Raw genomic sequence first — 57,671 nt, 5'->3', positions numbered from 1 at the left:
GCGAGAGAACACCACGATGCAGTGGCCGGGAACCGATCAGCAGCAACAGGATCGGCTCCCGGCCGCTTTCGGTTCCTCGCCGGTTCGTGCGGCTTCAGGCGAACGTCGACTGACCGTCTCTGCTGCACACGCTCCCACCACTGCGCCCACCCCGCTCGACTCGCTCACCTGGGAAAGGTGTGATCGGTTTCTGCATGCATGGCATGATTGGGCAATGAGTTCTGATCACCAGCCGGCGGATTCCGCCGATCCCGGCGGTGCCCTGCTGATCCGCATCGCCGAGGGCGACCGGTCCGCATTCGAAGAACTGTTCACCACTCACTCCCGCATCCTCATGGCCGTCATCCTGCGAATCGTCAAGAGCCGAACACTGGCCGAGGAGGTCCTCCAGGACTGCTTCACCGAGGTGTGGACCCGGTGTTCGGGCTTCGACCCGGGGCGCGGCAGCGGACGGGCATGGCTGATCACCCTGTGCCGCAGGCGAGCCATCGACTGTGTGCGCAGCGTCCAGGCTCAACAGGACAGAGACTATGCGGACGGGCTCCGCACCACCGCCGAAGCAGGCGACCAGGTGGAGCAGACCGTCATCGCCCGTGCAGAATCGGACCGGACCGTCTCGGCTCTGCGGATCCTCCCGGATGAGCAGGCCGAACCGATCGTCATGGCCTTCTACCAAGGCATGACCCACACCCAGATCTCTGAGAATCTCCAGGTGCCCCTGGGTACCATCAAGTCACGGATCAGGGACGGAATGAAGAAGCTGCGAGAAGAGTTGGAGGCAAGCCGATGAGCGCAGATCGTGACTATCTGGCTGCCGGGCTGGCCCTCGGCGGGCTCAGCGACTCAGAACTCACCGAGGCTCAGGCGCTGGCCGATGCCGACGCCGACTTCCGGGCCGAAGTCGCCGCCTATGCCGACGTGATGGCCGACGCGGCCGAATCCGATGAACCGGTCGAGGTCAGCTCGGCGACTCAAGAGGCAATTCTGTCGATCCCCGAGAACTACCCCCAGGAGTCGGCACCGGAGACCTCACCCGCTGTCGAGCCTGAGACTTCGTCGGTCGCTGCGGAGGCCTCCGCCGATGAGCCGGCCGCTCCGGCATCGCTCGCCGACCATCGGGAGGCACGCCGGTCCGATGCCCGCGCAGAGGGCGCCGGCGAGTCACAGCCTCGCCGCAGTTCCTGGCTGCCCTGGGCGGCAGCTGCGGCGGCGATCGTCGTCGCCGCAGGACTCGGCGCCACCGTCTGGCAGCAGAATCAGCGACAGAATTCCTTGGAAGAGGACTTGGCGGCGACTCAGCAGCAGCTCGATGACTCCGCTCGTCTCATGGAGGCCAGTGACCTGAAGACGAGCACCGCAGACATGCCGGAGGGCGGCTCCGTCACCGTGCTCTCCTCCGAGAGCGAGCAGCTCATCCGTCTCAGTCCGAAAGACATCGGGCGGCCACCGGCCGGAAAGTCGATGCAGATGTGGGTCATCGGTGCCGACGGTCCGGAAAGCGCCGGTCTGATGTCGGACGATCCGGTGACCATTGCGGGCGAGACGTTCGCCTCGGGCAGCGTCTTCGGCATCACCGTCGAGCCCGAGGGAGGCTCGAAGCAGCCGACCACGGATCCGATTGTCGCCATCGACCTCTAGACTTCGTCAGCCAGTCGCTGGGAACCTGGGGAGAGACGCTCAGAATTCGCGCTCGTCTCCGATGAGTGCAAGCAGACCCGGGAAACGTGCATCGAGATCGCGTCTTCGCAGAGTCACCCCACTGCGGTTGCCTCGATCGACTTGATGCACCAACCCGGCTTCGCGAAGCACCTTGAAGTGATGACTGCGCGTGGACTTGGACACATCCAGGCCGAAACTCGTGCACGACCGTTCGTCTTCCTCCGCATCGTTCACCAAGTCTCGAACGACCTTTCGCCGATGCGGGTCCGCCAGCGCGGACAGCACCGCACCAAGTTCGATCTCGTCCGGTTCCACACATTCCATCACCAGAATCGGCCTCCTCAGAAATGATCAAGGTTCGACTTGCATCGTACCTCATCGCCGTGTCAGGCTTATCAGGTTCGCAATTGCTCGAACCTCCGTCTGCCATCGAATACGAGGAGTTTTCTGTGCCGCGACCAAGGCTTCTGCTGCTCGCAATCCTGCTCGCCCAATTCGTGATCCCGTTGTCCATCTCCGGAACTGCCGTCGCACTACCCTCAATTGCCGACGACCTGGGCTCGAATCCGGCACCGCTGCAATGGGTCGTCAACGGATTCAATGTGTCATTCGCGATCTGCACGATCGTGTGGGGCGCCTGCTCCGACCGGATCGGCTATACGCGCTCGTTTCGCATCGGCATCGTCGTCGCCGCTGCCGGTGGCGCGGTCAGCATGCTGTCGTCGAGCATCATCGTTCTGGATATCGGCCGCACCATTGCCGGCATCGGTTCGGCCGCCGTACTCACCGGCGCCGCCCCGATACTGAGTCATCTCTTCACAGGGAAGGCCAGAGCTCAGGCCTTCGCATTGTTCGGCACGATCAACGGACTTGGGCTCGCCGCCGGTCCGGCATTATCGGGGCTGCTTCTTGCCGTTTACGACTGGCAGGGCATCTTCGCCGGTCACACAATTGTCTTGGCCCTCGCTCTGCTCGGCTCCGCACGTCTTCCGCAGCTGGGAAGAAGCGCAACCTCGCTCCGCGAGATGCTCGACTTCTCTGCACTGAAGTCGCCACAGTTCCTCGCAATGACGCTCGTACCAATTGCGGGGGCAGTCGGCTTCGTCACCTTCTTGACCTATCTCCCCAGTGCGCTGGGAGCAACGCACGGGCTTCCGGCAGGAGCCACCGGAACCCTGATGCTGGTGATGACCATCCCTGTGCTGCTCTCACCGCTCCTTGTTCACCGGATCATGTCGCGCACAAGCATCTCGCCGACTCTCATTGTCGGCGCCTCATTCCTCTGCCTGCTTGCCGGGGGAATCGGTGTGCTTCTTCTGCTCCGTCCAGACATGCCAGTTGCCGTCAGTGTCGCTCCTATGGTCCTGCTCGGCCTGGGGTTCGGCCTTCCGCTCGGATTCGTCGATGCCGAAGCCCTCGCCGCAGTTCCTGCCGATCGGTCCGGTGCCGCATCAGGAGTCCTCAACTTGTTCCGCATCGGTTCCGAAGCGGTTTTCGTTGCCGCCTACGCGGCGGTGCTCACTGCTGTCGTCACTCGCGCGTTGCCCGGCCCATCCGGACAATTGATCGCCGCCGGCGGAACCGGGCACCCGTGGATCTACCACGACGGTCTCGTCGTTGCCGCGCTGACGATGATCAGCCTTGTCCTGATCCTGGGGATCGCGTTCACGGTTCTCACCAGAGCCGCCCACAACGCCGCCTACTCAGTGGCGACCGATGCCGTGCCATGATCTGTGCGCTCGGCAACTGATCGCTCCCCGGCGGTCTTCCGCCGCCTCGTTGATGCTGGTAGCGTCGGGACACCGACTCACACCGGGCGGCGAAGGAGCTGTTATGTCCGATTTCGAGTGGGATCCGGAGACCTATCTGGCGCTCATGGCCGAGGAGATCCCCGACTACCCGCGTCTGCAGACGGAAGTGGCGGCTGCGGCAGCGACAGGAGCGCCGACGTCGATCCTCGATCTGGGCATCGGCAGCGGGCTGACCGCACAGCGCGTTCTCGAAGCCCTGCCGGAGGCGAAACTGCTGGGCGTCGACGCGAGTTCCGAGATGCTCGCCGCCGCCGAGGCGACCCTCGACCCCGAACGCACCCGACTGCAGTCGGGTCGCCTGGAAGAACCGCTGCCGGACGGGCCCTTCGATCTGGTCATGTCCATGCTCGCCGTCCACCACCTCGACGGCCCCGGCAAGGCCGACCTCTTCGCCCGCATCGCATCGGTGCTCGAGACAGGCGGGAGGTTCGTCCTCGGTGATCTCGTCGTACCCGCCGACCCAGCGGACGTCGTCACGCCGATCGACTGGATCGACGACACCCCCAGTTCGCTCGATGAGCAGCTGACCTGGCTCGCCGAGGCAGGACTGACCACCCATATGCACTGGCAGCACCGGGATCTGGCCGTCGTCGTCGCTCAGAAGGACTGATCAGTTTTCGCCAGAGCCTTCGCCCCATTGCCTTCTCGCGGCGTCGAGATCCACACGAGTGCCCGGCACCTCACGGAACGACCCTCGGATGAGTCCTCTCAGCGCCTCGGCGTAGATCCCTCGCGCCGAAGTCTCATCGCGGCCGGAGACGATGCGACCGATGGAGCTGCGGGCAAGCAGGAGCACCGCCTCGGCGATGGATCGGGTTCCACTTTCAGGAATCGGGACGAGTCCCCAGACGGCGGCGACCGTCTCATAGATCCGAGCGATTCGCTCGATGTCCTCGGATTCGATCTTCGCCAGAAGCGTACCGACCTCGGAGGTGGGATCGTCGGCAGCGATCGCCTGGAAACGGACGAACGCACGCCACCGGTCTGATTCGAGGAGGATGTCGAGCTCTTCGTCCGCGGCCGAGCAGAGAAACTCAGCTGCGGCCTCGAGACGACCGGGAGTCGAACTCTCCGCGGCCCGCGCAAGCTCGAGCGCACGATCGGCGTTGAGGGTGGCCATCGCGTGCCCGCTCACGCACTGCTCGAGCGCAAAAGCGCCGAACGCCTCCTTGCCCCTCCAGATGCGATAGGCCGAGGCCCGAGAGACCTGCGCTGATTCGAGGATCACCTCCATCGGGATCTCGGGGCGCACCCCCACGCCATGTTCGGCGACGTAGTCGATGATCGCCTCGGATACACGGATGCGCGTATCAGCCTCACTCCGATGCGTGCGTGCCATCGCCCTCCTTCGATGAATCGACGAACCATCAACCCTTGACTTGATACATTATGTCTAAATAGAGTGACGAGTGCAATTGAGACACAATGTATCAACCAAATTCAGAACAGGACCGAACAATGAAGGCCATCCGCATTGCCGCATTCGCAGGCGGGACCGCCGCCGTCGCCGCGATCATCACGACCATTGCCAGCGCGGACCAGATCTCACACCTGCTCACCTCCGCGTACTCATACCCGAACCCATCCGGAACCAGCCTCGGCGAAGCGGCCTCATCGACGCTGACCTACCTGTTCGCGACCGCCGGGGTGGCAGTCCTCGCCTCTCTCATCAGCTTCTCGGATACCGTGTCCCAGTCTCGCGCTGGGCGATGGACCGGGGGCGTGCTGATCGCCGTCGGATTCGCAGTGGCGATCTTCAACGCCGCACAGCCGGAGTTCCCACCCGCCGTGAAGCTCGTCTTCTTCCTTCCGCCTGTCGTGGGAGCACTATGGCTCGGCCTGGCGACACGGAGACGCGCCGAGCCCCGAACGAGCCGAGCATTGTGACCCCCGCCTCAGCGACCGCCTTCGGGCACATCGGCGAATCCCGCGATGAGGACGTCGAGTGCGAATTCGAATCGAGCGGTTGAGGGTCGACGTGAAGCCGCACTGACCGCCTCCGCGAGACGCGGGAAGTCCGCCTCGGAGATTCCCTCGAGATGAGCCGCTTGGCGCAGCTCGCCGCTCATGCCTCCGCCCCGTTCGCCACCTTCGGCTCGCACCGCGCCTCTGCGGGCGGCCTTTCCAACCTCGGCATTGAGCGCGGCATGCATGAGAACGAACTCATGGATGGTGTAGATCATGTCGAGCCCGCGGCGAGCTGAGAACCCGGCGGCGCAGAGGAAGTCGACGAGTGCCTCCAACAGAGCAAGGTTTCCGGTGGTCACCGCCGGGCGGGTCATGACGAGATCGACGAGGTTCGGATGCTCGGACAGAGTGTTCAGCTGCGACCGGGCGTACCCCCTCAGAACGTCGTCCCACGGTGATCCGGCGATTTCGACTGGCGGCACGGAAGTCGATATCTGCTCGACGACGGCGTCAAGCAGCGCACCCTTGTTCGGGAAATGGTGGTAGAGCGCCATCGCCTCGACCTTGAGTTCGGCGCCGATCCTGCGCATCGACACAGAGGCCAGACCTTCTTCGTCGGCGATGGCAATCGCGGTCCTCACGATCGATTCCGGCTTCAGACCAGCATGCTGGCCCCGCGTACGCGCCGCGCCGGACTCGCTCCGCCTGCCGCTCGAAGTCGCACCTGCTGCGCGATCACTTCGCTTCACCATGGCCGCCTCCCTCACGAACTCTCGGGTTTTCCTCCATTGACCTGCTCTACAGCGTAAAACTAGCATGAGAACCACGATTTACGCTGTATAACACAAGAGAAGGGGCACCATCATGAATAGGCAGTATTCTCGTTCGACCTACGTCGCCCTCTGGGTCGGACTCGGACTCACCGTACTGGCCATCGTCAGCGCACAGCTGGGCAGGCCGCTCATCGGCGAACACATCCGCAGCGGCTACCCATCGATGTCCCAGGATGAGATCACGTCAGGCGTGAACTTCTACGCCGCGTCCTTGACGGTCGTCGGCGTGCTCGGCGTCCTCGGCTGGGTCGCAACGATCTGGCGAGCGCATCGGGGCAGCCGATGGATCCGGTGGGCGGCCGTGGTGCTCGCTCTCACCGGCACCTCGGTCGCGGCATTCGCCCTTCTCGTCCGGGACACTTCGGGAGACACCGGACTGCCGCCGCTCATCGGCACGATCGGGCTCCTCCCCTGTGCGGCAGGGCTTATCGCGGTCGTCCTCATGTTCACCCGAGCAGCCACCTCGGCGAACAACGATCCACGACGCCTGCACCGCTCACCACGCGCACGAACAGCATGAAAGGAAGAACCATGACACACCCCATCAGCTCCCAGACTCACACCCGACACGACTTGGCCGAGGCGGTACTCGAGGCCCACCGGGCAGGCCTGCCCGGCATCATCGCCGAGGTGGTCGACCACGGAGAGATCGTGTGTGAATGCGCAGGGTTCGCCGAGGTCGCAGCGAAGGCGCCGATGACGCCCGAGCTCCAACACCGGGTCGGCAGCATCGCAAAGACCTTCACGACGGTGACATTGCTGCGGCTCGTCGAGAAGGGGATCGTCGACCTGGACGCCCCGATCGGCGGCTACCTCCCCGAGCTCGTGCCCGGAACTCGCGGGGAGGCGATCACCGTGCGGATGCTCGCGAATCACACGAGCGGACTCAACGAATACCTACCCGTCATCTATGACACGCTGCGGGCGTTTCCGAACCTGGCGCAGACGAGTCCGCGCAGCCTCATCGAGCAGCAGTTCACCCGCTTCGACCGACGAGAGCTCATCGGCATCGGAGTCGGAGCTCCTCCCGCAGGCGAACCCGGCGGCCTGCCCGGCAGATACTCGAACACGAACTATCTGCTCCTTGCCGAACTCATCGAGTCCGTCACCGGCACATCTGCCGAAGAGCACATCCGCACCGAAGTCATCGAACCCGCCGATCTCCCCGACACCTACTTTCCGGTCGGGTCCGTGCTGGCGGCTGCGCATACTCATCTGTACGAGTCGTGGTTCGGCATGGCCGATCCGCCGGTCGACCTCACCGACTTCGACATGTCGTGGGTGGGTCCCGCCGCCTCATTGGTGTCGACGACGGCCGATCTCAATCGGTTCTTCGGTCTCCTCATCGACGGTCAGCTGCTTCGACCGGAATCGCTCGAACAGATGCAGAGCACAGTTCCGGTGATCTCGTTCGAGGGCACGACGATCGAATACGGGCTCGGCCTGCACCGACGCGAATCCGACGACGGAACCGTCTGGTGGGGACATGACGGTTCGGTGTGGGGCGGAGGAGCGCTCACATTCACCCGGGCGGACACAGGCAAGCAGGTGACGGTGTTCACCAATCGTCAGCGCTGGAACACTCTCGATGAATCCGGGCGCCCGCAGCCGCATCCGATCGACGCGGCGTTGGCTCGTGTCGTCACAGGGAGCATGGGCTGATCCGGTTACCGGCAGCCGCCCGGTCCCGCACGCTCAATCCCTCCACCGACTGCCGGAGCCGCGGCATCTGATTTCCCCACTGCGGCGGATACCGGCCGGGCACGTCACTGTCTAAGCTGGAAGGATGACGGAGGACAGGACGAGAGAACCACGGACCTCGGCACGCCTGTCGGCCGAGGCTCGCAAGCCGAACCGGTCCGACCTCTGGCTCGTTGCCGCCCTCACCGTCGGCTCGCTCATCTTCGCCGTCCTCTATGAGGGCAGCGGGTTCTGGGAGTTCAAAGCACCGCTGTGGGTTGTCTGCGTGCTCTCAATCGCAGTCACCGTTCCCCTGCTGTGGCGTCGTCGTTTCCCGAATTTCGTCGCATGGTTAATCACCACGCTCTACGTCACCGCGCAGATCCTGCAGATGATGGAACCCGGTGTCTCTCAGATCGTTCTCTTCACATCGGTCTACGCGATCGGCGCGTTTCGCTACAGTCAACGCGCAGCTTTCATCTCACGCTGTCTGCTGTGTCTGGCAATTCTCATCTATGTCATCGTCTCGGCGGCCCTGCAGTTCCAGGATCTCGGCGACCTGACTTTCGTCCAGTTCGCCGCGGCTACCGGGGTGACTTTCCTGATCAACACGGTCTTCTTCGGCGGCGCGTGGCTCTTCGGCAACCGCGCGTGGAAGCAGCGTCGACTGCTCGAGGAACTCCGCGCGGCCAACGAAGAAGTCCGCGAGCAGGAACAGCAGCTGACTCGGCAAGCCCTCGACCTCGAACGCGTGCGCATCGCGCGGGAACTCCACGATGGAGTCGCCCACCATATCGCCGGGGTCGGCATCCACGCCGCCGCTGCACGTCGCAGCCTCGAGAAGAACCCCGACAAGGCAAAGGAATCGCTCCAGGTCATCGAATCCTCGACCCGCGAGACCGTCGACGAACTCCGTGCCCTCGTCTACACGCTGCGCGACACGGACTCGTCGACCGACGTCACCGCCGCCACGGACGCCACAGCCGCGTCCGGTGGCCAAACGGCTGAAAGACCGGCCGACACGGCTACGGCAGCTTCGACGAAAGGCAACCCCGGCCTCGGCGACCTTCCGGAACTCATCGAATCAGCCCGACGATTCGACCAAACTGTCGAGTACACGACGATCGGGGCCCCTCGCCCGCTCACTCCGATCACCGAGATGTCGATCTACCGCGTGATTCAGGAATCCCTGACCAACTGTTCGCGCTACGCGGGCGCCAGCGCCGAGGTGGATGTGCGGCTGCGTTACGGCAGCACCGATCTCGAGGTGGAGGTCAGCGATACCCGTTCTGCCGGAAGGCCGGCATCAGCAGCACCCGACAGCGTCCAGGCAGACTCCGGACTTCGTTCCACGAGCGAAGGGCTCGGCCTGGGTATCGTCGGCATGCGAGAACGTATGAATGCTCTCGGCGGCAGCCTCGAGGCAGGGCCGAAATCCCGCGGCGGCTGGATCGTGCGCGCGCGGATCCCCTACCCTCGCAGCACCGCAGGTCACTTGTCCCCCGAATCTCCAGCGAAGGCATCCACATGATCCGCGTCCTCCTCGTCGACGACCAGTCGATGGTTCGCACCGGTTTCCGCACGATCCTCGAAAGCGAGGACGGCATCGCTGTCGTCGGCGAGGCTGAGAACGGGCAGATCGCCATCGACAAGGCACTTGAGCTCGCCCCGGACGTCATCTGCATGGATGTGCAGATGCCGGTCATGGACGGGCTCGAGGCGACAGAGGAGATCGTCCGCCGCGGGGCAGCCGGAGCCGTTCTCATGCTCACAACCTTCGACCGCGACGACTTCCTCTTCCAGGCTCTGGCCGCAGGGGCCAGCGGGTTCCTTCTCAAAACCGCCGAGGCCGAACAGCTCATCGACGCCGTCACCGCCCTGGCCGCCGGAGACGGCCTGCTCTCCCCCGAGGTCACTCGGCGAGTCATCGAACGCTCTGTGTCCACCCCGGAACCGGCCACCACCACGGCCCCGGAACTCGAGTACCTCACCGACCGGGAGCTCGAGGTGCTGCGGCTGGTGGCGACCGGGGCCAGCAATTCCGAGATCGCCGGGAATCTCTTCGTCGGTGAGGCGACCGTGAAGACGCATGTGTCGAACCTGTTGTCGAAACTGGGAATCCGTGACCGCATCCATGCTGTTATCTGGGCGTACGAGAACGGGGTGGCGAAGATCGGGGGCTGAGGCCATGACCGTGATATCTCACCAGTCGAGACCGCGGCGACGACGGGAGTAATATACTGGCCAGCGGACCGCCTTTCGGCGGTTCGCCGCTCCCCAGATGACCCCACCACTGCGTTCACGGTCGAACCGACGCATCACAGCTCATCCCCCTTGGCTGTGTCACTGCGACGACCGGAAAGGTAGCATCCGATGCACAGCTCGGACGATTTCGTCCCCGTCGACCCCGCCTACGACCGTCTTGTGCATTTGGCACCGACGCGCAGCCGGGAATCGAACCAGATCCTCGACCTGCTCCGCTCCGGTCGCTCCGTCATCGTGGTCTGTCTGACCGGCGACGGCGCCCTGGATTTCGGACGGTCGCTGGCTGTTGCTCTTGGTCGTCCCGATCAGTCCCTGCTGCGGATCAGTGCCCACACCACTACCGAGGAGGTCGCGGAGTTCGTCGACGCCGGCAGGATCGCCGGGGGACCGAGGATCATGAGCGGGGCCCACCTGCTCACGGGCGACACCGCGCCCGTGATCGACCAGGCTCTCCACGTCTCTCGAGTACCGGTGGCCTACCTCGTCGATGGTGATCTTCTGCGCACGGTCCATCAGGGCGGCAACAGCGTGCTCAAGCAGATCGCCATGAGCTGGAGCGCCGGTGAAGTCGATCGCATCGATCTGGCGCCGCTCACCGGCAGCGAATCCATGGCACTCGTAGCGGGTCTGTCTGCGACGACTCCACTCGATGACCTGCAGCTGCGCACTTTGGCGGCACTGTGCGGAGGCAGACCCTTGGTCGCGGCCGACCTCGTCGCCTGGGCAGAAGAGGACCCCGACCGAGTTCCCCGCCATTACCCGCACGCCAGCTTCGATACGCCGTTCTTCGGCACCAGGGTGCTGTCGCGACTTGCTCCGCTGTATCCGCGGATGCCTGATTCCACACTCATCGCTGCTCGCCGCCTCGGCGATCTCAGCCCCATGCCCACCCGAACAGCCAAACAGCTCTTCGGGGATTCGGCTGTCTCCCGCCTTATCGACCTGCGTCTGGCCCGAGAGTTCGAGGTCAGCGGTCAGCCGTCCGTGGCGGTCCCACCTCTGCACATCGGTGCCATGGCCAACCAGCTCATCGGAGAAGCCGATTCCGCGGACGAGGAGAAATTCAATCGTCGGCTCGCGATCCTGTGGCAAGCCGGCTATCCGGTCGGTGAAGCTGCGGAGATCGGTCTGGCTCGTGATGTCATCGGTGAGAGCCGCGAGATCGACCGCTCCGATGCAGTGCTCTTGCTCAAGGCGGCGCGCACACTCAATCGGCTCGGTGACCCGATGGAGGCATCGATCATGCTCCACCTGGTTGAAGATGTGGCCCGGAACGATGCGCCGATGTTGCTCGAATGGGAGCTGCAGACGATCACAGCCCGACTCCTCAGCGGCGATCGAATTGGAGCGATCGCCCTCATCAGATCCGGTGTCGAGCACGGACCTCTGGGCTGCGAGCGCGAACCGGTTCTGCTCGAGCTGCTCTTCACTGCGGCCGCGGCACTCGCAGGTGAACCCGAGCTTCCTCAGTGGTGGACCGATCACCTGCGAGACGAAGTCGATCCGGTCATTCCGGGTATCGCGAACCTCGTCACCTCGTTCGCCGGGAGTGGCATGACCCGCCTCGATGACGCTCGCGCGGTCGCCGATTCTCAGTCAGCGCCGGATGCTCTGCGCTTCGCCGCATATGCGGCTCTGTGCCAGTACCACCTCAAGACGGACAACGCAGAGGCACTCATCGCAGCTGCTAAGGAAGGCTACGAATACTACGTCGGACTCACCGGCGCCAACCCCAGGTCACTCACGGGTTTCACCTACACCATGGCCTGGTACTTCATGGTCGGAGCGACGGTGAATTGCCTGTTGGCCGGAATCGAACCACAGCGATCTGAACTCATCACCCGTAAGCTGCTGGAAGCCGCGAGCGGGGCCTCAACCCACAGCGGCTGGCAGCTGAATGCGACGGCATCCTGGTGCATCGGCATCCAGCGCCTGCTTGATGGAGAGACCGATCTGGCCGCACGGGACTATGCGGCCGTCGCAGCCACTGTCACCCCGGCACTGCTGGCGGTGGGATGGGGATTGCGCGACACCCTCGGACGGTGGCAACGCAGCAATGCGCCGTACTATCGCCCGACGTCGGGCGATGGCTCGGTTCCGACGCAGGGCTATCGCTTCCACGATGGATTAGCCGCCTTCCTGCTGGGACCCGGGGCGTCGAATCCCGGCCCGATGCCTGCGTGGATACGTACCGTGTTCGCTCATGCGCACGTCCTCGACGGCACCATCACCGCCGCCGAGGCGGTCCAGAGTCTTCCGGACGAATCCACCGACCTGAATCTGCCCGGGCCGCGTGCCGCGCGGCGGCATCTCGATGCCTCGGCCGCTGAGGACGCCGAGGCGCTCCTGGCCGCCGGTCTGGAACTGCGGTCCGTCGGCTACCGGGGTGCCGCCCGCCACGCCTTCGCCGAGTCCAGGGCTCTGTTCCTCGCTCAACGTCTCAGTTCCCGCGCACGCGTGGCCGGCGAGGCACTCGACGCGCTGCGACAGCGGGCTGCCACGCCTCCGGAAGATCCGCAGCCACTTGAGGACACCGCGATCTCCGATGCTGCGGCTCCAGCCGTCACCCTGACCGAACGGGAGCTCGAGGTGTGCCGACTCGTCGCCGAGGGACTGACGAATGTGCAGATCAGTCAACGCCTGGTCCTGTCAGTGCGCACTGTCGAGTCACATGTGCTGCAGGCTCGAGCGAAGCTCGGTGCCGAACGGCGCCGCGACATTCCGAAACACTTGCTCAAGCTCCGCGACACTGGCCGGATCAATGCCGTGGGAAGCGCGAAGGCTTAACCCTCGTCGAACGGGCCTGAGCGTCCGCCTCGGCGGGGGTATCGGTCTTCGGCCTCTCGCCCTTCGGGCGGACCGGACGGCCTGACCACCAGACGTAGATTCCGGCTGCCACGAGACCCGTACCCATGATGACGATCCACCAAGGGAAGCCGGGCAGGTCGGATTCCGCGAGCCCGGATTCCTGGTCTGCGGCCGGGGTCGGGTACACGCGTTCAGCGGTGACGAGGATCCGTTGGGAGTTGATGCCCAAGGGCGTGCAGGTAACGAGCGTAACGAGGTCGCGGTCGGAGATCGTGCCCAGAGATTCGGTCTCGTCCGGGTCGACTACTTGGGTGCGAACCACCTGGTAGCTGAGCACCTGTCCGAACGTCGTCAGGGTGAATCGGTCGCCCTTGCCCACCTTGTCGAGGTTGGTGAACATGGTCGCGTCGGCCAGACCTCGGTGGCCGGTGATGACCGAATGGGTGCCGTCCCCGCCGACAGGCAGACTCGTGCCCTCGAGGTGGCCGAGCCCTTTGAGCAGGGTCGCGTCGTCGGTGCCGTGGTAGACGGGCAGGTCCACATCGATGGAGGGGATCCGCAGACGGGTCATCACTCCGGGTCCACCGTCGTCGAGCACATCCTCGTACGCTGGGGCACCCTCGGCCGAGGTCCCTTTCCCCGAAGGCAGCCGGTGGTTCGACTCCAACTGCGCACCGGATTCGAGAGCCTGGTTGTACTTGTGGGCGAGCGCGATCTGACGGGCGTTTTCGACTTTGTCGCCCTCGGTCGTCGTCGCCGATTTTCCGATGATCTTCGACTGGTCGAGCTGGGAGAACCACGCTGCCGCACTCGGGTAGGTCCAGATGCTCAGTCCGGTCAGAGCGATGAGCGCGATGACGAGGGAGAGAATCGGCACGCGCCAGCGGCGCCCGTCGGGGGACGGACGCCGCGTGGACGTGCCCGGCACGGCAGCCTCGGTGGAATGCCTGCCCTCAGGTGAGTGGATCACACCTGGTTCTTGCGGCGGTTGGCTGCGACGACGCCTGCACCGCCGGCGATGAGCATGAGGCCGATTCCGGCGATCATCGCGAGCAGCTTGCCGTCAGCACCGGTCAGCGGCAGTTCGGGGTGGCCCTGCTGGGTGTTGGCGAACTCGTACTTGACGGCTGCGGTGGTGGCGCCGGCCTTCACGGTCACCTCGTTGAGGGAGTCATCGAGGATGTAGCCGGTCGGAGCCTTCGTCTCCTTGACCCAGTACTTCTGCGTGGTGTCATCGTTGTTGCCGACCCACAGTGTGATCGTTGCAGTGCCGTCAGCCGCGGTCTTGACCGAGGCGACCTTGTTCTGTCCGTTCTTGTCGGAGAAGATGTCGAACTCGGCTCCGGCGAGAGTGTGTGCCTTGTCGCCGGCGACGTGCTTGATGATCTGCAGCGAGCCCCAATTCGTGCTCACGGCCGGGGTCTCGACAGTCGAATCGTTGGTGTTGACGAGCGCAGTGTTCTCGATGGTGCCATCACCCTGAGAGGTGACCTTCGTGGTGATGGTGGAAACGACCTTCTGACCGGCAGTGAGCTTGCCGAGTCCGACCTTGGTGAAGTTGATCGTCACGGTCTGACCGTCCCTGACGATGTTGTAGTCGGTGCCTTCGGTGAAACCGGCCACTTTGGCAGATACGAATTCCAGGCGCGAGTCGAGCTGGTCGACGATCGAGAACTTTTTGTAGCCGTTGTTCGCGGCCGGGACCGGCGCGGTGATCGTCCAGTCGACGGTCGAACCGATGACGGGCGCAGTCGGGTTGGAGACTTCCTTCGTCGGCTGCGTCTTGTTCACCGAGTTCTTCGGGTAGACGTTGACGTCATAGAGCCATTTGCCGCTCGACTGCGACAGCGGCAGCGTGACGAGGAATGGATCCGTGGTCGAGGTCGCGTTCGTCGGAGCCTTGGTCTCTTCCACGAGGTAGAGACCGAGCGGCAGACCTTCGAAGGTCGCGAGTCCGCCGTTTGCGGTGGTCTTCGCGATGCCGTTGCCCAGCGAGAATCCGCCGGCCTTGACCTCGGAGGCCTTGAGCCCGCTGATGAGGTCCCAGCCTTCAGGGGTCTTCAGGTCGATGGCCTGGCCGCCCTTGGCCGTGACCTGCTTGACAGTGAACTCGGCGCCGTCGAGTGGGGTGCCGAGGTTCGAGGTGTCGGTCTTCACCGAGCCGTCGCCACCGTCGGTGCCGTAGGCGCCGTCGTACTTGTGAACGATGATCGAACCGGAGCGACCGGTGTCGATGTTGCCCACGTTGCTGTCGGCCTGCGCCGTGCCGGTCATGCCGAGCACGCTCAGCGAGGCGATCGCGGCCACCGCGGTCAGACGCCGCAGAAGACCCAGTTTCTTAGTTTTCATTGTTTCCCTTTCAGTGCTTCCGGTTCCTGCGGCGCAGGCCCTTGAGAAGTGCGATGGCACCGGCGGCTGCGAGCAGAGCTGCTCCGCCGATGAGGTAGATCTGGCTTCCGGTTCCACCCGTGAGCGGCAGCGCCACCTGGGGCTTCTGCTCGTTGGTGTACGACCCGAGCGACTTGTCGAGCTCGGATCCGGAGACCGTGAACGTGTGTGGTGTGTCGTCGAGGAGGTATCCGGCCGGGGCCTTCTTCTCCGTCAGCGTGTAGTCGCCCCATTTGAGGCCGGTGACCGAGAATTTCCCTGCTGCCGGATCCTTGTCCTGACCGGTGCATTCGCTCGCCGAGGCGGCTGCGCAGTCCTCGATCGTGAGCTCGGACCCGTCGGGTCCGGTGAGAGTCCACACCGAACCCTTGAGAGCGGTGCCGGATTCGTCGGTCTTGCCCCAGGTCACGGCACCGGTCTTCGCGGTGTTCGTGACGGTGCAGGTGACATCGTCGCCGGACTTCAAGGTCACCGAGCTCTTATCGGAGGTGACTGTTCCGGAGCCGGAGGACGGCTTGCACACCCAGTCGGAGGCTTCGTAGCCCTTCAGAGCGCCGGTTTCGGAGAGAGCGTACTTGCCCGCCTTCACCTTTGCCTTGGTCACTTCGATCGATCCTGTCTTGCCTTCGATCGTCTTGTTGCCCGAGGCGGCATCGCCCGCGGCTTTGAGCGTCCAGTCGGTGTCCTTGGAAGTGCCGGCGGCGGCCTTGTTGTCGACCTTCTTCACTAGGGTCAGTGCGGTGTCGCTGACCTTGTTGAGGTAGGTGCAGTCGACGTTGTCGCCGGGCTTGATTCCCGTGAGGTCGGTGCTCTTGTCGCTCGTGAGCTTCGTGGTGGTCTTGGACCCGTCGATTCGAGTGATGTCGCAGCTGCCGCTCTTGAACTCAAACCCGTCCTGCTGGGTCTCCGAGATCGCCACGGTAGCCCGGCCGGTGGTCTTCGAGAACTTCAGCCCCCATTTCGCATTGCCGTTCGCGTCGGTCTTCTGCGTGGCTGCCGTCGGGGCCGAGGTCACCGAGTCGGTTGTGGCCGTCGCTTTCGCGCCAACTGTCCAGTCCTTGCCCGGCTTCTTGTTCTCACCGTTCTCGTCGACGACGTCCTTGTGGATGGAGACGTTGGCAGTCAGCGGAGCATTGGTAATCGTGCAGACGACGGCGTCGCCGGTGTTCGGGATGGTGACTGTGCCCGAGGTTCCGGTACCGGAGGAACCCGAAAGTGCCTTGCCATCGACGGCGCACGAGTAGGTGCTGGCGTAGTTGCCCAGGTCGGCACCTGTGGCAGCGGATTCGGAGAAGACAATCTCGGCGCCGCGCTTGGCGGGCAGTGGTCCGACGATCTCGTCCTGGATCCCGGTCTGAGTCCCAGTGGTTGTGGTGGCACCGAGTTCCGTGCTGCCCTGCTTAAGGGAGAGACCGAACTGATCGCTCGATTTCGCACGCCCGCCCTGCACGTCCTTCTGAAGAGTGATGGTCGCCGGCGAGGAGCACGACGCGAGGTCGGTGCTCGACCAAGATCCGCTGGCAAACGACTGTTTGTTCGACCAGTTGGGCATATCGTAGCTCGTGATGGTGTCGCCGGTACCGAGATACGCCTTGCCGGCGGCGTCGAAGGACACGCCATTGACATTGGAGTTCGTCGTGAAGCCCGCGGACTTCGACGAGGAGATGGTGCCGCCGTTTGCCTTCGCCAAGTTGGCCGAAGTCACTGAGAAGACGGTTGTTGTGGTTCCAGATCCCCTGACGATGAAGAGGTTTCCGTTGGTATCGAAGGCGATGTCACCGTTGGCCGCGCCACCGGAGTCGGCACTCGTATCGATGGTGCCTTTGTAGGTTATGGCATTGGTCGAGGCGTCGTAGACATAGAGCCTGAATGACGTGCCGCTGCTGGTGTAGCCGCCGAAGTAGTACCGTCCAGTGGAGAGATCAACCGCCCCGCCGATGAAACCGATTCCGCTTACGGTCACTGATTTGCCCGTTGACGCCCACTTGCCCGTGCTCGAGTTGAACCTGTAGACGGTAAGACCCGTTTCCGAACCCAACCAGTTGAAGTTGCGCTCATAGGCATAGACTGCAGAACCGTCCGTTCCAATGCCCAGTCCGTTGAAGTTGCTGACGCCACTTGCAGCATCGCCAACATTCTTTGGCGATCCGCCAGAGATTTCACGCATCTGCCCCGCCTGTGACACCGAATAGACGACGCCCGGCTCGCAGGTGATCGAAACGGGTGCCGCCTGAGCCGGAGCGGCCGGCAGCACAATGGCGCCGCCGGCAGCAACCATGAGCACAGCTGTGAGTGCAGCCCACCAGGCGCGCACGCGCAGACCTAACCGGGTCATACATTCCTCATTTCGAAGTCGAGCAAGATATTTCAGCTCGCTTCGAATCCCTGACCGCGCACGACTAAGTGCGATCAAGTTCGGGGATGGGGAGAAAAGGAGCTGGTCGAACTCCTCCAAGCTATGGAATTGCAGACTCAACTACATTGCTCAGACCCCGCTCTTCAGCAATAGACAGGTAGTCCGGGGCCACCTGAGTAGTTTCGGTTTCGACTACTCAGTAGTTCGACTTTCAATTACTGAAGCATCTGCCCGGCCGCCGGAACACGGACCGATGGCGCGCGGTGAGCAGTCAGTCGCCGACGCTGCGGTCGATCATCTCGCGCACGATGTCCGCGTGTCCCGCGTACCGGCTGGTCTCCAGGACCACGTGCAGGTACACCCACCGCAACGTCAACTTTCCGCCCGGCGGTACGTAGTCGAGGCTGTGCTGGGCGGCGATCTCTCGGGAGCGGTCGCACTCCTCCAGGTAGGCACCGATGACATCGTGCAGCTTCTCGTCCGGCTCCAGCCGCAGGTCAGCCTCAGGGTCTGCGTCGGTCCACGGCGGTGTGGGCAGTTCCGCGGCGGGGATCTGCCCGATCTGCTCAGCGAACGCTCCCAACTCCACCCAACGCAGGTGTTTGATCAAGCCGCCGAGGCTGGTGCCGCTCGGCACTGGGCTGCGCCGAGCATCCTCCTCCGACAGGCCGCTGACTTTGCGCACGACGGCGTCGCGCAGATAATCCAGGAACGTCTCAAGCTGCTCGCGCTCGCTGGCGGCGACTACGCTGCCGAGGATCTCACTCGGTCTCGTCATGGGCTGAATGATACTCGCGTACCGAACCACGCAACAGGGGATATTCGGAGTCTTCGCAAGCGCCGACCGACCCCGATTGCACCCTCGATCGCGAAGAGCCGCGATCCCCCTCACGCAGGGTACCGAATTCACCCTCAAGACTGATCCGCTCAGGCCGGTCTCCGCATAGCGTTGAAGCATGATCACCTTGGAGAACATCAACCGCAGCTTCGGAGACAAGCAGGTGCTGCACGACCTCAGCTTCGACATCGGCGACGGTCGGATGACAGGCTTCGCCGGTTCGAACGGCTCCGGCAAGACCACGACCATGCGGATCATCCTCGGCGTCCTGGCCGCCGATTCCGGGCGCATCCTCGTCGACGGCACCCCTATCACCGCCGGCCACCGCAGCGCGATCGGCTACATGCCTGAGGAACGCGGCCTCTACCCCAAGATGCCGATCATCGATCAGCTGGTCTACCTCGCTCGCTTCCACGGACTCACCCGCCAAGCGGCGAAGAAGCGCGGGCTCGACCTCCTCGAACAGCTCGAGCTCAAGGGCGAACCCACCGACACCCTTGAATCAGTCAGCCTCGGCAATCAGCAGAAGGTCCAGATCGCTGCGGCTCTCATCCATGACCCGCAGGCCCTCGTCCTCGACGAGCCGTTCTCCGGCCTCGACCCCGTAGCCGTCGAACGCACCCTGGGCGTCCTCACCGACTTTGCCTCCTCCGGCGCTCCGGTCCTCTTCTCCAGTCACCAGCTCGACCTCGTCGAACGCCTTGTCGACGACCTCGTCATCATCAATGACGGCCGCCTCGTCGCAGCCGGCACCACCGCGGAACTGCGCCGTCAGCGCAGCCTGCCCGAGTGGACGCTGCAGACGGATGCGGACCTCGGCTGGGTGCGTGGTCTGCCCGATATCTCCGTCGTCGAACTCGATGGCAATTGGGCCCGGTTCACAGCCCCGAACGCCGATACTGCCGAGGCGGTTCTGCGCAAAGCGCTCACCGTCTCATCGGTGTCGTCCTTCGCTCCGCACGAAGTCGCCCTCAACCGTCTCTTCCAGGAGGTCACGCAGGCATGAGCACCACCGATACGACCACCGCAGCCGACAGCACCCACAAGTCTCCAGTCAGCACGAACCGAGCCGGTTTCACCACTGCCATGGGCCTGGTCATCGAACGCGAGATCATGGTGCGAATCAAGTCGAAGGCGTTCATGGTTTCGACGATCCTGAGCATCGTCCTCTTCGGCGTCCTCGTCGGGGTCTCCGGGGCGCTGCCCTCTTTGTTCTCCTCCACGGACAAGGTGGCGGTCACCTCGGCGGGGGCGAAAGCCGTCGAGGGAATCGACAATATCGAGACCGTCGAAGTCGCTGACGTCGACGAGGCAAAAGCCCTGATCACCTCCGAGGAGGTCGAATCCGCCGTCGTCGAATCCCAGAATTCGCCGACCGGGGTCGCCGTGCTGTCCCTGCGCTCGGCACCGGAATCACTCATCGGGGCACTCAGCCTCACCCCCGAGGTCGAACTCCTCGATCCCGACGCCCCCGACCCAGCGCTCACCTACTTCATCGGGCTCGGCCTCGGCCTGGTGTTCTTCATGGCGGCGATGACGTTCGGGAACACGATCGCTTCGTCAGTGGTGGAGGAGAAGCAGTCGCGGATCGTGGAGATCCTGCTCGCGTCCACCTCGGCGCGGGTGCTCATGTTCGGCAAGGTCATCGCCTGCACGATCCTCGCTTTCGCACAGATCGGACTCACCGCGATTGCGGTCCTCGCGGGCGCTGCCATCAGCGGAAACGACCTGGTGCTGGGCAAGGTCGCCGAACCGATCGCCTGGTTCGTCCCGCTCTTCATCGTCGGCTTCGTCATGGTCGCCGCCCTCTACGCGGCCGCGGCATCGATGGTTTCTCGCACCGAGGACCTGCCGTCGACGAGCACGCCGATCATGATGCTCATATTCCTCCCCTACATGGGCGTCATCATCTTCTCGTCGAACGAAACGGTCATGGCGGTGCTGTCCTACATTCCGTTCTCCGCGGCGGTGGCAGTGCCGATGCGAGTCTTCCTCGGCACCATCGAATGGTGGGAGCCGCTGGTGTCCCTGTTCATCCTCATCGTCACCACGCTGCTCGCGCTGCTGCTGGCCACGAGGATCTTCGAACGCTCGATCCTGAAGACGGGACCGAAGCTGACCTGGGGACAGGCGCTGCGGCGGTGACAGCCTGACTGGCTGAGCGCTACAGCCAACCGTTCTCCGCGGATCTGCGTCCGACTCTGGAACCGGGGGAATTCCTCGCCTAGACTCGTCAACGGGGCAGTGCACCTTGTCCTCAGCCGAAATCGCGCCGCTGGACTCTCATCGTCAGTCAGGAGGCTTCACAGTGTCGGTTCCTCCGGGCACTCCCGACGACCACCTCGCGCCCGGCTCGACGTTCGACCGTTGGAGCCCGTTTCCCGGGCAGGTTCTCGGCAGTCTTACGCTGATCGTCGGTCCTCTGGCGTGGACGTCGGGCTTGTTTCTGCAGTGGCTGGCCAGGCAGTCAGCGGCCCTGACTCCGACTGAGCTCGATGCACTCGATGCGGATGCGTTTGCCGCACCAATGCTGATCGTGGTCCATGAACGAGCACCAGGACTCTCCACCGCGGGGTGGACGCTCCAGCTCATCGGTGCCCTCGTACTGATACCGGCGATGATCGCGCTCGCTCACATCTCGGCCCGCCGAGCTCCGCTGATCCCTGCGCTCGGAGCCTGTCTGATGACGTTCGGACTCAGTGCGCGGATCTTCTATCTAGGGGTCGATGCCACCGCTTTCAATCTGGTCGAACGGCTCGGAAGCGACTCGGCGTCCTCGTTGTTCCTCGATGGCTACGGAGAACTTGCCTATGCCTTCTGGCGAGTTCCTGTTGTCATCTCCGTCGGAACCATTCTCGGCTCTGTTCTCATCGCCGTCGCCGCCTATCGATCTCGAACTTTCGGGCTGGTGCGAAGCCTGCTGATCCTTCCCGCTGGCTGGCTCGGGATGGGAATCCTCAAGGAACATGAGCCCGGAGTCGGCGGGCTGTGTCTTGCTCTTGCGCTCGTCCCGTGCGGTCTGACCCTACTGCGCAATCGTGCTCCGCGCTCCCGTGTCCTGTTCGACGAGTCATCGCGCGTACCGCGTCCGGTCCGGGACCTCATCAGCTGGTGACCCCCTGTCTCGGCGTGCTGCGAAGTGGATCCCCTCCTTCTCGTCCCGCCGGGGTCGGCGTCCCTTACAGCCAGCCGTTCTCTGCGGCGATCCGCGCGGCATCGGCACGGTTGCGGGCGTTCGTCTTCCCGATCGCCGAGGACAGACGATTCCGCACGGTGCCGGCAGACAGATACAACTGAGCTGCCACCTCGTCGACGCTCGCCCCGTCGGCGGCCGCGCGCAGAACATCGGTCTCCCGCGCGGTCAGCGGTGACGCCCCGTGCATCGTCGATTCGACGACGAGTTCGGGATCGATGACCGACATCCCGGCCATGACCCGGCGGATCCCCTCGGCGAGGTGGTCGACCGGAGCGTCCTTGACCATGAACCCGCTGACCCCGGCGTCCAGGGCGCGCTTAACCCAGCCGGGCCGCCCGTAGGTCGTGACGATGATGACCTTGACCTCGGGAAACTTGTCCTTGAGTGTGGCCGCGACGGTGAGCCCATCGGGTTCGGGCATGTCCACATCGAGCAGCGCCACATCCGGTCGAGTCGCGGTGATCGCCGGCACGACCTCGGAACCGCGAGCGCACTGGGCGACGACCTCGAAGTCTGATTCCATGCCGAGCAGGGCGGCGAGCGCCTCACGGACCATGGTCTGATCGTCAGCAATGAGCAGCGTCGTCACCGATCTCACCTCTCTCAGCGTTGAGATCGGCATCGCCCGCGTCGAGTTCGCCGCCACCTGCGTCCCCGCGGGGACGCGCGAGGTCCGCATCCGCTCCTTCGACGATGAGTTCGAAACCGGCGTCGGCCTGCTGCGTCCGCAGGCTCCCGCCGAGTGCGCGGGCCCGACTCCGCAGTCCCTGCAGGCCGGACCCGGCACCCACCTCGCCGAGGTTGAGCTCCGTGACCGGGTGCGCAGGGTCATCGCGGCGACCGTTGTCGTTGCTGATGGTCAATCGATTCCTCTCGAGAACGATGGTGGCCCGTCCGGCTCGGGCATGTCGAAGGATGTTCGTACTGCCTTCACGCAGACTCCAGGCGAAGAGTTCTCGCAGCCGTGGGTCGACGACATCGACCGAGGTAGGAGCCTCGACCATGATGTCGGCGGCGCGCAGCGCACGAGTCGCCTCGACGAGCTCCTCGGCCAGGGAGATCGTCCGTGTCCCCTGCACTGTGGTCCGGACATCGGCCAGCGCACCACGGGCGAGTTCTTCGATCTCGGCGATATGCCGAGCCGCATCAGGCGAGCCGGCCGCTTCGAGCTTCGCCGCCAGCTGCGCCTTGAGCGCGATGACGGTGAGCGAATGTCCGAGCACATCATGAACGACTTGGGACACGCGCAAGCGTTCGGCCTCCCGCTCGAGTCGCCGGTTCTCCTCTTCTGCCGCCCGTGCCGCGCGGGCTCGGTCGCCGGCCATGAGCGCCATGACCATGGCGAACCCGGAGATCGAGATCCCGAAGGTGGACGACCAATCGTGAGTCCACCCGGGGACGAGACGTTGGGCCGCCTCGGCGACGATGAGCGTCGATGCCGCAATGATGAGGCCAGGTATCACCCGCCGAATCGAGACGACGGAGAGGACGGAGATATAGGCGAGGAATGCCAGCGCCTGCTCACCGACGATGGGAACGGCCACCGCAGTGATGACGATCATTGCGATGATCGAAGCATTGACGATGATGAGCGCCCGGCGGGTACGGCGGGCGTGGGGATCGCGCATCGTGCGGGCGAAGGTGCCGAGACCGACCCCGCCGGCGATCATTCCGCCGTAGAAGATGACGGCGAATGCGGCGGTGAGGCTCACGCCCCAGATCCGCTGTGCTCCGCCGAGCTGGAACGATGCGCTCAGGGGGTAGACGAGGAAGACGAGCCAGAAGAACGGAAAGAACCAACTCATGAAGTTGAGCGAACGCAGCCCGACGGGCGAGGACTCTGCCCTCGCCTCACCGATGCTGTCGTGCGTGGTCACTGTGGTCCTTCCTCGGTCACTGTGCGCTGGTCGTCATGCTGGTCGTCGTGTTCGCGTCGTTCACTTATGCGGTGTCGTGGCCCGTTCGCGACCATTGGCCTCACACTCGTGCGGTGTCTCGGCGCAGGGCCCAGGCCGAACCTGCCACGAAGATCCCCAGCCACACGATCACGCTGACGATCGCCCAATGATCGTAACCCCCGCCAAGCGGTGCGCGGACGATTTCGCCGACTCCGTACGCCGGGGTGAAGCGGGCGATCGTCTGCAGGGTGTCGGGCCAGATCTCGAGTGGAACGAAGAGTCCGCCGATGAGCGAGAGGATGCCGAGGACCATGCTGGCCACCTGGATCGCGTTCTCGGCCGGCAGCAGGTATCCGAGCATGACGCCGAAGGCAGCGAAGACACCGGAGGTGAGGATGACGAGGAGACCGGAGGCCATCAGAGTGCCCAATGGTGCGTGGACGCCGGTGACGGCGGCGAGGACGAAGACGACGATGACGGACACCGCGCCGAGAGCCATGGACACGATCACTTTGATGAGGATGTAGGCCGCCGGATGCAACGGTGTCAGTGCGAGCTGCCGGCTCCACCCGAGCGCGCGTTCGATGGCGACCTGGGCACCACCCGTGGTGGTAGCGATCATCGCCCCATACGTGGCCAAGGAGACCGAGATGTAGAGCGCGGCGTCCGTGCTGCCGAGCATCTCGCCCTTGTTCGTCAGGCCGAAGATGAGGTAGAAGACCGCGGGCATGATCATCGTGAAGATCAATGTGCGCCGGTTGCGCAGCTTCCGCAGCAGTTCGAGGCGCAGCAGGGTGACTGAGAATCCGCCGAGGCGGGGCACCCGTCGGTTCTCCAGCGAGGTGAGGAACGTCGCCGAGGCGGCGGTGCGGGTTTCGGTGTCAGTGAGCGAGTCAGTGTGGGCTGCGGATTCGGGGTGGGCAACGGTGTCGGGGCGAACGGACATTTCAGGCTCCTTTCGAGGTAAGGCTGATGAAGGCGTCTTCAAGGGAATGGGAGGTGATCTCGAGGTCGGTGCACGCGTTCTCGAAGAGCATCTTCGCGGCTGCATCCGAGTCTGTGGTGCGCATCTTCAGACGTTTGGCAGCGACGTCGATGGATTCGACACCGGCCAATCCGCCGAGGCGGTCGAGCAGGTCATTGACGCCCGATTCGGTGGTGTCGTCGGTCATCGGCAGGGTTGCGCTCACGGTCTTCGCTGCGGTCATGCCGCGGATCTCGTGGGCGGGTCCGTCGGCAACGACCCGGCCGTCTGCGACGAGGACGACGCGGTCGGCGAATTCATCGGCCTCTTCGAGGTAGTGGGTGGCGAAGAGGATTGTCTTGCCGGTCAGTGCGTCGGCGCGCATCTGGTGCCAGAAGTCGCGGCGGCCGGTGACGTCCATTCCGGTGGTCGGTTCGTCGAGGACGATGAGGGCGGGGTCCGGCAGCAGGGCCATGGCGAAGCGCAGGCGCTGCTTCTGCCCGCCAGAGCATTTCTTCACCACCGAATCGGCGATGTCGGTGATCCCCGCGCGTTCGAGGACGAGGTCCGTGTCGAGGGAGGAGGCGAAGATCGCCGAGGTGTAGTCGACGGTTTCGCGGACGGTGAGGTCATCGAGCAGTCCACCGGTCTGCATCACCGAACTGACGAGCCCGAGCGCGACCGCTCGCCGAGGCGGCATCCCGAAGATCTCGACAGAGCCGTCATCTGGTCGGCCGAGTCCGAGGAGCATGTCGATGGTCGTTGTCTTACCAGCCCCGTTGGGTCCGAGGAAGGCGACGACTTCGCCGGGGCGAATGTCGAGGTTGAGGCCGTCGACGGCTGTCAATTCGCCGAAGCTCTTGGTCAGGCGGTTAAGGCTGACAGCTGCAGGGGTCGCGGCGGATGTCCGGGTCGGAGGGGCTGTGTGAGTCGCTGTCTGTGAAGTCATGTCCACAGACTAGAAATCGGAGCAGGTGTGTACAGATGCCATTTGTCACCGAGGCGGGGGTGCCATTTGTCATCGGTTCGCAGAACTAATGCGGAGACGCAGAGACCGACCTGCGAGTTAACTCAGGCTTCACGTTCCCTCCACTCGCCTTGTGTGAATGCTGAGTAGGTTGGAGGCCGTCTGCTCGCACACGACGCTCACGCACTCGTCCGAGCCCTGCCTCCGGCACCGCTCGAATCGTTACGACGCCTCCTCTTCGGTGAGCGCTTGTGCACCTCAACGAAAGGACTGCACATGGCCAAGACAACCCTGCGTCTCGCCGCGGCAACCGGCGCACTCAGCCTCGCACTCTTCGGATTCGCAAGCCCCGCCTCGGCGGCAGGAATCGACGAACCCGGCGGAGCCCGCCAACTCGACGGCGACAACACCGATGCCATTCGCGACGCGGTCGAGGACTCCGGCGCGAAGAACGTCATCCTCCTCATCGGCGACGGCATGGGCGATTCCGAGATCACCGCCGCCCGCAATTATGCGAAGGGCGCCCACGGACGCTTCGACGGCCTCGACGAACTGCCGCTGACCGGGCAGTACACGACCTACGCGGTGGACAGGGATTCCGGCAAGCCGGACTATGTCACTGACTCCGCAGCCAGCGCCACCGGGTGGTCATCAGGCACGAAGACCTACAACGGCGCTCTCGGCGTCGACCGGACAGGCAAACCGCACAAGACTCTCATCGAGATGGCCCGCGCCAAGGGCATGAAGACCGGCGACGTCTCGACCGCGGAGATCCAGGACGCGACTCCGGCCGCGCAGCTCGCCCACATCAGCCAGCGCGGCTGCTACGGCCCCGAGGAGACTGCCAAGGACTGCGCGGGCGAGACTCTGGAAAACGGCGGTCTCGGCTCGATCAGCGAGCAGATCCTCAATGCTCGTGCCGATGTCACCCTCGGCGGCGGTTCGGCGTCCTTCGAGCAGAAGGCCACCGCCGGCGATTGGAAGGACAAGACGCTGCGTGAGCAGGCGGAGGAACGCGGCTACCAGCTCGTCGACGACTCCGACTCACTCGACTCCGTCGCCGAGGCGAACCAGGATGCACCGGTGCTCGGTCTCTTCACAGAGGGCAATTTCCCCGTTCGCTGGGAGGGACCGAAGGCCACGCACGGAGGTGGCACCGAACCGGCCGTGAAGTGCAAGAACAACCCGGAGCGAACCTCGGACGTGCCGAAGCTCGACCAGCTGACGAACAAGGCTGTCGATCTGCTCGACAATGACAAGGGCTTCTTCCTCCAGGTCGAGGGGGCGAGCATCGACAAGCAGGATCACGCTGCCAACCCGTGCGGTCAGATCGGTGAGACCGTCGACCTCGACGAGGCGGTCAAGGCCGCCCTCGACTTCGCGAAGGAAGACGGCGAAACTCTCGTCATCACCACCGCCGACCACGCTCACACCAGCCAGATCGTCAGTGCCGGTTCGGACACTCCGGGTCTCACCCGAACCCTGACCACCGCCGACGGCAGTGAGATGACGATGAACTACGCGACCGCTGACGAAGAGGAATCGCAGGGCCACACCGGAACGCAGCTGCGCATCGCGGCCTACGGTCCGGGCGCGGCCAATGTCGTCGGGCTGACCGACCAGACCGACATGCACTATACGATCGCCGACGGTCTGGGACTCGACCCCGACGCCGAAGTGCCCGGCGACCCAGGCGACGACGTGAACGGCAATGACGACTCGTCCGGTTCCGATGATGCGAACGGTTCCGACGATGCCGCGGGCTCGTCCGACGCCGGTGGCAATGACGGTGCGGCAGGTACCGAGGACTCGAACGCATCCGAGGACGCCAACGGGTCGTCTGATTCTGCCGGAGGCGGTGCCGCTGCGAACGGCGGGTCCGAAGGCGGCGAAGGCAATGCCTCGACCGGCGGAGGAGATGAAGGTCCGGGTCTGGCCGGCGGTGGCGGCGGAACCCTGCCGCGCACCGGCGTCGAGATCGGTGCCGCGATCTTCTTCGGCGTGGCCGCAATCATCGGCGGATCGGCCCTGATCCGCATGGCCAAGCGCCGCGGAATCCTCCCCGCCTGACACCAGCCCGACCACAGCCCGACTGCGAACGGTGCCGGACGCCTCCCAGCGAAGCGTCCGGCACCGTTCGTCGTCTCCACAGGTCGACCTGGCAGAGTGGGCACATGGAACCCATCGAACTTCCGCTGACCACCGACCGACTGCGGTTGCGCACCTATGTCGAATCCGACGTCGACGAGCAGCTGCGGATATTCTCCCGCGAGGACGTCTCCCGGTTCCTCCTCGAAGATCCCTGGACCGCCGAGGTGGCCCGGACCAAGGTCTCAGAACGCATGCAGCGCAAGGGGCTCGAGACCGAATCCCGTGCCCTGGCCCTGGTCATCGAGACGGCCGACGGTCTCGATTCTCTTGAAGGTTCGCACGTCATCGGCGACATCGCTATCTGGCTCGACAACGACAGTGAGCAGAAGGCCGAGATCGGCTGGATCCTCGATCCGGCCGCCAGTGGCCACGGGTTCGCCACCGAGGCGGCCATCGCGGTCCTCAACGTCGCCTTCGACCACTACGGCCTCCACCGGGTGTTCGCGCAGATGGATTCCCGGAACACCGCCTCGGCGAATCTGGCTCGCAGGATCGGGATGCGGGAGGAAGCGCACCTGCGCAAGGACTGGTGGTCGAAGGGCGAATGGACCGACACCCTCATCTTCGGGATGCTCTCCAGCGATCGGCAGACAGCCTGACTGCTCCGTTCCAGACGCCGGTCCGACCCGAATTTCTGAGATCTCGGACTCTTTGTGCCAGCTTCCGTATTCGCCCGCCGCCCCGGTGTGAGAATCTGAGGTGGCCGTGGAGCCGGGTCCGTCGATCGCATCGGGGCCGAGGCGGCCACGGTCAGTCGAGAGAAGAGGACAGCAGACACCGATGGCTCCAGCCGACAAGGACCGCAACGAGGCGCTCCCCAGCGACGCAAACGCTGACGGATATGAAGAGAACGCCGGCCTGAAAAGAGGCCTGACCGCCCGACACATTCGCTTCATGGCCCTCGGTTCCGCCATCGGCACCGGCCTCTTCATGGGATCTTCGGAGTCGATCCAAGCCGCAGGACCGGCAGTGCTGCTTGCTTATATCATCGGCGGTGCCGCCGTCTTCATGGTCATGCGCGCCCTCGGCGAACTCGTCGTCCGCCACCCCGTCTCCGGCTCCTTCGGCCAGTATGCCTCCCGCTACATCCACCCCTTCGCAGGCTTCCTCGTCGGCTGGACCTTCGCCTTCGAGATGGTTCTCGTCGCCGTCTTCGACGCCACTGCGATCGGCGTGTACATGGGCTTCTGGTTCCCGGGCGTCCCCCGCTGGATCTGGGTGCTCGCCGTCGTCTTCTTCATCGCCGCGGTCAACATGATCGGCGTCAAGGTCTTCGGTGAACTCGAATTCTGGTTCGCACTCATCAAGATCGTTGCGATCATCGCCCTCATCGCCGCCGGAGTAGCCATCATCATCTTCGGCTTCGGCATCGCCGACCACGACCAGATGGGCCCGCAGGCTCTGTTCGACCACGGCGGCTTCTTCCCCAACGGATTCTGGGGTCTGCTCTCATCGTTCACCATCGTGGTGTTCGCCTTCGGCGGCATCGAGATCATCGGCGTCACCGCCGGAGAGGCGCAGAATCCGAAGCAGGTGCTGCCGGCCGCCATCAACTCGGTGCCGGTGCGCATCCTCCTCTTCTACGTCCTCACCCTCGGCGTGATCATGTGCATCCTGCCGTGGAACCAGATCACCTCCGAGATCAGCCCCTTCGTCGCGATCTTCGACTCCGTCGGCTTCAGTGCAGCGGCCGCCATCCTCCAGGTCGTCCTCATCACGGCGGCCCTGTCGGCCATCAACGCCGACATCTTCGGCGCAGGCAGAATGCTCCACGGCCTCGCCGAACAAGGGCAGGCTCCGCGGTCCTTCGCCCGCACCTCGCGCAATGGCGTGCCCGTGATGACCGTGGTGACGATGATCGTCGCGCTGCTGGCAGGCGTCGTCCTCAACTACCTCTACCCCGACCAGGCCCTGTTCCTCCTCGGAGCGCTGGCCACCTTCGCCACGGTGCTCGTGTGGCTGATCATCCTCGCTTCCCATATCCGGATGAAGAAGGTGATCGCCGAGGAGGCTCGCCTTCCCAGCGAATTCCCCATGCCGCTGTGGCCGGTGGGATCGTGGATCACCGTCGCGTTCATCGTCTTCGTCGTCGTCATGGTCGGCATCGTCCCCGACTCGCGACCGGCCCTGTGGGTCGGTCTGCTGTGGGTCGTCGCGCTGTGGCTGTGCTATTTCGCCTTCGTCCGGGGTCAGGGCCGCCGACCCTACGAGCTCATCGACCGTACTGAACCCATGGGGTCCGGACGAAACTGACGGCACTGCTCGCAACTCTCCGCGCTGTCGCCACGCCTCACGGCGTCCGACGCCGAAGCGTCAGCGACCCGACGATGATGGCTCCGACGATCCAGCAGGCGATGAAGAGCACCCGCAGCCAGATATAGGAGTCATCCTCGTTGCCGGTCGACACGGCATCCAGCGCATCGATCGCGTGAGAGAGCGGCAGCCAGTCGCCGATCACCTCGAGCAGGTCGGGCAGCTGATCACGGGGCAAGAAGATTCCTCCGAGCAGGATCTGCGGGAACACGAACACAGGCATGAACTGCACGACCTGGAACTCCGTGCGGGCGAAGGCGCTGGCCAGCAGGCCCAGCGCCGTGCCGAGCAGGGCGTCGGCAATCGCGACGACGAAGAGCAGTCCGACGGATCCCTCGATCTCCAAACCGCACACCAGAGTCGCATAGCCGACGGCCACAGTCGTCTGAATGACGGCGAGCAGCCCGAATGCCAGGGTGTATCCAAGGATGAAGTCGCCACGACCCAATGGCATCGACAGCAGCCGCTCGAGCGTTCCGCTGCGGCGTTCGCGCAGGGTCGCGATGCTCGTGACGAGGAACATGACGATGAACGGGAAGAGCGCGAGCATCGCCGGACCGATGTCGGCGAATACCTCGGTCTCATCGAAGATCCACGCCACCAGGCCGATGAGCAGGCTGGGCACGATGAGCAGCAGGGCGATCGTGCGCGGGTCATTGCGGATCTGGGTGAGCACACGCCCCGTCGTCGCCAGGGTGCGCATCGGGTTCATCGCCGACCTCCCTTCTTCGTCCCGCGGCCCCGCTGATCGTGGCTTGGTCTACCGTTGCCGTTCGCGTTCCGGGAGAGCAGATGGGTCCCCGGCCGGCGCCCGTGCCCGGCAGGTCCTTCACCGGCCGTGTCCCTCTCGATGATGTCGAGGAACGCCTCCTCCGCCGAGGCGGCCCCCGTGCCTGCGAGCAGATCGTGCGGTGTCGTATCGGCGATGATCGCGCCCTCCCGCATGAGCAGCAGCCGGTCACAGCGTGTGGCCTCATCCATGACGTGGCTCGAGACGAGCAGCGTGGTCCCCTCCTCGGCGAGCCCGCGGAAGAGATCCCACAGATCATTGCGCAGCACTGGATCGAGTCCCACCGTCGGCTCATCGAGGACCAGCAGGTCCGGAGAACCGAGCATTGCCGCGGCGAGGGACACCCGGTTGGCCTGACCGCCAGAGAGCGTCCGGGCCAGCTGATCGGCCTGACCGATGAGGTCCGTGCGTTCGAGCACCCGGTCGACATCGGTTTTCGGAGCTCCCTGCACCCGTGCGAAGTAGCGCAGGTTCGCCCGCACACTGAGGTCCTCGTAGATGCTCGCCGACTGGGTCATATAGCCGACGCGATGCCGCAGATCCGCCGATCCGGCAGGCCGGCCGAGCACCTGCACACGTCCGCCCGCGACGATCTGCACGCCGACGATCGCCCGCATCAGCGTCGTCTTCCCGCTGCCGCTGGGACCCAGCAGACCGACGATCGCGCCCCTGGGCACATCCAGATCCAGTGAGTCGATGACGGTGGCACGTCCCCGCCGAATTGTCAGCCCTCGTGCTTCCACCGACTTATTCATCATGTGCTGAATATGACATCCGAGAGTGCTCCGGTCAAGGGTTCTCACGGAGAGATTTCATGACCGCCGCCCTGCCGCCGATGAGCGGTACGTGCACGACCGCCATTCGGGCTCACATCGAGTCGCCGACTCCATCGAGATGCCCCTGCACCGCCGGCGCCAGGCGCGCGGTGAGGTCGTCGACCGGCATCGATGCCAGCGGTTCGAGTTCGAGGACATGGCGAAACATGAGCGCACCCGCCATCTGCGTGAGGACGAGCGTGGCCCGCAAATCTGCTTCGGCGCGGTCGACGCCTCCGTCCGCGATCCTTCCCGCCACTGCTCCTTTGAGCTCGCGCAGGAGAAATTGTCTGATCAGTCGGCCGGCTGCCGAATCGCTCACCGCAGAACGCAGAACGGTCACCCCGATCGACTTCACGCTTGTCTGCTCCCAGGCGCTGAGCACCGTGTTCACGATTGATTCGCCGAGGCGGTCGACCGAGACGTCCAAGGCCGAGCGGATGATGCGGTCCGGCCGCACGGGAAGCTTGACCACCTCGGCGAAGAGGCCGGCCTTGGACTCGAAATAGTGGTGGACGAGTGCGGAGTCGACCTGGGCGCGACGGGCGATTCCACGGATCGACGCCTTGTCGTAGCCCTTCTCGGCGAACTCGGCCGAGGCGGCATCGGTGATCGCTGTCCGCGCCTCACTGCCGTTTTCCTTACGGGGGCGCCCCCTTCGACGGGGCCCCGGCTTCACATCCGCCATGCTCCCCAGAGTATCGTGAGGCCCAGTTGCAAAAGGTCTGCACAACGGTCCTCCGAACCGAGCAAAGGTCTGGGAAACGGGCCTCTGTTTGGTCAGAACCACCTCGGCGGGGGTCCTAGCGTGGATGTAGCAGCAGTCGTATGAAAGGTTTTTCGGTTCACATGTTCAGGCAGTCGTCGAAGTTGGCCAATGTCCTCTATGACATTCGAGGACCCGTCCTCGAAGAGGCCCAGGCGATGGAAGCCGCCGGACACACGATCCTCAAGCTCAACATCGGCAACCCTGCCCCCTTCGGATTCGAAGCCCCCGAGGCGATCGTCCAGGACATCGCCGCGAACCTGCCGGTGACGCAGGGCTACTCCGACTCGCGAGGAATCCTCTCCGCCCGCCGTGCCGTCGTCCAGTACTACGAGACCCGCGGCATCCACAATCTCGGCACCGACGAGGTCTTCCTCGGCAACGGAGTCAGCGAACTCATCACGCTCAGTCTGCAGGCCCTGTGCAACCCCGGTGACGAGATCCTCGTGCCCGGACCCGACTATCCGCTGTGGACCGCCTCGGTGGCGCTGTCCGGCGGCACCCCCGTCCACTACCGCTGCGCGGAAGAGGACGCCTGGCAGCCGGACCTGGACGACCTCGAATCCCGGATCACCGAACGCACCCGCGGAATCGTCGTCATCAACCCGAACAACCCGACGGGCGCGGTGTACTCGAAGGAGACGCTGCAGAAGATCGCCGACATCGCCCGCCGTCACGGCCTCATCGTCTTCTCCGACGAGATCTACGAGAAGATCACCTACAACGGCGTCGAACTCGTCAACATGGCCACCCTCACCGGCGACGACGTTCTGTGCCTGACCTTCTCCGGACTGTCGAAGGCCTACCGGGTCGCCGGCTACCGTTCCGGCTGGCTGGCGATCACCGGACCGCTGGACGAGGCGCACAGCTACCTCGAGGGCATCAAGCTGCTCGCGAATATGCGCATGTGCTCGAACGTTCCGGCCCAGCACGCCATCCAAGCTGCCCTCGGCGGGAAGCAGTCGATCGACGACCTCGTTCTGCCGACCGGCCGCCTCGGCGCGCAGATGCAGGTCGCCTACGAGGGGCTCAACTCGATCGACGGCGTCTCGGCCCACCGGGCCGACGGTGCGCTGTACATGTTCGCGAAGCTCGATGTCGAGAAGTTCGGCATCACCGATGACGAGCAGTTCGCCCTCGACCTGCTCCGCGAACAGAAAATCCTCGTCTCCCACGGCACGGCCTTCAACTGGCCCAAGCCCGACCATTTCCGACTCGTCACCCTGCCGTCCGTCGAGGTGCTCACCGAGGCGATCGAACGCCTCGACACCTTCCTCTCCGGCTACCGGCAGGTCGCTCCGACGACGTGCGAGCTGCCCGTGGTGCGCGAGACCGAGCACGCGGGAGCACCTGCGGCCGGGTGACGATCCGAACCGACCAGGCGAAGCACCCATCCGATGCCGGGTGCGGCGGAGGCACCGAGCCCCTGCGACACTGGTCTCATGACAGAGATCGATGATGAGTCGGGGACAGTGTCTGCCACCGCCGTGGCCGACATCGTCAGAGCCCTCTCCCGCGGGATAGATCTCAACCGGTCGGCCCTATCCGGCGGCCTCGAGGACCACCCCGATCTCATCGACTCCTTCTCCGATCTGTCGGCGACTATGACCCGGTGGAAGCAGAAAGATCGCGAGCGTTCGTCCCTTCTGGAGAGCGCCTCGGAGCTCATCCGTGTGCGAGACACCGAGAAGCTGCTGCAGAAGCTCGTCGACCGTGCCCGAACACTCATCGGATGCGATATCGCCTACCTCTCCCAGTACTATCCGGAGACCGACGACCTGCGTGTTCAGGCAAGTCGCGGAGCGATCTCGGCGAATCTCAAAGAACTGCGAGTGCCTCCCGGCGTCGGACTGGCAGGACAGGTCGTGCGTGATCGCGCCGCACAGTGGACGTCGAACTACGATCTGACCCGACTGCCTCACGAAAGGCGCGTCGACTCCGCGGTGAAGGCCGAGCGCATGGAATCACTCCTCGGAGTGCCGATGGTCGTCGACGGCGAAGTCCTCGGCGCCCTCTTCGCGGCCAACCGCTACCCACATGACTTCACCACCGACGAGATCACCCTGCTGTCGGCTCTCGCGGACCACGCTTCCGTGGTGCTGAAGACGGCGCAGCTGATGGGAGACCTCGCAGAGGCGGCCCAAGCCTCCGCGGAAGCCGAGGAGACGGCAGCCGCGCAGGCCAGCACCCTCCAACGGCTCGTCGAGGTCGAGGAGCAGCTGACGCAGCTCGTCCTGCAGGGGCAAGGAGTCCCCGCAGTTCTCGACGCTATCTCCGAATTACTCGAGGCCGACGTGATCGTCGTCGACAGCGGGCGTCTGGGCTCTCCGAGATTCCCTGCCGATGAGGCGTTCTTCGACGGCCTCACGGTGGACGATGTTGACGTCCGAACGGCACTGAGTCACAGCCGGGCGACTGGCCGAAGCGCACAGGTCGCTGGTGCACAGCACATGTACGTCGCCTCGGTGGCGTCTCACCGCCGACAGCACAGCGCACTGTTCGTGCGTTTCAACGACGAACCGGCGGACGGCGACGCGAACATCGTCGCCCAGGCGGCGCAGACGCTAGCGCTCATCCGAATGAACGAACAAGCCCGGGCTGATGCCGAGAACCGAGTCCGTGGAGAACTCGCAGTCGACATCATTGCCGGCACTCGTGATCTCAGTGAGCTCGAGGCCCGTTCCCGAACCGGCAGCTTCAGCCTCTCCGGACCCTGGAGACTCATGACGATTCAGGGCGACATCGAAAACGATGACCGCATCGCCGCTCGCCTGGTCCGCGTCGAGCCGCGCATTCTCATGACGCAGCGATCCCCCGGGATCACGGTGCTCCTCCCCAGTGCCGTGATCCGCGACAGGCCCACCCTGGACACCCTGTTCGAAGAGTCGGGCGCCCTCGACAGTTCGCTGGTGATCATCTCCGACACCGATTACGACAGGAATCAGCTGCGCACTGCCGAGGACGAAATGTGGTCGTGCATCCGCATCCTCAATTCCCTCGGCATCAGCGAAGGAATCTTTCCCACGGAAGAATTCGCGCCTTACACCGCAATGTTCGGCACCGCGCCGGAGCAGACGGAGAGATTCATGCAACGGATGCTCGAGCCGCTGCGCCGATGGGACCGAATCCATTCAGCCGAGCTGATCTCGACGCTGCGGGAATATTTCGAGTCCGGGATGAACATCCGCAGAACCGCGACTCAGATGTCAGTGCATGTCAACACCGTCAAGCAACGGCTTGAGAGAGCCGATCTCGTGCTCGGTCAGGAGTGGAGGTCACCGGAGCGGGCGTTCCGCCTCCAGGTCGCGCTCCGCCTGGACAAGCTGAAGTCATCTTTCTAAGCTTCCATGTCTGAAACAGCCATAGCTGAGCGATATTCACATCCGAAAAAGACATGGCAGATTCCCGCGTGCATTGTTTGACTGATCTCTGCGGAGGAACTCCGACCGACAGGCGATGTCGGCCAATGACGACCTGACTGGAGATACACGATGGCAGTGAACAGCCGAATTGCCGACTTCCGAAATATGTCGGTCGATGATCGCAGGAAGGCCGTCGCAGCCTCGATTGGGCTCGACGCCGAACTGTTCAGCCAGCTCGATGCGGACGCTTTCGGTCCCGAAGACGCCGCCAACCTCAGCGAGAACATCTTCGGCGTGTTCTCGCTTCCGCTCGGCGCAGCCACCAACTTCACGATCAACGGCACCGACGTGCTCGTACCCATGGCAACCGAAGAGGCCTCGGTCATCGCCGCCGCCAGCAACGCAGCACGAATGGCACGTCCGCACGGCGGTTTCTTCACAAGCTCGACCGAGCCCGTCATGCAGGCACAGATCCAGCTCGTCAACGTGGCGGACCCACAGGCCGCGCGCACACGTGTCCTCGAACGCCAAGCAGAGATCATCGACCTGGCCAATGCGCAGGATCCCAAGCTCGTCGAGGTCGGCGGCGGAGTCAAAGGCATCGAGGTCCGCCTCGTCGAGGCACGGACGATGACGTATGTTCTCGTCCACCTCCTCGTCGATGTTCGAGACGCAATGGGGGCGAATGCGGTCAACACGATGGCTGAGGCGGTCTCCGGAACCGTGGCAGCCATCGCCGGAGGTGACGCGCTCCTGCGCATCCTCACCAACAAGGCGGACCGTCGACTGTCTCGGGCACGGGCAGTCTTCGACAGGGATCTGCTCGGCGGAGACGAGGTCATCGACAACATCCTCCACGCATACGAACTCGCCGCAGCCGATCCCTATCGAGCGGCCACTCACAACAAGGGCATCATGAACGGCATCTCCGCGGTCGTCCTCGCCACCGGGAACGACACCCGCGCGGTCGAGGCCGGAGCGCACTCCCATGCGCTCGTAGACGGCCGCTACTCTTCCCTCTCGACGTTTGAGAGGAATGCCGACGGAGACCTGGTCGGCACCCTCGAGGTGCCCATGCCGGTCGGCCTTGTCGGGGGTGCCACCAAGGTCCATCCCGCCGCGCGCACAGCACTGCAGATCGCCGAAGTGGCGAGCGCACAGGATCTCGCCGAGATGATCGTCGCCGCCGGCTTGGCGCAGAACCTCGCGGCAATGCGAGTTCTCGCCACCGAGGGCGTGCAGCGCGGACACATGTCACTTCATGCGAAGAACCTCGCTGCCTCTGCCGGAGCGAACGCCGAGGAGACAGCGATCATCGTGGACCGCCTGATCAAGGAGAGGACCTTCCGGTTCGACAGGGTCCAGTCAATCCTCGACGAACTCCGCTCCGGTGTGTCGCGATGACGGCACAGCTTCCACAGCAGTTCGCCTCGTCGAACCTGCCGACCGAGGTCAGTATCTGCGAAGTCAGCGCTCGAGATGGTCTGCAGTCGCAAGCACGCACACTTCCTGTCTCAACACGGCTCGAACTGATCCGGCGGCTCTCCGGAGCCGGCCTGAAGACCATCGAAGCCGGAAGCTTCGTCTCTCCGCGAGCCGTTCCCCAGATGGCCGACACCCGATCGGTGCTTGCCGGGCTCGACCTGGACTCCGAATTCGCGTTCCCCGTCCTCGTCCCGAACCAGCGGGGTCTCGATGATGCCGTTGCGGCGGGAACGAAGGATGCTTCGGTCTTCATCAGCGTCACAGAATCGTTCGCGCAGGCCAACCTCGGCGGTTCCCTTCAGCACACCACCGATCGCAGCCTCGAGGTGGCACGCGCAGCGACTGTGGCGGGCCTGCGGGTGCGCGGCTATCTGTCGATGGTCTTCGGGGACCCCTGGGAAGGCGCGGTCGATCCTGATCGCGTCGCTACGGCTGCGCGTCGCCTCGTCGATGCCGGCTGCCTGACGATCTCGCTCGGCGATACCATCGGAACCGCGACTCCCGGTCATGTGACCGCTGTTCTTGATAGCCTGGTCGGCGCCGGGATTCCGATCGATCGGATCGCCCTGCACACCCACAACACCTATGGCCAGGCGCTTGCGAATGTCTATTCCGCGCTTCAAGCAGGTGTCAGTCAGTTCGACGCATCGGCAGGAGGGATCGGTGGCTGCCCCTTCGCCCGCACAGCTTCCGGAAACCTGGCCACTGAGGATCTTCTCTGGATGCTTCAGGGGCTGGGCATCTCCACCGGCGTCGACAACGAGGCCGTGGCTTCGATCAGCCAGTGGCTGGGCGAGCAGCTCGGCATTCCGCTTCCATCCGCAACATCCTCGGCCATCCTCGGCCGGTAGTTCCATCGTTCACGTTCCCGACAGCCGTCGGCCGACAGAAGGCAGGCAATGATGCCGCAATTGCTCGAGGTGTGGAATGACACCGTCGACCCCAGACATCTCATCGGCGGTATCGCCATAGCCGTCGGGACAGCAGTCCCGGCCTACCTCATCGCCGATCATCTCTTCGCTGCCGGAGACGATGAAGCGCTGGGTCACTCCTATGCGCTCCTCGTCGGCATCGTCGGCTGCATCGTCGGCGCCGTGATCTCCGGATTTCTGTTCAAACCCAAGAGAGTGATCACCACCTCGGCGGCCGACACCCGCAACCGGCAGGAGATCATCGACGAGGTCGTCGAGGAATACGGGGATCTCGGCGACCCCCGCGACCTCGGTCCGGCGGTTCAGGCAGAAGTCCGAGCCCTCGGTCTCTTCGACGCCCTCGTCGACAACCATGAGGCGCGCATCCGCGAGAAGGGTGAGCACCAGTGACCGCGGAACTCATCGAACCAGTACTGTGGGCCGTCGGGATGGCGCTTCTCTCCGGGGTGCTCTTCACCGGAATCGGACTGATCTCGGGCACGGACGAGACGGCGATCGTGGCACCGCTGGCGCTGCTTGTCATCCTCATCGGGGTGCCTCCTGCCGGGGTGCTCGCGTTCTTCCTCGCCGCGATCATTGCCAAACACATCTCCCACGCCGTGCCGACAACTCTCCTCGGAATTCCCGGTGACACCACGGCAGTGCCGATGCTGCGTGAGGCGCAGCTGCTGAGGTCTCTCGGAATCCCGCATATCGCACTTCAGAAGGCGATCTCCGGAGGAGTCGTCTCAGTTGCCATTGCCATTCCGCTGTCGATCGTGTTCGCCCTCGTACTCACCCCTTTCGCCGAGGCGATCGGCGCTGCCGCTCCCTGGATCTTCATCGCTGCGGCCGTCCTCGTCGCCTACACTTCGAAGGGCAAGCTCGCTGCGGTTGCGGGGCTCGTCCCGTTCGTCCTGCTCATCGTCGGCCTGCAGGCCTTCATCATGGAGCAGAAGGAAACGACCTTCACCACTTCGTTCTTCCTCGGCATCGCCACCGGGCCGCTCATCTTCGACCTGTTCGCTGCGCTCTCCCCCGCCGGACGCCGCTCGATGCAGCAGTCGGGCAAGCGGGAGTTCAATCTTGCTCCCGACGTCCGGCCCGCAGGGGGATCGAGGATGCCGAACCCCTTCAAGGTGCTGACCGGAAAGCAACTGGCATACACGGGCGGTTCGGCAGCGATCACCAGCGCGACCTTCGTCTTCTCCCCCGTGGCCATGGCTGTGCTCATGGGCGAGATCGTCGGAAGCCGGGTCAAGAACGGGTATGAACGACTCACCACCGTCATCACTGTCCGCAACGGGACCACAGAGTCGACCTATATTGCCGAGACTCTCATCCCGCTCATCGCGATCGGCCTGCCCCTGTCACCGATGGCAGCCGGTCCCGCAGGACCGCTGTTCAACGCTCCTCCTGTTTATACACTCGATGCCGAGGCAGGGACGACGAACAACCTCCACGACCTGCTCACGACCGGGCAGTTCGCGCTCTTCTCCGTGATCGCGGCGGTCATCGCGGTCGCCATCGCCTACCCATTCGTGATGACGAACGCTCACCGAGCGGCGACCTGGGTGATGCGATCGGTCTCCCACGAGGCGATCATCGCTGGGTTCGCGGCTCTCATCTGCGTCATCTGCCTCTACGAAGGCGGTCTGCTGGCGCTCGGAGTGACGATCACCGTCGGCCTCGTCGGGGGACTCTTCAACCGGTTCATCGGCATGCACGCCGGCGTCCAGTTCATGGGCTACTACGTCGCGGTGCTCACCGTGCCCGCGATCCTCGCGCTGTGAGGCACGTTCTGACCGCCGCTCTGAAACCGCAGCATCACCGCCACTGCCGGGTGACGGTACGGACGTCGGCGACCACCTCGGCGATGGCGGAATTGTGCGCATCGACGATCGGATCGTGACGGGCGTGCCCCTGTGGCCGCGAGGACCGGGAGACGAGCAGGACGTCACGGCGGCAGTCGCTGAGCGGCATCGGGATGACGGTGATGTCCGGGTCTGTCGACAGCGATGATTCGGGGATCATCGCCACCGCCAGACCGGCCGAGATCATCCGGTTGATGGCCGCATAGTCATCCATCCGCATCCCCACGCGGGGTTCGAACCCAGCACTCAGACAGAAGGAGCGGACCACCTCGTCGATGGCGTCACCGGGGTCGATGCTGAACGCCCAGGTCTGCGACACGAGCACGGCGAGGTCGGGCATGCCGTGGGAATCGCGCTCGATCGGACCGATCGAGCGCGGCACGCACAGGAACAGCCTCTCCGAATACAGGTGCGCGGCGGTCAGCGTCGCCGGGATCCACGTCCGGTCGAGATCGGTCGACACGAGCAGCGCGAGGTCGAGGTCCCCGGACTCGAGCCGGGAGACGAGCTTCGCGTGCTCGTCCATCGTCACATCCAGGGCCGCGGTGAGTACGTCGGTCCGGTCACCGGCGACCGCCGCGTCACGGGTCTGCCACCTCGGGCGAGCCTGCAGCTGATCGTGGAGGCGCGGGATGACGCGAGCACCGACGGTGGGCACGGCCCCGATGCGCACCGGCACGGCCTGAGATTCCCGCCAGAGAGCCACCTCGGCGCCGAGGCGCTGGCACAGTCCGAGGATCTCCACGGCTCGGGTCACCACGAGGCTGCCCACGGTCGTCGGCTGTGATCCGCGCGGTGTGCGATCGAGCAGAGTAGCGCCGAGGGCACGCTCGAGATTGCGCAGATGATGATTGACCGTCGGCTGGCTCCACTGCAGCGCGGCAGCGGCCGCGGCGACGGATCCGGTGTCGGCCACGGCGCGCAGAGCGGTGAGGCCGCGGGTATCGAGTGGTTCCATTGATCTCCCCCATTGAGTTCAATACTGACTATAGAGCAACAGAGGAAAGTTGCTATTCTCTCGTACCTGCTCGCCTCCTTAATCTGGACGCATGACCGTGCACCAGGACTCCCCCATGCCCCCGGCCCCGCACTCCTCCTCGGGGTCGCCGATGCATCCTGCCCTCACGCAGTCACGCGCGCCCTATGCCGAAGCTCTGGCGCACGCGGCCGACCGCAACTCGCTGTTCCTGTCCACCCCCGGACACGGAGGCACGACCGAGGGCATCTCCGCAGGTCAAGCCGAATTCTTCGGCGAGCACACCCTCTCCCTGGACATCCCCCCGCTCTTCGACGGCATCGACCTCGGCGTCGACACCCCGAAGGACGAAGCCCTGCAATTGGCCGCCGAGGCCTGGGGCGCCCGCCGCACCTGGTTCCTCACCAACGGCTCCTCGCAGGGCAACCGCATGGCCGCCCTGGCCATCGGCACCCTCGGGTCCGGCGTCGTCGCCCAGCGCAGCGCGCATTCGAGCTTCATCGACGGAATCGTGCTGGCCGGGCTCAACCCCGGCTTCGTCTACCCCAACGTCGACGAAGTCAACGGCATCGCCCACGGTGTCACCCCCGACGCCCTGCGCCTGGCCATCCGCAATCACCCCGAGCCGGTGACCGCCGTCTACCTCGTGACCCCGAGCTACTTCGGCGCTGTGGCCGACGTCGAAGCCCTCGCCGAGGCGGCCCACGAAGCAGGCGCGGCACTGATCGTCGACGCCGCCTGGGGTGCCCACTTCGGCTTCCACCCTGACCTGCCGGCCTCCCCCGTCACCCAGGGCGCCGACATCGTCATCATGAGCACGCACAAACTCGCAGGCTCGCTCACCCAGTCCGCGCTCCTCCACCTCGGCGACACCGAATTCGCCGATCGCCTCGAACCGGCGCTGGCCCGGGCCTTTATGATGACCGCTTCGACGAGCGAGAACGCCCATCTCATGGCTTCGATCGACCTCGCCCGCCGCGCACTCATGACCTCGACCGAGGCGATCACGGATTCGCTGGAGAACATCCGCCACATCCGTGCGCAGATCGAAGCCACCGACCGCTACCACCTGTTGTCCGGCGAGTTCCTCGGTCATGCCGACGTCGTCGACATCGACCCGTTCCGCCTGCCCATCGACATCACCGCGACCGGACTCGACGGTCACACGGTGCGCAAACGCCTGGCCGAGGAATTCGACATCTTCCCCGAGATGTCGACGGCGACCACCCTCGTCGCCCTCATCGGCATCGGCAAGTCCCCGGACATCGGCCGCCTCATCGACGCCCTGGAGACCATGCGACTCGAAACCGCGGACTCCGCCACGGTGACGAGCCCGGCAGCCTCCCTCCCGCCGCTGCCCACGCCCGGCCGGTTGGCGATGACACCGCGTGAGGCGTATTTCGCCGATTCCGAACTCGTCACCGCCGCCGAGGCGGTCGGACGGGTGAGCGTGAGCTCGCTGGCCGCGTACCCGCCCGGCATCCCCAATGTCCTGCCCGGCGAGGAGATCACCGCCGACACCGTCGACTTCCTCCAGGCCGTGGCGGCGAGTCCGTCCGGCCACGTCCGCGGCGCCGTCGATCCCGGCCTCGCGACCTATCGCGTCGTCAGGAACTGATCTTCGCGCAGTCACCATCCACCCCGTGGCCGCCGGTCGCTGCCGACAACGCCACTGGACAAGTGCCACTGCGAATTAGGCAACATATTTCTTGCGTATTTTCTGGACCACTGGACGAATTTCAACGAAGCTATCTGCCATCCGGCGCATTCCTCGTGAACTGTGTCACAATTTTTATTGACACTCCCTGAGTACCAAGCAAGGATGTTCTGCATTGTCGAAATCCGACAGCAACTGCCGCGCAGAGTTCGCACCATTCCGGCGACTCGGCCCTGCAACTTGCCTAGCAGCAGCTGAAACGAGGAACCACTGATGTCAGAAGGCCACGACAGACCCGCGCAGAAAGACAAGAAGCCGACCCGCAAGGAACGGCGTGCAATAAAGAAACAGAAGCGGTTCGAGGCCGATGACTGCATCGTCGTCGAAAGCAAATCGATCCGCACCGCCATCGGCGGCACCACAGTCGGCAACTTCATGGAATGGTTCGACTTCGGCGTCTACGGCTACCTGGCCGTGACGATGACCTCCGTCTTCACCGAAGGCATGGACCGACAGATGGGTCTGCTCGTGACCCTCCTCGGCTTCGCCGTGTCCTTCCTCGTCCGCCCGCTCGGCGGCATGGTGCTCGGACCGCTGGGTGACAAGATCGGCCGCCAGAAGGTCCTGTTCTTCACCATGGCCACGATGGCCACCGCCACCGCCCTCATCGGCGTCCTGCCCACCGCGGCCCAGGTCGGCCTGTGGGTGATCGTCCCCCTCTACCTGCTCAAGATGATCCAGGGCTTCTCCACCGGCGGCGAGTACGCCGGTGCCACCACCTATGTCTCGGAGTTCGCTCCGGACAAGTCCCGCGGCTACTGGGCCTCCTGGCTCGATGTCGGCTCTTACCTGGGCTTCGCCGCCGGTGCCGGAACCGTGGCTCTCACGACCGTGATCACCACGTCCATCAACGGCGAGAACGCCATGCTCGACGGCGGCTGGAGGATCCCGTTCCTCATCGCCATCCCGCTCGGCGCCGTCGCCATCTGGTTCCGTCTGAAGATCCCGGAGACCCCGAGCTTCGAATCGAGCGAGGAAGCCGGCCGCGACGTCAAGGTCAAGGACGACAAGTACGCCCGCCACGGCCTCATCGGCGTCATCCGTCACTTCTGGAAAGAGATCCTCATCGGCATCGCCGTCGTCGCAGGCTCCCAGACGGTCGGCTACGCGCTGACGAGCTTCATGCCCACCTACCTGGAGGAGACCGTCAAGGTCTCGAATGTCCAGGCGGCCGTGGCCACGATCCCGGTCCTCGTCGTCATGTCGCTGTGCCTGCCGCTCATCGGCAAACTCTCCGACAAGATGGGCCGCAAGTTCGTCTTCCTGGCAGCAGCCATCATGACGATCGTCCTCATCGTTCCCGCGTTCGCCGTCATGCAGATCGGTGAGATGTGGGCAGTGATGGTGGCTCTGTTCATGGTCGCCCTGCCCGCCGGGTTCTACATCGCCTGCCTGGCCTCGACCCTGCCGGCGCTGTTCCCGACCGCGTCGCGCTACGGTGCGATGGGCCTGACGTTCAACCTCGGCGTCTCTCTGTTCGGCGGCACCACGCCGCTGTTCGCCCAGGCGCTCATCGATGTCACCGGCAACTCGTACATGCCCGCGTTCTACATCATGTTCTTCTCGGTCGTCGCACTCGTCGCCGTGCTGCTCATGAAGGAATCGGCGCACCGACCGCTGCCGGGCTCGTTCCCGACGGTGAACACCCACGAGGAGGCCGAGGAGCTGGCTCGCACTCAGGCCGACAACCCGGATATGGACATCGAGTCCATGCCGATCGTCGACATCGACCCCGACAAGGCACCCGCCTGATCGAGGTGAGAACCTGATCGACTGCGATACCTGATCGAGTGAAACGACGCTGGGCCGTCCCGTTTCGGGGCGGCCCAGCGTCGTTTCGTCGTTTCTCGGCTCGCACTACAGCCGATTGAGACAACCAGCCCACTCTGAGCTGAGCAGCCCATGTTCGAAACTGGGCTACTCAGCCGAAACTGGGCCGTTCTGACAGTGACGAATCAGCCTTCGCCGTCGGCTGTGGCCGGGACGCGTTTGAAGAAGTAGAGGTTCGACGTGACGAGGTCGGCCGCCTCGGCGGCGTCCCCGGACTCGATGAGGTCGACGATCCTCGGCAGCTCGCGAGCGGAATCGACCGCGATGGCCCCGATCTGATCCTGGTGCCGGTAGAGGCGTGACTGATCGCGCAGGCGCAGGCTGATCGCGGCGGCACGCCCGCCGAGGCCGTGCTCGAGCAGAGCCTCATGGAACCTGCGGTCCTGCGTGTAGAAATCGGCGAACTCGCCGGCCTCGGCCGCGTCCACGGTCGCCTCGGCGAGTTCGCGCAGTCGGTCGATCGCCTCGCATTTGGTCGCTGCCTTGCCGGTCTCGGTCACCGACCCGTCAGTCACCGCCTGCACACCGCCAGCTCCCAGGCCGCGACCGACGATGTCATCGCTGCCGGCCTCTGCCAGACTGCGGGCGGCGGGGACAGCGAGAAGAACGCGGATGGCGATGATCTCCTCGAGGTCCGCCTCGGTGATGGTGACCAGACGGAAGCCGCGATTGGGCACGGCCTCGACGGTCCCTTCGGTGACGAGCGCCATCATCGCCTCGCGCACCGGGCTGAGTGAGATGCCGAGCTGCTTGGCCAGGCCCGCTGCCGAATAGATGCGATCCTCGGCGAGCTCACCTGAGGTGATGGCATCGCGGATGATGCCCAGTGCCTGCTCGCGCAGCGATTCGGCCTGCGGTCTCACTCGCTCCATCGCACACTCCCCTTCGAATCGTGGTCGGCGACTATTGACAGCATAACCGCGAGATCGCACCATTGAACTAAGTAGTCGGTAACCGATTACCTACCCGGACTCCCCACGGAGTCGAACCCACAGTGACGTTCCTGCAATGAAGGAGGAACCCATGACCGCCGACCCCGCAACCGGCACACCCGCACCGACCACGTCTGCGACCGACGTGTCCGCCGATCCGCTGCTCCAGCCCTTCGAACTCGGCAGACTCACGCTGCGCAACCGCATCGTCTCGACCTCGCACGAGCCCGCGTACACCGAACTCGGCTTGCCGAAGGACCGCTACCGCCTCTATCACCGGGAGAAGGCCCGCGGCGGTGTCGGCCTGACGATGATCGGCGGTTCGGCCATCGTGTCGAAGGACTCCCCTGCCGCGTTCGGCAATATCGACCTGTCCACCGACGAGGTGGTTCCGTGGCTGTCCGCGATCGCTGACGACTGCCACGACGAGGGCGCGGCGATCATGATCCAGGCGACCCATCTGGGCCACCGATCCTCGAACTTCGCCGGCGACTGGCTGCCGCTGGTCTCGGCCTCTCGGACCCGGGAGGCTGCTCACCGGTCGTTCACCAAGGCACTCGAGGACTTCGATATGGATCGCATCGTCGCGGACTTCGCGTCCGCCGCCGAACGCGTCGCCGCCGCCGGATTCGACGGACTCGAGGTCATGCACGCCGGTCACCTGCTTGATTCCTTCCTCGCCCCGTGGCTCAACGACCGCGACGACGAGTACTCCGGCGAACTGGAGAATCTCATCAAGTTCCCGATGCGCATCATCGACGCCGTGCGTGCATCAGTTCCCAACGACTTCGTCCTCGGCATCCGCATGGCCGTCGACGAGCGCCGCGAAGACGGCATGGACGAAGCGAGGGCCACCGAGATCCTCCGGACCTACACCGATCACGGCATCGATTTCCTCAACCTCAACGTCGGGATGATCAACTCGGACCGTCAGCTCGCCGAGGCGATCCCCGGCATGGGCACCCCCTCGGCCCCCTGGCTCGAGACCTGCCGTCGCATCCGCGAGGCCATCGACATCCCCGTCCTCCACGCCGCACGCATCTCCGACGCCGCGACCGCCCGGTTCGCGATCGCCGATGGCTGCCTCGACCTCGTCGGGATGACCCGGGCGCAGCTGGCCGACCCGCACCTGGCGCGCAAGGTGGCCGAAGGACGTGAGGACGATATCCGTCCCTGCGTCGGCGCCAACATGTGCCTCGACTCCATCTACACCTCAGGTTCGGCCACCTGCATCCACAATCCCGCTACCGGCCGGGAGGCCGATCTGCCGCAGGAGGTTCCCCGCGACGTCACGACAGGGCCCAAACATGTCGTCATCATCGGCGCCGGTCCGGCCGGGCTCGAAGCCGCCCGTGTCGCGGCCGTGCGCGGTCACCGGGTGACCCTGCTCGAGGCCGAGGACGCCCCCGGCGGGCAGGTCCGCATCGCCGCTCGCTCGCAGCGCCGCCGCGATCTCATCGGCATCATCGACTGGCGTGTCCAGCAATGCCGGAAGCACGGTGTCGACCTGCGACTGAACACCTTCGCCGAGGCGGACGACATCCTCGCACTCGACCCTGACGTCGTCATCGTCGCCACCGGAGGGGTTCCCGATGCCGGGTATCCCTTCCGTGAACAGGGCCCGAGCTTCGACGTCTGGGACGTCATGGACGACCGACTCAAGTCGAAGCAGCGGGTGCTCGTCTTCGACGACCACGGGTTCTATCCGGCGCTCGACGCCGTCGAACGCCTGGCCCGAGCCGGCCAGCAGGTCACCTATGTCAGCCCCGAACGCACGATCGGCATCGACGTGGGGTCGATGAACTCTCCCGCCTATCTTCAGGTGTTCTCCGAATTCGGAGTCGAGGTCCGCCTCGGCGAACGGTTGGCGACGAAGCCGCGGATCGAGGGGAAGGAGATCGTGGCGGTGCTGCACAACGACTATTCGGATCGGGAGACGGAAGTCGTCACCGATGCCGTGGTCGTCGATTTCGGGACGACGCCGAACGATGAGGTCTATTTCGAGCTCAAGTCGCGGTCGACGAACCACGGGGCGACGGACCTCGAAGCGTGGGTGCACGGACAACCGCAACCGGAATACGCCGGTGTGACGAGCACTCACCCTGGTGCGACGGCAGTCGCGGAACCGACGACCGTCACCACCTCCGCTGAGGCGGGGCACCCGTTCACGCTGTACCGGATCGGTGATGCCGTCGCCTCCCGCAATGTGCATGCGGCGGTGCTGGAAGGACTGAGAGTGGGAATGGGGCTGTGAGCACGATCTGCACGAGCGTCGACTTCCATACCGCCGGCGAACCGTTCCGGATCATCGCCGAACCCCCGGTCGAGATCCCCGGTCGGATTGTGGCAGAGCGGCGGGAACTGGCCGGGCCCGGTTCGGCGGCCGATGATCTGCGCAGGCTGCTGTGCTTCGAACCGCGCGGTCATGCGGACATGTACGGCGGATTCATCACCGAACCCGATGACGACGGGGCTGACTTCGGAGTTCTGTTCTGGCACAAGGACGGCTTCTCCACGGCCTGCGGTCACGGGACGATGGCGCTCGGCGCATGGGCGGTATCCTCCGGGATCGTCGCCGTCGACCCGTCCGGGACCACGGAGGTCACGATCGACGTGCCCTCGGGTCGAGTGCGCGCGCAGGTGCACACGGACGCCGAGGGCCGGGCCGCCTCGGTGGACTTCGTCAACGTGCCCAGCCGGCTCTTCAGCTCTGGGATCACTGTGGACACGAATCGGGGGCCGATCACGGTCGACCTCGCGTGGGGCGGGGCGATCTATGCGCTCGTCGACATCGCTCAGTTGGGTGCCGCTGCCGGCTCCTCCCAGGCCGACGAGGTGGGCCGCCTCGGCGAGATGAGTTGTGAAGTCATCCCCGAGAATCTCACGGCGCTCATTGCCTTGGGCCGGGAGGTCAAGGCGGGTCTCGCCGATCATCCGGACACCGTCCACCCCGAGGATGACCGGCTCTCCGGTGTCTACGGCACGATCTTCGTCGACCGGTTCGGCACTCTGCCCGGCGGCGAACTGCATCAGCGCAATGTCACGGTCTTCGCCGACGGTCAGGTCGACCGCTCACCGTGCGGTTCGGGAACGGCGGCTCGGGTCGCCGCACTCCATGCCGCCAGTGAGCTCGCGCCGGGGCAGACGCTCGTCCATGAGTCGATCGTCGGCACGCGATTCCGGGCGCGAGTGCTCGAAGAGACCGCCGACGGCGTCATCCCGGTCGTCACCGGCAGCGCCCACCGGGTGGCCACCTCGACGTTCGAGGTCGACCCGCTCGATGATCTCGTGCCCGGGTTCGTGCTGCGCTGAGTCTCTGCTCCTCCTCGATCAGTGTTCGAGGATGATCTTTCCGGTCGTCGCCCGGGATTCGAGTGCTGTGAAGGCGGCGGCCACCTCGGCGAGGGGGAATCGGTCGCCGATGTGAACGGTGAGGTCTCCGCTGCGGATCCATTCGAAGATCTCGTCGGTGCGCGAGCGCAGCTCCTCGGGCGTCCTGACATGGTCGACGACGGTCGGCCGGGTGAGGAAGAGGGAGCCCGAGGTGTTGAGGGTATTGACGTCGACCGGGTCGACCGGTCCGCTGGCGTTGCCGACGACGACGATGGTGCCGCGGGTGGCAACGGCTTCGAGGTCGCCGTCGAAGGTGGTCTTGCCCACCCCGTCGTAGACGACCGAAGCGCCCCGGCCGTCGGTGACTTCGCGGGTCTTGTCAGCGAAGTCCTCGTAGCCGAAGACGTGGGCGGCGCCGTTCTTCCGGGCGATCTCTGCTTTGGCCTCGGAGGAGGTCGTGCCGATCACCGTGGCACCTTTGAGCACCGCAATCTGGGTGAGCAGCTGACCGAGTCCGCCAGCGGCCGCGTGGATGAGGACGACTTCGCCGGATGCGACCGGGTAGGTGTCAGTGATCAGGTAGTGGGCGGTGATGCCCTGCATGAGTGCCGCAACAGCGGTCTCATCATCGATGTCATCCGGCAGCGGCACGGCCTTGTCCGACCTGACGAGAGCTGTGGATGAGAAGCTGCCCTGTCCGCCGGTCATCCAGCCGACGCGGTCGCCGACGGAGAAGCCGTCGACTCCGGCACCCACGGCGGTGACCGTGCCGACACCTTCGACTCCGGGGCGGAAGGGAGTGGGCAGGGCGGCACGGCGCTGGACGACGTCGAGGAAATTCACCCCGGCCAGACTCAGGCCGACCTGCAGCTGACCATCGGCCGGCGCAGCGGCACCCGCTGGTGAGTCGTCGGTGACCTCGTACTTCTCGGGTCCCCCGTGTTCGTTGACGATGATCGATGTCATTGCTGCCTCCTCGAAGTCGAATCCGATTCGGACTATAGTCCGTATATGGACGACATTAACGGACCGAAGTCCGGTTGTGGAAGAGGGAACGGGAAGTTTCTCCCTCTGGTTCCCTCGCAGGCCCCTCTGCGCGCCGATGCGCAGCGCAATCGTCGGAAGATCCTCGATGCCGCCACCGGCCTCTTGGCCGACAAGGGAGTGGACGGGCTGACGATGGATGAGCTGGCCCGGCGGGCAGGGGTCGGCAAAGGCACTCTCTACCGCAACTTCACCGATAAGCCTGGGATTGCCTCGGCTCTGCTCGACGACCGGGTCCGGGACATGCACGCCCGCATGCTCCAGGGCCCTCCGCCCCTGGGCCCGGGCGCTCCGGGGGGCGAGCGCCTCACCGCTTTCGTCGATGCGTACCTGCGGCACATCGCCGGCAACCTCGACCTCGTCCTGCTCACCGAGAGCAGCTCGCCGAAAGGCCGATTCGACCGGCAGAGCTACCCCTTCTGGCGTCGCCACGTGGAGATCCTCATCGCCGAGATGTGGACGCCCACGGCCCCCGAGCCGACAGATGCGAACCCGTCCGATCCGGTTCGGACCCGCGCTGAGGCGGTCATGGCAGTTCTGTCCGCCGCGCAGCTCGATCAGTGGCTGAACAGGCAGGGCCGCACCCTCGAGGAACTCATTCCGCAGATCCAGACGATCGTCTCCGTCATCGCCGCCCCGTAGAGGTCGACACGCCGCGTCCCGGACCACCGCGACAAGCAATATTGCGAATAGAATGACAGGTGTAATCCAGGCCACACAGCGAAGGGGTGGGTGTGGGCAAGTACATCCTCCGGCGTGTGCTGCTGATGATTCCGATCGTCCTCGGTGTCGCCACGCTGTCCTTCATCCTCATGAAGCTGGCTCCCGGCGATCCCGCAGCCGCATACCTCGGCGATAAAGCCACTCCGGAGAACGTCGCTCAGCTTCGTCAGGCCTGGGGCCTGAACGAACCGATGATCATCCAGTACTTCCAGTTCCTCGCAGGCCTCCTCGTCGGTGACTTCGGACAGTCATTCATCTTCCAGACCTCCGTCCTCGAGCTGCTGAAGCTGCGGATGCCGGCCACCCTGCTGCTCATGCTCGTGTCTCTGGTGTTCGCTGTCGTCATCTCCGTCCCGCTGTCACTGTGGGTGGCGGCGAAACGATCTGCCGCCTCGGCGATCGTGTCCAGGGTCTTCGCCGCCACCGTCCAGGGCATGCCGGCTTTCTTCGTCGGCACCCTGCTCATCCTCGTCCTCGGGGTGAACCTGGGCATCTTCCCGGTCGGCGGCTACGGCAGCAACTTCGGAGAGCACCTCTACTCCCTCGTCCTGCCCGGTCTCGCTGTCGCGCTGACGATCTGCCCCGTGCTCATCCGCAGCCTCACGGCGGCACTGAACGATTCGATGTCGGCCGAGTACACGAACTTCGCCCTGTCGAAGGGACTGAGCAGGAAGCGGACGGTGATCGACTATGCCTTCCGCAACGCCGGAATCACGGGTGTTTCGATCCTCGGCATCCAGGTCGGTCACCTCGTCGGCGGTGCCCTCGTCGTCGAGAACGTCTTCGCGATCCCCGGTGTCGGCTCACTCCTCATGGAAGCCGTCCTCGCTCGCGACTACGACGTCGTGCAGGCGCTGACAGTGATCTTCGGTGTCCTCGTCGTCCTCGTCTACCTGCTCACCGATGTCGTCTACAGCATCGTCGATCCACGCGTGCGGCTGGGGGCATGATGAGCGAACCGATGGCCTCCCCCACGGCGACCGGTGCCGGTGGCCCCAACGGGAAACCGCCGCGGACTCGCGGCGGCACTGCGTCCCGAGCGACGCCGACCGCGCGGTTCACGCTTCCCCTGCCGGCATTCCTGCGACGGCACAATCTGCAGCTGTGGATCGGTGCGTTCATTCTCGGTGCGATGGTGCTGCTGCTCGCCGTCGGACCGCTCTTCGTCACCGACGACCCCAATCGGCAGGACCTGCTCAACACCTTCGCCCCGTCTTCGGTCGCACACCCGTTGGGCACCGATCAGCTCGGACGCGACGTCCTCTCCCGCTTCCTTCACGGCGGTCGCGTCGACCTCATCGTCGCTGTCGTCGCCGTCATCGTGCCCTTCATCCTCGGTACGGCCCTCGGTTCGCTGGCCGGGTACTTCGGTCGCTGGGTCGACATCGTCATCATGCGCCTGGCCGATATCGTCTCGGCCTTCCCGTTCTACGTCCTGGTCATCGTGCTCGTCTTCGTCATGGGCAACGGAATGGGCAGCATCTTCGTCGCCATCAGCGCCGTGTCCTGGGTGGCCTACGCCCGCATAGTCCGCGGCGAGGTGCTCGTCCTGAGAGAGCAGGAGTTCATCTCCGCCTGCCGCGCCTCGGGGCTGAGCACTCCCCGGATCCTCACCCGCCACATCATTCCGAACACCGTCAGCCAGGGCGTCATCTACGCGATGAGTGACATCGTGCTCAACATCGGCGTCGTCGTCACCCTCAGCTACTTCGGCATGGGCATCGTCCCGCCGACCGCCGACTGGGGTCAGATGATGAATGACGGTCAGCAGTACATGGGCACCGGCAACTACGGCCTCATCCTGTGGCCGGGGTTCGCCGTCGTCATCGTGTCCTTCGCGCTGGCGCTCATCGGCGACGGACTGACGAACACACTGAAGCCGAAGAGGTGACCATGCCCATCCTCGAAGTGGACTCCCTCACCGTCGACATCGACGGAGAGGCCGGACGGCGTCGGATCCTCGACAACGTGTCGATCAGCCTCGAGGCCGGTGAGCCGATGGGTCTCGTCGGTGAATCGGGATCGGGCAAGTCGATGACGCTGCGCAGCATTCTTGGAATGCTCCCGCCCGGCGCCTCCGTCGTCGACGGAGAGATCCGGTTCGACGGTCGCAATATCCTCAGCTCCGGGCCGGGCGGACGATTCGACCAGTGCATCCGCGGCACCGGCATCTCGATGGTGTTCCAGGAACCGGCCATCGCGCTCAACCCGGTGATGAAGGTCGGCCGTCAGATCACCGATGCCATCGCCGAGCGCAGAGGACTGTCGAAGAAGCAGGCTCAGGACCTCGCCGTCGAGCTCATGGACCGTGTCGGCATCACCGATCCCGACCGCAGAGCCAGGCACTACCCGTTCCAGCTCTCGGGTGGAATGCGTCAGCGCGTGATGATCGCGGCGGCGTTGGCGCAGGAGCCGCAGGTTCTGCTCTGCGACGAACCGACGACGGCGCTCGACGTGACGATCCAGGCGCAGGTGCTCGATCTCTTCCGCACCATGCAGCAGGACGAGGGCCTCGGTCTGCTCTATGTCACCCATGACCTCGCGGTCGTCGCTCAGCTGTGCTCGTCGATCAGTGTGATGAAGGACGGGCAGATCGTCGAACACGGTGTGCTGCAGGAGGTCTTCGACGATCCCCAGGAGGAGTACACGCGTCGACTGCTGACAGCGACTCCGCGAATCGATGAGGGCGTTGACGATGCGGGCCTTGCCGAGGAGACACGATGACCGAGACTCAGCCGGCACCGGCTCGCGGTCTGCGCGCCGAGAACGTCACCGTCACCTTCGGACGTGGTGACCGCGCCTTCACCGCGGTCGATTCCGCCGACCTGCAGGTCCGCCCGGGCGAGATCGTCGGACTCGTCGGCGAATCGGGTTCGGGGAAGTCGACGCTGTCCCGAGTCATCTGCGGACTCCAGCGCGAATTCGACGGAAAGGTCAGCGTCGACGGTCGGGAGTTCGCACAGAAGCGCACAAGCGCTCAGTGGCGGATCGTGCAGATGGTCTTCCAGGACCCCTTCGCCTCCCTCGACCCCCGTTATACAGTGCGGGCCACCCTCGCCGAGGTGATCCGCCATCACCGTCTCGCCTCCGGTGCCGCCCTGTGGGCCAGGTGTGCGGAGCTCATGGAGATGGTGCGGCTTCCCGCGGAGTTCCTCGACCGCACCCCGACCGCTATGTCGGGAGGGCAGAGGCAGAGGGTGGCGATCGCCCGAGCGCTTGCCGTCGAGCCCAGCATCATCGTCGCCGATGAGGCCGTCTCCGCCCTCGACGTCAGTGTTCAAGCTGAGATCGTCGCACTCTTCGCCCGACTGCGCGAGGAACTCGACCTGTCGATCCTCTTCATCTCCCATGACCTGGCGGTCGTCAAGAAGCTGTGCGAGCGGATCTACGTCATCCACAACGGACGTCTCGTCGAAGAGAACACCACCGAGGAGATCTTCACGTCCCCGCGCGACGACTATACGAAGACGCTGCTGAAGGCGATACCCACCTTCGACAGCGCTTACCTCGATCGGATCCGAAGAGGGGAAGGGTGATGGCCAAGAGATTCGCAGCGGTGACTGCCGCGCTCTGCGCCTGCCTCCTGGTCCTCGCAGGGTGCAGTTCATCAGGAGAGAAGACCGCCCGGCCCGGGGGCGACCTCGCCTTCGCTCGCGCCGCCGATGCCACAACTCTGCTGCCACCCACGACGACCCAGAATGAAGACATCTGGACGCTGCAGCAGGTCTACGAGACTCTCACGCTCAACAAACCCGACGGGTCCGGGGTCGAACCGGGTCTGGCAACCGATTGGGAGGAATCGAAGGACAAGATGTCCTGGACCTTCCACCTGCGTGAGGGAGTGAAATTCCACAGCGGCAAGACCCTCGACGCCGACGATGTCGTCTTCTCCCTGAACTATGCGCGGGACCAGGAGGATGAGAACAATCTCTGGGCAGCCGAATTCGACCCGATCAAAGACGTGAAGAAAGTCGATGACCACACGGTGCGCATTGACCTGAAGCAGCCGTGGGGTCCCCTGCCCAGCTATATGGCGCTGTTCGCCGCATCGATCTACCCTGACGACTTCGGCGGACACGACGCCGAGTACATGGCAGCGCACGCAGACGGCACCGGGCCGTTCGAGGTCGGCAATTGGAATAAAGGACAGAGCCTGGAACTGGTGAAGAATCCGGACTACTGGGAGGACGGCGTCCCCTCACTGGATTCCGTGACCTTCAACGTCGTCGCCGATGACAACACTCGTCGCCTGCAGCTGCAAGGAGGTCAGGCCGATATCAACCAGGAACCTGCACCGCTGAGCATGAGTCAGCTCTCGCGCTCACAGGACATCAATGCCCAGGCGTTCACCTCGACGAAGATCCTCTACTTCAACATCAACAACAAGGAGAAGGGACTCGACGATCCCAAGCTGCGCCGCGCCATGTCGTATGCGGTCGACCGCAAGTCCATCGTCGAGGTGGTCTACGCAGGTTATGCCGAGCCCGCGACCTCGTTCATCTCACCGGGCCTCGCCGGTCATGCGGACAAGGTTGACAGCAGCCAGTTCGACATGGAGAAGGCCAAACAGCTGGTCAAGGAGTCGGATCATCCAGACGGAATCGACATCACCATCCAGATTCCCTCGGGTGTCGCCGACCGTGAGCTGCTGGCGCAGATCGCCCAGCAGGCGTGGCAGGACATCGGCCTGACCGTTCACGTCCAAAAGCTCGACGATGCGACTCTGACGACGAACCGCACGAACGGCGACTTCCAAGTTCAGGTCAGCTATGCGACCTCCGACGTTTCTGACACTTCGCAGATGATCAACTTCCTCGCCGTCACCGACGACTCGGGAATCCGTTCCGGCTACGCGAATCCCAAGGTGGAGAAATGGGCGGAGGAGGCCGTGGCCGAAGAGGATCCGGAGAAGCAGAACGAGCTCTACGCCCAGATCCAGCAGCAGGTCGCCGACGAGGCCCCGATCGTACCGATCGCCTACCAGCGAGCACTGTACGGAATGAGCCGGGATGTCGTCGGCTTCGAACCCTATGTGCTGGGCACCTACGGGCTGAAGGAGACGAAGCTCAAGCACTGAGCAGGCAGCTCACCTGTCGACGACGATGTCGGTCAGCGGAGTCGAGCAGCAGGGCAGGAACTTTCCTGCGGCGATCTCCTTCGGACGGATTCCGCCCGCATGCTTCATCTCGACTTCGCCGCTGATGAGCACAGACTTGCAGGTTCCGCACGCGCCTTCCGAGCAGGATGAGGGCACGGACAATCCGGCGTCCAGAGCAGAGTCTAGGACGGTCGTGGACTCATCGCAGTCGACCACGCGCCCGGAGACCGCGAACTCGACGACGTGGCTCACTCCAGTACCGCCGACGACGCCGACTCCGGCAGCTTTGGCTCTCGCACCGGCCTTGGCCAAACGATCGGCAGGTGAAGTGGCGAAGACGAACGACTCCTCATGCATCCGCGCCGATGCCACCCCCGCCTCGGCGAGCAGGGGCCGCACCGCGTCCATGTACGGACCCGGCCCGCACACGAAGGCTTCGCGGTCGGCCGCGTCGGGGACCACCTCGGCGAGGGTGGACGCATCGATCCGACCCCGCCGACCGGCCCACGTCTCCACCTCGGAATCCCTGGAGCACAGGATGGTGACGCTGACTCCGGCGACCTCGGCGAGCTGTTCGAGCTCGGCGCGGAAGATGATGTCGAGCGGAGTCGAGGCGCTGTGGACGAAGACGATGTCGGTGCCGAACCCTCCCTGTCGGGCCAGCAGGCTGCGCACCATCGACATGATCGGGGTGATTCCGGAGCCGGCGGAGAGGAAGAGGTGACGTTCGGCCTGATGGAAGCTCGTGCTGAACAGCCCGTAGGGTCCGTCCACGTGCAGCCGATCGCCGACCCGCACGTTGTCATGCAGATGGGTCGATACCGCTCCCCCGGCCACGCGCTTGACCGTGATGGTGAAGATGTTCGTGCCGAAGGGCGCCGAGGAGATCGAGTAGCAGCGCTCGAGGCCGAGCTCGGGGATGCGCATCGTCACGTACTGACCCGGGGCGAAATCGACCGCGGTCATCCATCCCGCCCGCAGCTCGAAGGTCTTGACATCGTGGGTCACCTGGGTGATGCCGGTGACCTCGACGGGGCCGGTGAGCAGTTCGGGATCGAGCTGAAGTTCGGCGAGCACGGGGCCAGCTGATTCTGCCGGCACCCGGTCGACCGACGCGGCGAGCGCGGGCTCGACTGCCGTATCGAAGACCGGCGGGGCAGCGGCCGCGGTTGCGGGTCGACTGCCCCGAGTGGGCACTCGGAACGTCGCCTTGCCCACGGGCGCGGATGCAGCCTGGGCGAATGTCGAATGGCGGTACCTCATCGTCGCTCAGCTCCTTCCAACTGCACGGTTCGCTGTTCTCTATGGGCCTTGAGCCGTTCGATGTACCAGGTGACGAAGTCGTCGACCTGCGATTCGGTGGGTGCGTAGGGGCCCGGCACGTACGCCGGCGACGAGATTCCCAGGTGCCCGCGTTCGCAGAAGGTCGCGTCCTGTTCGTTCGTCTTGAGCCACACCGTCGTGAGGTTGTCGAGGTCGTAGTCGACGCCCTCCTCCGCATCGGCGTGGACGAGCCAGGTCGTGCGCACCAGCGTCTTGTCCTCGGCCAACGGCAGCAGGCTGAACGTCACCACGTGGTCGCCCATCGCGTGGAACCACATATTCGGCTGCACGTGCAGCGAGGCCCGGCCCAGAACGAAGGTGTCGAGGTCGCCCAATAATTTCGCCGAGGCGGCCGATCCGTCCATCGTGTACGACTCGCCCTTTCCGTCGAGAGCTGCCCGTTCGATCCGGAATCCGGTGGGCCGTCCGCTCAGCTCCTCGACGAGGGCATACGGCAGGCCGTTGCGGTCGCAGTCGGCATGAAGCTGATCCTCGGCGTCGAGGTACCGCTGGTACGCCGGCTGCAATCGCTTCGGAATCTCGTCTGGTTCGTAGCCGTAGGTGGGGAAGAACGTGCACGTCAGCTCCGGGTGGCCAGCTTCGCAGTGGTAGCACTCGCGGTTGTTCTCCATGACGAGCTTCCAGTTCGAGTCCTCT

The 57,671-nt window shown here is 64.7% G+C and carries 51 protein-coding genes (1 of these 51 only partly in view); 32 read left to right on the top strand and 19 right to left on the bottom strand.

What is annotated here, in order from left to right:
- The first annotated feature begins 214 nt into the window (after positions 1–214).
- A complete protein-coding gene (locus tag HK108_RS13695) occupies positions 215–790 on the top strand; it encodes a sigma-70 family RNA polymerase sigma factor (protein WP_139467496.1) in 576 nt (191 codons plus the stop codon).
- Positions 787–1,638 carry an anti-sigma factor gene (locus HK108_RS13690; protein ID WP_181271910.1) on the top strand — a complete coding sequence of 284 codons (852 nt, stop codon included), beginning with the start codon at positions 787–789 and terminating at the stop codon, positions 1,636–1,638. Before HK108_RS13695 ends, HK108_RS13690 begins: the two co-directional genes overlap by 4 nt.
- A gap of 39 nt (positions 1,639–1,677) precedes the next feature.
- Here HK108_RS13690 and HK108_RS13685 read toward each other — a convergent pair whose 3' ends face one another.
- Positions 1,678–1,983 carry an ArsR/SmtB family transcription factor gene (locus HK108_RS13685; protein ID WP_181271926.1) on the bottom strand — a complete coding sequence of 102 codons (306 nt, stop codon included), beginning with the start codon at positions 1,981–1,983 and terminating at the stop codon, positions 1,678–1,680.
- Between the two features lie 125 nt (positions 1,984–2,108).
- On the opposite strand from HK108_RS13685, the gene HK108_RS13680 reads away from it, so the two are divergent.
- Together HK108_RS13680 and HK108_RS13675 are read left to right on the top strand one after the other, a co-directional pair.
- Positions 2,109–3,389, top strand: coding sequence for an MFS transporter (locus HK108_RS13680; RefSeq protein ID WP_229664145.1), 1,281 nt, complete (start codon positions 2,109–2,111; stop codon positions 3,387–3,389).
- A 103-nt stretch (positions 3,390–3,492) separates the two neighbouring features.
- Positions 3,493–4,080, top strand: coding sequence for a class I SAM-dependent methyltransferase (locus tag HK108_RS13675; RefSeq protein WP_181271908.1), 588 nt, complete (start codon positions 3,493–3,495; stop codon positions 4,078–4,080).
- On the opposite strand, the gene HK108_RS13670 is transcribed toward HK108_RS13675, so the two are convergent.
- Positions 4,081–4,809, bottom strand: coding sequence for a hypothetical protein (locus HK108_RS13670; protein ID WP_181271907.1), 729 nt, complete (start codon positions 4,807–4,809; stop codon positions 4,081–4,083). It abuts the gene before it with no gap.
- A gap of 119 nt (positions 4,810–4,928) precedes the next feature.
- Between HK108_RS13670 and HK108_RS13665 the strand changes: the two genes are divergently transcribed.
- On the top strand, positions 4,929–5,357 hold the full coding sequence (locus HK108_RS13665; protein ID WP_181271906.1) for a hypothetical protein: 429 nt from the start codon (positions 4,929–4,931) through the stop codon (positions 5,355–5,357).
- 8 nt (positions 5,358–5,365) lie between these two features.
- Here HK108_RS13665 and HK108_RS13660 read toward each other — a convergent pair whose 3' ends face one another.
- Positions 5,366–6,019 (bottom strand): TetR/AcrR family transcriptional regulator C-terminal domain-containing protein, encoded by a 654-nt coding sequence (locus tag HK108_RS13660; protein WP_181271905.1) that lies wholly within the window; start codon positions 6,017–6,019, stop codon positions 5,366–5,368.
- Positions 6,020–6,242: 223 nt separating this feature from the next.
- Between HK108_RS13660 and HK108_RS13655 the strand changes: the two genes are divergently transcribed.
- The 5 genes from HK108_RS13655 to HK108_RS13635 all read left to right on the top strand — a co-directional run bounded on the left by HK108_RS13655 (position 6,243) and on the right by HK108_RS13635 (position 12,943).
- Positions 6,243–6,731: a hypothetical protein gene (locus HK108_RS13655; protein ID WP_181271904.1), complete on the top strand. Its 489-nt coding sequence runs from the start codon at positions 6,243–6,245 to the stop codon at positions 6,729–6,731.
- 11 nt (positions 6,732–6,742) lie between these two features.
- Positions 6,743–7,873 (top strand): serine hydrolase domain-containing protein, encoded by a 1,131-nt coding sequence (locus HK108_RS13650; RefSeq protein WP_181271903.1) that lies wholly within the window; start codon positions 6,743–6,745, stop codon positions 7,871–7,873.
- A 124-nt stretch (positions 7,874–7,997) separates the two neighbouring features.
- The gene (locus tag HK108_RS13645) at positions 7,998–9,422 is read left to right on the top strand and encodes a sensor histidine kinase (RefSeq protein ID WP_181271902.1); all 1,425 of its coding nucleotides are present in this window, start codon (positions 7,998–8,000) and stop codon (positions 9,420–9,422) included.
- Positions 9,419–10,075, top strand: a complete 657-nt coding sequence (locus HK108_RS13640) for a response regulator (protein ID WP_181271901.1) — start codon at positions 9,419–9,421, stop codon at positions 10,073–10,075. Before HK108_RS13645 ends, HK108_RS13640 begins: the two co-directional genes overlap by 4 nt.
- A 189-nt stretch (positions 10,076–10,264) precedes the next feature.
- Positions 10,265–12,943: a helix-turn-helix transcriptional regulator gene (locus HK108_RS13635; protein ID WP_181271900.1), complete on the top strand. Its 2,679-nt coding sequence runs from the start codon at positions 10,265–10,267 to the stop codon at positions 12,941–12,943.
- Here HK108_RS13635 and HK108_RS13630 read toward each other — a convergent pair.
- From HK108_RS13630 to HK108_RS13615, 4 genes are all read right to left on the bottom strand, one after another.
- Complete coding sequence (locus tag HK108_RS13630; protein ID WP_181271899.1) at positions 12,915–13,934, bottom strand: class C sortase; 1,020 nt, start codon at positions 13,932–13,934, stop codon at positions 12,915–12,917. The genes HK108_RS13635 and HK108_RS13630 overlap by 29 nt on opposite strands.
- Positions 13,931–15,313 (bottom strand): SpaH/EbpB family LPXTG-anchored major pilin, encoded by a 1,383-nt coding sequence (locus HK108_RS13625; protein WP_181271898.1) that lies wholly within the window; start codon positions 15,311–15,313, stop codon positions 13,931–13,933. Before HK108_RS13625 ends, HK108_RS13630 begins: the two co-directional genes overlap by 4 nt.
- 10 nt (positions 15,314–15,323) lie before the next feature.
- Entirely contained in the window at positions 15,324–17,687 is a 2,364-nt protein-coding gene (locus HK108_RS13620) for a SpaA isopeptide-forming pilin-related protein (protein ID WP_181271897.1), read from the bottom strand.
- A 292-nt stretch (positions 17,688–17,979) separates the two neighbouring features.
- Positions 17,980–18,486 (bottom strand): DinB family protein, encoded by a 507-nt coding sequence (locus tag HK108_RS13615; protein ID WP_181271896.1) that lies wholly within the window; start codon positions 18,484–18,486, stop codon positions 17,980–17,982.
- Between the two features lie 178 nt (positions 18,487–18,664).
- Here HK108_RS13615 and HK108_RS13610 point away from each other — a divergent pair, with 178 nt between their 5' ends.
- The 3 genes from HK108_RS13610 to HK108_RS13600 all read left to right on the top strand — a co-directional run bounded on the left by HK108_RS13610 (position 18,665) and on the right by HK108_RS13600 (position 21,661).
- Positions 18,665–19,552 carry an ABC transporter ATP-binding protein gene (locus HK108_RS13610; protein ID WP_181271895.1) on the top strand — a complete coding sequence of 296 codons (888 nt, stop codon included), beginning with the start codon at positions 18,665–18,667 and terminating at the stop codon, positions 19,550–19,552.
- Entirely contained in the window at positions 19,549–20,691 is a 1,143-nt protein-coding gene (locus HK108_RS13605) for an ABC transporter permease (protein ID WP_181271894.1), read from the top strand. The genes HK108_RS13610 and HK108_RS13605 overlap by 4 nt, the downstream gene beginning before the upstream one ends.
- Positions 20,692–20,854: 163 nt before the next feature.
- Complete coding sequence (locus HK108_RS13600; RefSeq protein WP_139909385.1) at positions 20,855–21,661, top strand: hypothetical protein; 807 nt, start codon at positions 20,855–20,857, stop codon at positions 21,659–21,661.
- A gap of 64 nt (positions 21,662–21,725) precedes the next feature.
- Here the strand turns inward: HK108_RS13600 and HK108_RS13595 are convergent, their stop codons facing one another.
- The 4 genes from HK108_RS13595 to HK108_RS13580 all read right to left on the bottom strand — a co-directional run bounded on the left by HK108_RS13595 (position 21,726) and on the right by HK108_RS13580 (position 25,553).
- Positions 21,726–22,331, bottom strand: coding sequence for a response regulator transcription factor (locus HK108_RS13595; protein ID WP_218973609.1), 606 nt, complete (start codon positions 22,329–22,331; stop codon positions 21,726–21,728).
- Positions 22,309–23,619 carry a sensor histidine kinase gene (locus tag HK108_RS19130; RefSeq protein WP_181271893.1) on the bottom strand — a complete coding sequence of 437 codons (1,311 nt, stop codon included), beginning with the start codon at positions 23,617–23,619 and terminating at the stop codon, positions 22,309–22,311. The genes HK108_RS13595 and HK108_RS19130 overlap by 23 nt, the downstream gene beginning before the upstream one ends.
- A 100-nt stretch (positions 23,620–23,719) precedes the next feature.
- The gene (locus HK108_RS13585) at positions 23,720–24,586 is read right to left on the bottom strand and encodes an ABC transporter permease (RefSeq protein ID WP_181271892.1); all 867 of its coding nucleotides are present in this window, start codon (positions 24,584–24,586) and stop codon (positions 23,720–23,722) included.
- Between the two features lies 1 nt (position 24,587).
- Positions 24,588–25,553 (bottom strand): ABC transporter ATP-binding protein, encoded by a 966-nt coding sequence (locus HK108_RS13580; RefSeq protein WP_181271891.1) that lies wholly within the window; start codon positions 25,551–25,553, stop codon positions 24,588–24,590.
- A 294-nt stretch (positions 25,554–25,847) separates the two neighbouring features.
- On the opposite strand from HK108_RS13580, the gene phoA reads away from it, so the two are divergent.
- The 3 genes from phoA to HK108_RS13565 all read left to right on the top strand — a co-directional run bounded on the left by phoA (position 25,848) and on the right by HK108_RS13565 (position 29,975).
- Positions 25,848–27,641 (top strand): alkaline phosphatase, encoded by a 1,794-nt coding sequence (gene phoA / locus HK108_RS13575; RefSeq protein WP_181271890.1) that lies wholly within the window; start codon positions 25,848–25,850, stop codon positions 27,639–27,641.
- A 104-nt stretch (positions 27,642–27,745) separates the two neighbouring features.
- On the top strand, positions 27,746–28,321 hold the full coding sequence (locus tag HK108_RS13570; protein ID WP_181271889.1) for a GNAT family N-acetyltransferase: 576 nt from the start codon (positions 27,746–27,748) through the stop codon (positions 28,319–28,321).
- Between the two features lie 181 nt (positions 28,322–28,502).
- Positions 28,503–29,975, top strand: coding sequence for an amino acid permease (locus HK108_RS13565; protein WP_181271888.1), 1,473 nt, complete (start codon positions 28,503–28,505; stop codon positions 29,973–29,975).
- Positions 29,976–30,012: 37 nt separating this feature from the next.
- Here the strand turns inward: HK108_RS13565 and HK108_RS13560 are convergent, their stop codons facing one another.
- From HK108_RS13560 to HK108_RS13550, 3 genes are all read right to left on the bottom strand, one after another.
- Positions 30,013–30,747 carry an ABC transporter permease gene (locus tag HK108_RS13560; RefSeq protein ID WP_181271887.1) on the bottom strand — a complete coding sequence of 245 codons (735 nt, stop codon included), beginning with the start codon at positions 30,745–30,747 and terminating at the stop codon, positions 30,013–30,015.
- Positions 30,744–31,583, bottom strand: a complete 840-nt coding sequence (locus HK108_RS13555) for an ABC transporter ATP-binding protein (RefSeq protein ID WP_181271886.1) — start codon at positions 31,581–31,583, stop codon at positions 30,744–30,746. Before HK108_RS13555 ends, HK108_RS13560 begins: the two co-directional genes overlap by 4 nt.
- Before the next feature lie 109 nt (positions 31,584–31,692).
- On the bottom strand, positions 31,693–32,328 hold the full coding sequence (locus HK108_RS13550; RefSeq protein WP_181271885.1) for a TetR/AcrR family transcriptional regulator: 636 nt from the start codon (positions 32,326–32,328) through the stop codon (positions 31,693–31,695).
- A 161-nt stretch (positions 32,329–32,489) separates the two neighbouring features.
- Between HK108_RS13550 and HK108_RS13545 the strand changes: the two genes are divergently transcribed.
- The 6 genes from HK108_RS13545 (at position 32,490) to HK108_RS13520 (ending at position 39,957) form a co-directional block, all read left to right on the top strand.
- Positions 32,490–33,770: a pyridoxal phosphate-dependent aminotransferase gene (locus HK108_RS13545; RefSeq protein ID WP_139909395.1), complete on the top strand. Its 1,281-nt coding sequence runs from the start codon at positions 32,490–32,492 to the stop codon at positions 33,768–33,770.
- Between the two features lie 78 nt (positions 33,771–33,848).
- Positions 33,849–35,747, top strand: a complete 1,899-nt coding sequence (locus HK108_RS13540) for a helix-turn-helix domain-containing protein (protein WP_181271884.1) — start codon at positions 33,849–33,851, stop codon at positions 35,745–35,747.
- Positions 35,748–35,897: 150 nt separating this feature from the next.
- The gene (locus tag HK108_RS13535) at positions 35,898–37,172 is read left to right on the top strand and encodes a hydroxymethylglutaryl-CoA reductase, degradative (RefSeq protein WP_181271883.1); all 1,275 of its coding nucleotides are present in this window, start codon (positions 35,898–35,900) and stop codon (positions 37,170–37,172) included.
- Positions 37,169–38,104, top strand: coding sequence for a hydroxymethylglutaryl-CoA lyase (locus HK108_RS13530; RefSeq protein ID WP_181271882.1), 936 nt, complete (start codon positions 37,169–37,171; stop codon positions 38,102–38,104). Before HK108_RS13535 ends, HK108_RS13530 begins: the two co-directional genes overlap by 4 nt.
- Positions 38,105–38,152: 48 nt before the next feature.
- Positions 38,153–38,575, top strand: a complete 423-nt coding sequence (locus HK108_RS13525) for a hypothetical protein (RefSeq protein ID WP_181271881.1) — start codon at positions 38,153–38,155, stop codon at positions 38,573–38,575.
- A complete protein-coding gene (locus HK108_RS13520) occupies positions 38,572–39,957 on the top strand; it encodes a tripartite tricarboxylate transporter permease (protein ID WP_181271880.1) in 1,386 nt (461 codons plus the stop codon). Before HK108_RS13525 ends, HK108_RS13520 begins: the two co-directional genes overlap by 4 nt.
- 34 nt (positions 39,958–39,991) lie before the next feature.
- On the opposite strand, the gene HK108_RS13515 is transcribed toward HK108_RS13520, so the two are convergent.
- Positions 39,992–40,996, bottom strand: coding sequence for a LysR family transcriptional regulator (locus tag HK108_RS13515; protein WP_181271879.1), 1,005 nt, complete (start codon positions 40,994–40,996; stop codon positions 39,992–39,994).
- A 91-nt stretch (positions 40,997–41,087) separates the two neighbouring features.
- On the opposite strand from HK108_RS13515, the gene HK108_RS13510 reads away from it, so the two are divergent.
- Together HK108_RS13510 and HK108_RS13505 are read left to right on the top strand one after the other, a co-directional pair.
- On the top strand, positions 41,088–42,632 hold the full coding sequence (locus HK108_RS13510; protein ID WP_308423781.1) for an aminotransferase class I/II-fold pyridoxal phosphate-dependent enzyme: 1,545 nt from the start codon (positions 41,088–41,090) through the stop codon (positions 42,630–42,632).
- Positions 42,633–42,944: 312 nt separating this feature from the next.
- Positions 42,945–44,483 carry an MFS transporter gene (locus tag HK108_RS13505; protein WP_181271878.1) on the top strand — a complete coding sequence of 513 codons (1,539 nt, stop codon included), beginning with the start codon at positions 42,945–42,947 and terminating at the stop codon, positions 44,481–44,483.
- A gap of 203 nt (positions 44,484–44,686) precedes the next feature.
- Here the strand turns inward: HK108_RS13505 and HK108_RS13500 are convergent, their stop codons facing one another.
- On the bottom strand, positions 44,687–45,433 hold the full coding sequence (locus tag HK108_RS13500; protein WP_181271877.1) for a GntR family transcriptional regulator: 747 nt from the start codon (positions 45,431–45,433) through the stop codon (positions 44,687–44,689).
- Between the two features lie 151 nt (positions 45,434–45,584).
- On the opposite strand from HK108_RS13500, the gene HK108_RS13495 reads away from it, so the two are divergent.
- Positions 45,585–47,747, top strand: coding sequence for an oxidoreductase (locus tag HK108_RS13495; RefSeq protein WP_219922420.1), 2,163 nt, complete (start codon positions 45,585–45,587; stop codon positions 47,745–47,747).
- A complete protein-coding gene (locus HK108_RS19125; RefSeq protein WP_229664143.1) occupies positions 47,744–48,805 on the top strand; it encodes a proline racemase family protein in 1,062 nt (353 codons plus the stop codon). The genes HK108_RS13495 and HK108_RS19125 overlap by 4 nt, the downstream gene beginning before the upstream one ends.
- Before the next feature lie 18 nt (positions 48,806–48,823).
- On the opposite strand, the gene HK108_RS13485 is transcribed toward HK108_RS19125, so the two are convergent.
- A complete protein-coding gene (locus HK108_RS13485; RefSeq protein WP_181271876.1) occupies positions 48,824–49,792 on the bottom strand; it encodes a quinone oxidoreductase family protein in 969 nt (322 codons plus the stop codon).
- A 45-nt stretch (positions 49,793–49,837) separates the two neighbouring features.
- On the opposite strand from HK108_RS13485, the gene HK108_RS13480 reads away from it, so the two are divergent.
- The 6 genes from HK108_RS13480 to HK108_RS13455 all read left to right on the top strand — a co-directional run bounded on the left by HK108_RS13480 (position 49,838) and on the right by HK108_RS13455 (position 55,670).
- Positions 49,838–50,512, top strand: a complete 675-nt coding sequence (locus HK108_RS13480; RefSeq protein ID WP_181271875.1) for a TetR/AcrR family transcriptional regulator — start codon at positions 49,838–49,840, stop codon at positions 50,510–50,512.
- Between the two features lie 92 nt (positions 50,513–50,604).
- The gene (locus tag HK108_RS13475) at positions 50,605–51,543 is read left to right on the top strand and encodes an ABC transporter permease (RefSeq protein ID WP_139467525.1); all 939 of its coding nucleotides are present in this window, start codon (positions 50,605–50,607) and stop codon (positions 51,541–51,543) included.
- Positions 51,544–51,554: 11 nt separating this feature from the next.
- Complete coding sequence (locus HK108_RS13470; protein WP_181271874.1) at positions 51,555–52,484, top strand: ABC transporter permease; 930 nt, start codon at positions 51,555–51,557, stop codon at positions 52,482–52,484.
- Between the two features lie 2 nt (positions 52,485–52,486).
- Complete coding sequence (locus HK108_RS13465; RefSeq protein WP_181271873.1) at positions 52,487–53,317, top strand: ABC transporter ATP-binding protein; 831 nt, start codon at positions 52,487–52,489, stop codon at positions 53,315–53,317.
- The gene (locus tag HK108_RS13460) at positions 53,314–54,129 is read left to right on the top strand and encodes an ABC transporter ATP-binding protein (protein WP_181271872.1); all 816 of its coding nucleotides are present in this window, start codon (positions 53,314–53,316) and stop codon (positions 54,127–54,129) included. The genes HK108_RS13465 and HK108_RS13460 overlap by 4 nt, the downstream gene beginning before the upstream one ends.
- Complete coding sequence (locus HK108_RS13455; protein WP_181271871.1) at positions 54,129–55,670, top strand: ABC transporter substrate-binding protein; 1,542 nt, start codon at positions 54,129–54,131, stop codon at positions 55,668–55,670. Before HK108_RS13460 ends, HK108_RS13455 begins: the two co-directional genes overlap by 1 nt.
- Positions 55,671–55,679: 9 nt before the next feature.
- Here HK108_RS13455 and HK108_RS13450 read toward each other — a convergent pair whose 3' ends face one another.
- Together HK108_RS13450 and HK108_RS13445 are read right to left on the bottom strand one after the other, a co-directional pair.
- Entirely contained in the window at positions 55,680–56,954 is a 1,275-nt protein-coding gene (locus HK108_RS13450; RefSeq protein WP_181271870.1) for an FAD-binding oxidoreductase, read from the bottom strand.
- Positions 56,951–57,671, bottom strand: the 3' portion of a protein-coding gene (locus tag HK108_RS13445; protein ID WP_258233346.1) for an aromatic ring-hydroxylating oxygenase subunit alpha. The gene runs 641 nt beyond the window's last position; 721 of the gene's 1,362 nt are visible here — the last part of the coding sequence; its start codon lies beyond the right edge, outside the window; it ends in the stop codon at positions 56,951–56,953. The genes HK108_RS13450 and HK108_RS13445 overlap by 4 nt, the downstream gene beginning before the upstream one ends.

The organism is Brevibacterium sediminis (genome assembly GCF_013623905.1).
GTDB lineage: Bacteria > Actinomycetota > Actinomycetes > Actinomycetales > Brevibacteriaceae > Brevibacterium > Brevibacterium sediminis.
The sequence above is the reverse complement of the archived record's forward strand: the minus strand, read 5'-3'. Positions and strand labels throughout refer to the sequence as shown.

Bases quoted from the DNA above. Each gene is read 5' to 3' on its own strand.
- HK108_RS13685 (WP_181271926.1), bottom strand. From the start codon at position 1,983: ATGGAATGTGTGGAACCGGACGAGATCGAACTTGGTGCGGTGCTGTCC.
- HK108_RS13615 (WP_181271896.1), bottom strand. From the start codon at position 18,486: ATGACGAGACCGAGTGAGATCCTCGGCAGCGTAGTCGCCGCCAGCGAG.
- HK108_RS13500 (WP_181271877.1), bottom strand. From the start codon at position 45,433: ATGGAGCGAGTGAGACCGCAGGCCGAATCGCTGCGCGAGCAGGCACTG.
- HK108_RS13470 (WP_181271874.1), top strand. From the start codon at position 51,555: ATGGCCTCCCCCACGGCGACCGGTGCCGGTGGCCCCAACGGGAAACCG.
- HK108_RS13540 (WP_181271884.1), top strand. From the start codon at position 33,849: ATGACAGAGATCGATGATGAGTCGGGGACAGTGTCTGCCACCGCCGTG.
- HK108_RS13530 (WP_181271882.1), top strand. From the start codon at position 37,169: ATGACGGCACAGCTTCCACAGCAGTTCGCCTCGTCGAACCTGCCGACC.
- HK108_RS13585 (WP_181271892.1), bottom strand. From the start codon at position 24,586: ATGTCCGTTCGCCCCGACACCGTTGCCCACCCCGAATCCGCAGCCCAC.
- HK108_RS13485 (WP_181271876.1), bottom strand. From the start codon at position 49,792: ATGACATCGATCATCGTCAACGAACACGGGGGACCCGAGAAGTACGAG.
- HK108_RS13640 (WP_181271901.1), top strand. From the start codon at position 9,419: ATGATCCGCGTCCTCCTCGTCGACGACCAGTCGATGGTTCGCACCGGT.
- phoA (WP_181271890.1), top strand. From the start codon at position 25,848: ATGGCCAAGACAACCCTGCGTCTCGCCGCGGCAACCGGCGCACTCAGC.
- HK108_RS13610 (WP_181271895.1), top strand. From the start codon at position 18,665: ATGATCACCTTGGAGAACATCAACCGCAGCTTCGGAGACAAGCAGGTG.
- HK108_RS13510 (WP_308423781.1), top strand. From the start codon at position 41,088: ATGACCGTGCACCAGGACTCCCCCATGCCCCCGGCCCCGCACTCCTCC.
- HK108_RS13670 (WP_181271907.1), bottom strand. From the start codon at position 4,809: ATGGCACGCACGCATCGGAGTGAGGCTGATACGCGCATCCGTGTATCC.
- HK108_RS13555 (WP_181271886.1), bottom strand. From the start codon at position 31,583: ATGATGAATAAGTCGGTGGAAGCACGAGGGCTGACAATTCGGCGGGGA.
- HK108_RS13535 (WP_181271883.1), top strand. From the start codon at position 35,898: ATGGCAGTGAACAGCCGAATTGCCGACTTCCGAAATATGTCGGTCGAT.
- HK108_RS13690 (WP_181271910.1), top strand. From the start codon at position 787: ATGAGCGCAGATCGTGACTATCTGGCTGCCGGGCTGGCCCTCGGCGGG.
- HK108_RS13645 (WP_181271902.1), top strand. From the start codon at position 7,998: ATGACGGAGGACAGGACGAGAGAACCACGGACCTCGGCACGCCTGTCG.
- HK108_RS13460 (WP_181271872.1), top strand. From the start codon at position 53,314: ATGACCGAGACTCAGCCGGCACCGGCTCGCGGTCTGCGCGCCGAGAAC.
- HK108_RS13560 (WP_181271887.1), bottom strand. From the start codon at position 30,747: ATGAACCCGATGCGCACCCTGGCGACGACGGGGCGTGTGCTCACCCAG.
- HK108_RS13525 (WP_181271881.1), top strand. From the start codon at position 38,153: ATGATGCCGCAATTGCTCGAGGTGTGGAATGACACCGTCGACCCCAGA.
- HK108_RS13605 (WP_181271894.1), top strand. From the start codon at position 19,549: ATGAGCACCACCGATACGACCACCGCAGCCGACAGCACCCACAAGTCT.
- HK108_RS13625 (WP_181271898.1), bottom strand. From the start codon at position 15,313: ATGAAAACTAAGAAACTGGGTCTTCTGCGGCGTCTGACCGCGGTGGCC.
- HK108_RS13695 (WP_139467496.1), top strand. From the start codon at position 215: ATGAGTTCTGATCACCAGCCGGCGGATTCCGCCGATCCCGGCGGTGCC.
- HK108_RS13570 (WP_181271889.1), top strand. From the start codon at position 27,746: ATGGAACCCATCGAACTTCCGCTGACCACCGACCGACTGCGGTTGCGC.
- HK108_RS13620 (WP_181271897.1), bottom strand. From the start codon at position 17,687: ATGACCCGGTTAGGTCTGCGCGTGCGCGCCTGGTGGGCTGCACTCACA.
- HK108_RS13455 (WP_181271871.1), top strand. From the start codon at position 54,129: ATGGCCAAGAGATTCGCAGCGGTGACTGCCGCGCTCTGCGCCTGCCTC.
- HK108_RS13565 (WP_181271888.1), top strand. From the start codon at position 28,503: ATGGCTCCAGCCGACAAGGACCGCAACGAGGCGCTCCCCAGCGACGCA.
- HK108_RS13480 (WP_181271875.1), top strand. From the start codon at position 49,838: ATGGACGACATTAACGGACCGAAGTCCGGTTGTGGAAGAGGGAACGGG.
- HK108_RS13450 (WP_181271870.1), bottom strand. From the start codon at position 56,954: ATGAGGTACCGCCATTCGACATTCGCCCAGGCTGCATCCGCGCCCGTG.
- HK108_RS13655 (WP_181271904.1), top strand. From the start codon at position 6,243: ATGAATAGGCAGTATTCTCGTTCGACCTACGTCGCCCTCTGGGTCGGA.
- HK108_RS13495 (WP_219922420.1), top strand. From the start codon at position 45,585: ATGACCGCCGACCCCGCAACCGGCACACCCGCACCGACCACGTCTGCG.
- HK108_RS13545 (WP_139909395.1), top strand. From the start codon at position 32,490: ATGTTCAGGCAGTCGTCGAAGTTGGCCAATGTCCTCTATGACATTCGA.
- HK108_RS13665 (WP_181271906.1), top strand. From the start codon at position 4,929: ATGAAGGCCATCCGCATTGCCGCATTCGCAGGCGGGACCGCCGCCGTC.
- HK108_RS13515 (WP_181271879.1), bottom strand. From the start codon at position 40,996: ATGGAACCACTCGATACCCGCGGCCTCACCGCTCTGCGCGCCGTGGCC.
- HK108_RS13635 (WP_181271900.1), top strand. From the start codon at position 10,265: ATGCACAGCTCGGACGATTTCGTCCCCGTCGACCCCGCCTACGACCGT.
- HK108_RS13580 (WP_181271891.1), bottom strand. From the start codon at position 25,553: ATGACTTCACAGACAGCGACTCACACAGCCCCTCCGACCCGGACATCC.
- HK108_RS13505 (WP_181271878.1), top strand. From the start codon at position 42,945: ATGTCAGAAGGCCACGACAGACCCGCGCAGAAAGACAAGAAGCCGACC.
- HK108_RS13550 (WP_181271885.1), bottom strand. From the start codon at position 32,328: ATGGCGGATGTGAAGCCGGGGCCCCGTCGAAGGGGGCGCCCCCGTAAG.
- HK108_RS13675 (WP_181271908.1), top strand. From the start codon at position 3,493: ATGTCCGATTTCGAGTGGGATCCGGAGACCTATCTGGCGCTCATGGCC.
- HK108_RS13650 (WP_181271903.1), top strand. From the start codon at position 6,743: ATGACACACCCCATCAGCTCCCAGACTCACACCCGACACGACTTGGCC.
- HK108_RS13465 (WP_181271873.1), top strand. From the start codon at position 52,487: ATGCCCATCCTCGAAGTGGACTCCCTCACCGTCGACATCGACGGAGAG.